The sequence below is a fragment of the Salinifilum aidingensis genome, assembly GCF_054782015.1.
In genome coordinates, this window is sequence record NZ_BAAGTH010000004.1 from 115,344 (window position 1) to 170,885 (window position 55,542).

Annotated in this window: 51 protein-coding genes (2 of these 51 running past the window's edge); 29 read left to right on the forward strand and 22 right to left on the reverse strand. The window is 72.6% G+C overall.

Features of this window, described 5'->3' with window-relative positions:
• The 5 genes from ACYVJE_RS07500 to ACYVJE_RS07520 all read right to left on the reverse strand — a co-directional run.
• On the reverse strand, window positions 1-1,842 hold the 5' portion of the coding sequence (locus tag ACYVJE_RS07500) for a maleylacetate reductase and hydroxyquinol 1,2-dioxygenase domain-containing protein (RefSeq protein ID WP_461143878.1). 108 nt of this gene lie to the left of the window's left edge; 1,842 of the gene's 1,950 nt are visible here — the first part of the coding sequence; it begins with the start codon at window positions 1,840-1,842; its stop codon lies off the left edge, out of view.
• A 169-nt stretch (window positions 1,843-2,011) separates the two neighbouring features.
• The gene (locus ACYVJE_RS07505; RefSeq protein WP_461143879.1) at window positions 2,012-2,884 is read right to left on the reverse strand and encodes a helix-turn-helix domain-containing protein; all 873 of its coding nucleotides are present in this window, start codon (window positions 2,882-2,884) and stop codon (window positions 2,012-2,014) included.
• A gap of 617 nt (window positions 2,885-3,501) precedes the next feature.
• The gene (gene xylB, locus ACYVJE_RS07510; RefSeq protein WP_461143880.1) at window positions 3,502-4,896 is read right to left on the reverse strand and encodes a xylulokinase; all 1,395 of its coding nucleotides are present in this window, start codon (window positions 4,894-4,896) and stop codon (window positions 3,502-3,504) included.
• Between the two features lie 2 nt (window positions 4,897-4,898).
• Entirely contained in the window at window positions 4,899-6,053 is a 1,155-nt protein-coding gene (xylA, locus tag ACYVJE_RS07515; protein ID WP_461143881.1) for a xylose isomerase, read from the reverse strand.
• A 42-nt stretch (window positions 6,054-6,095) separates the two neighbouring features.
• Entirely contained in the window at window positions 6,096-7,532 is a 1,437-nt protein-coding gene (locus ACYVJE_RS07520) for a sugar porter family MFS transporter (RefSeq protein ID WP_461143882.1), read from the reverse strand.
• Between the two features lie 181 nt (window positions 7,533-7,713).
• Between ACYVJE_RS07520 and ACYVJE_RS07525 the strand changes: the two genes are divergently transcribed.
• Complete coding sequence (locus ACYVJE_RS07525) at window positions 7,714-8,895, forward strand: ROK family protein (protein WP_461143883.1); 1,182 nt, start codon at window positions 7,714-7,716, stop codon at window positions 8,893-8,895.
• A 157-nt stretch (window positions 8,896-9,052) separates the two neighbouring features.
• On the forward strand, window positions 9,053-9,634 hold the full coding sequence (locus ACYVJE_RS07530) for a TetR/AcrR family transcriptional regulator (protein ID WP_461143884.1): 582 nt from the start codon (window positions 9,053-9,055) through the stop codon (window positions 9,632-9,634).
• A gap of 86 nt (window positions 9,635-9,720) precedes the next feature.
• On the opposite strand, the gene ACYVJE_RS07535 is transcribed toward ACYVJE_RS07530, so the two are convergent.
• Both ACYVJE_RS07535 and ACYVJE_RS07540 read right to left on the reverse strand, forming a co-directional pair.
• Entirely contained in the window at window positions 9,721-10,482 is a 762-nt protein-coding gene (locus ACYVJE_RS07535) for an SDR family NAD(P)-dependent oxidoreductase (RefSeq protein ID WP_461143885.1), read from the reverse strand.
• A 169-nt stretch (window positions 10,483-10,651) separates the two neighbouring features.
• Entirely contained in the window at window positions 10,652-11,794 is a 1,143-nt protein-coding gene (locus ACYVJE_RS07540) for an acyl-CoA dehydrogenase family protein (protein WP_461143886.1), read from the reverse strand.
• A gap of 238 nt (window positions 11,795-12,032) precedes the next feature.
• Between ACYVJE_RS07540 and ACYVJE_RS07545 the strand changes: the two genes are divergently transcribed.
• Window positions 12,033-12,503 (forward strand): VOC family protein, encoded by a 471-nt coding sequence (locus ACYVJE_RS07545; RefSeq protein WP_459156111.1) that lies wholly within the window; start codon window positions 12,033-12,035, stop codon window positions 12,501-12,503.
• 110 nt (window positions 12,504-12,613) lie between these two features.
• Window positions 12,614-13,447, forward strand: coding sequence for a class I SAM-dependent methyltransferase (locus ACYVJE_RS07550; protein WP_461143887.1), 834 nt, complete (start codon window positions 12,614-12,616; stop codon window positions 13,445-13,447).
• Window positions 13,448-13,704: 257 nt separating this feature from the next.
• Here ACYVJE_RS07550 and ACYVJE_RS07555 read toward each other — a convergent pair whose 3' ends face one another.
• Window positions 13,705-14,118: a DUF7144 family membrane protein gene (locus ACYVJE_RS07555; RefSeq protein WP_461143888.1), complete on the reverse strand. Its 414-nt coding sequence runs from the start codon at window positions 14,116-14,118 to the stop codon at window positions 13,705-13,707.
• A gap of 393 nt (window positions 14,119-14,511) precedes the next feature.
• Between ACYVJE_RS07555 and ACYVJE_RS07560 the strand changes: the two genes are divergently transcribed.
• Both ACYVJE_RS07560 and ACYVJE_RS07565 read left to right on the forward strand, forming a co-directional pair.
• Entirely contained in the window at window positions 14,512-14,820 is a 309-nt protein-coding gene (locus ACYVJE_RS07560) for a DUF3040 domain-containing protein (protein ID WP_459156108.1), read from the forward strand.
• 271 nt (window positions 14,821-15,091) lie between these two features.
• A complete protein-coding gene (locus tag ACYVJE_RS07565; RefSeq protein ID WP_461143889.1) occupies window positions 15,092-16,393 on the forward strand; it encodes a hypothetical protein in 1,302 nt (433 codons plus the stop codon).
• 95 nt (window positions 16,394-16,488) lie between these two features.
• On the opposite strand, the gene ACYVJE_RS07570 is transcribed toward ACYVJE_RS07565, so the two are convergent.
• Window positions 16,489-17,001 (reverse strand): nucleoside deaminase, encoded by a 513-nt coding sequence (locus ACYVJE_RS07570; protein WP_461143890.1) that lies wholly within the window; start codon window positions 16,999-17,001, stop codon window positions 16,489-16,491.
• Window positions 17,002-17,122: 121 nt separating this feature from the next.
• Between ACYVJE_RS07570 and ACYVJE_RS07575 the strand changes: the two genes are divergently transcribed.
• Together ACYVJE_RS07575 and ACYVJE_RS07580 are read left to right on the forward strand one after the other, a co-directional pair.
• Window positions 17,123-17,725, forward strand: a complete 603-nt coding sequence (locus ACYVJE_RS07575; protein ID WP_461143891.1) for a TetR/AcrR family transcriptional regulator — start codon at window positions 17,123-17,125, stop codon at window positions 17,723-17,725.
• Window positions 17,722-19,254, forward strand: coding sequence for an MFS transporter (locus tag ACYVJE_RS07580; protein ID WP_461143892.1), 1,533 nt, complete (start codon window positions 17,722-17,724; stop codon window positions 19,252-19,254). Before ACYVJE_RS07575 ends, ACYVJE_RS07580 begins: the two co-directional genes overlap by 4 nt.
• 40 nt (window positions 19,255-19,294) lie before the next feature.
• On the opposite strand, the gene ACYVJE_RS07585 is transcribed toward ACYVJE_RS07580, so the two are convergent.
• A complete protein-coding gene (locus tag ACYVJE_RS07585; RefSeq protein WP_461143893.1) occupies window positions 19,295-20,023 on the reverse strand; it encodes a GntR family transcriptional regulator in 729 nt (242 codons plus the stop codon).
• Window positions 20,024-20,093: 70 nt separating this feature from the next.
• Here ACYVJE_RS07585 and ACYVJE_RS07590 point away from each other — a divergent pair, with 70 nt between their 5' ends.
• The 5 genes from ACYVJE_RS07590 to ACYVJE_RS07610 are packed head-to-tail and all read left to right on the forward strand — an operon-like array spanning window position 20,094 to window position 26,176.
• Window positions 20,094-21,506 carry an Nramp family divalent metal transporter gene (locus ACYVJE_RS07590; RefSeq protein WP_461143894.1) on the forward strand — a complete coding sequence of 471 codons (1,413 nt, stop codon included), beginning with the start codon at window positions 20,094-20,096 and terminating at the stop codon, window positions 21,504-21,506.
• On the forward strand, window positions 21,506-22,531 hold the full coding sequence (locus tag ACYVJE_RS07595) for an alcohol dehydrogenase catalytic domain-containing protein (protein ID WP_461143895.1): 1,026 nt from the start codon (window positions 21,506-21,508) through the stop codon (window positions 22,529-22,531). Before ACYVJE_RS07590 ends, ACYVJE_RS07595 begins: the two co-directional genes overlap by 1 nt.
• 39 nt (window positions 22,532-22,570) lie before the next feature.
• On the forward strand, window positions 22,571-23,779 hold the full coding sequence (gene manD, locus ACYVJE_RS07600; protein ID WP_459156101.1) for a D-mannonate dehydratase ManD: 1,209 nt from the start codon (window positions 22,571-22,573) through the stop codon (window positions 23,777-23,779).
• 5 nt (window positions 23,780-23,784) lie between these two features.
• Window positions 23,785-25,257: a mannitol dehydrogenase family protein gene (locus tag ACYVJE_RS07605; RefSeq protein WP_461144030.1), complete on the forward strand. Its 1,473-nt coding sequence runs from the start codon at window positions 23,785-23,787 to the stop codon at window positions 25,255-25,257.
• A 58-nt stretch (window positions 25,258-25,315) separates the two neighbouring features.
• Window positions 25,316-26,176 (forward strand): alpha/beta hydrolase, encoded by an 861-nt coding sequence (locus tag ACYVJE_RS07610; RefSeq protein WP_461143896.1) that lies wholly within the window; start codon window positions 25,316-25,318, stop codon window positions 26,174-26,176.
• 59 nt (window positions 26,177-26,235) lie between these two features.
• Here ACYVJE_RS07610 and ACYVJE_RS07615 read toward each other — a convergent pair whose 3' ends face one another.
• The 5 genes from ACYVJE_RS07615 to ACYVJE_RS07635 all read right to left on the reverse strand — a co-directional run bounded on the left by ACYVJE_RS07615 (window position 26,236) and on the right by ACYVJE_RS07635 (window position 31,521).
• Window positions 26,236-26,877, reverse strand: coding sequence for a class I SAM-dependent methyltransferase (locus ACYVJE_RS07615; RefSeq protein ID WP_461143897.1), 642 nt, complete (start codon window positions 26,875-26,877; stop codon window positions 26,236-26,238).
• Between the two features lie 223 nt (window positions 26,878-27,100).
• Window positions 27,101-28,216 carry a 5-methyltetrahydropteroyltriglutamate--homocysteine S-methyltransferase gene (locus tag ACYVJE_RS07620; protein WP_461143898.1) on the reverse strand — a complete coding sequence of 372 codons (1,116 nt, stop codon included), beginning with the start codon at window positions 28,214-28,216 and terminating at the stop codon, window positions 27,101-27,103.
• Window positions 28,217-28,297: 81 nt separating this feature from the next.
• Window positions 28,298-29,812, reverse strand: a complete 1,515-nt coding sequence (locus ACYVJE_RS07625; protein ID WP_461143899.1) for an acyl-CoA synthetase — start codon at window positions 29,810-29,812, stop codon at window positions 28,298-28,300.
• Window positions 29,813-29,899: 87 nt separating this feature from the next.
• The gene (locus ACYVJE_RS07630; RefSeq protein ID WP_461143900.1) at window positions 29,900-30,733 is read right to left on the reverse strand and encodes a p-hydroxycinnamoyl CoA hydratase/lyase; all 834 of its coding nucleotides are present in this window, start codon (window positions 30,731-30,733) and stop codon (window positions 29,900-29,902) included.
• Between the two features lie 278 nt (window positions 30,734-31,011).
• Window positions 31,012-31,521, reverse strand: coding sequence for a MarR family winged helix-turn-helix transcriptional regulator (locus tag ACYVJE_RS07635; protein ID WP_461143901.1), 510 nt, complete (start codon window positions 31,519-31,521; stop codon window positions 31,012-31,014).
• Between the two features lie 303 nt (window positions 31,522-31,824).
• Between ACYVJE_RS07635 and ACYVJE_RS07640 the strand changes: the two genes are divergently transcribed.
• Window positions 31,825-32,712: an AraC family transcriptional regulator gene (locus ACYVJE_RS07640; protein ID WP_461143902.1), complete on the forward strand. Its 888-nt coding sequence runs from the start codon at window positions 31,825-31,827 to the stop codon at window positions 32,710-32,712.
• The gene (locus ACYVJE_RS07645; protein WP_461143903.1) at window positions 32,699-33,106 is read left to right on the forward strand and encodes a VOC family protein; all 408 of its coding nucleotides are present in this window, start codon (window positions 32,699-32,701) and stop codon (window positions 33,104-33,106) included. Before ACYVJE_RS07640 ends, ACYVJE_RS07645 begins: the two co-directional genes overlap by 14 nt.
• 48 nt (window positions 33,107-33,154) lie before the next feature.
• Here ACYVJE_RS07645 and ACYVJE_RS07650 read toward each other — a convergent pair whose 3' ends face one another.
• Window positions 33,155-33,775: a class I SAM-dependent methyltransferase gene (locus ACYVJE_RS07650; protein WP_461143904.1), complete on the reverse strand. Its 621-nt coding sequence runs from the start codon at window positions 33,773-33,775 to the stop codon at window positions 33,155-33,157.
• 489 nt (window positions 33,776-34,264) lie between these two features.
• On the opposite strand from ACYVJE_RS07650, the gene ACYVJE_RS07655 reads away from it, so the two are divergent.
• The gene (locus ACYVJE_RS07655) at window positions 34,265-35,104 is read left to right on the forward strand and encodes an undecaprenyl-diphosphate phosphatase (RefSeq protein ID WP_461144031.1); all 840 of its coding nucleotides are present in this window, start codon (window positions 34,265-34,267) and stop codon (window positions 35,102-35,104) included.
• A gap of 240 nt (window positions 35,105-35,344) precedes the next feature.
• Window positions 35,345-36,226: a diacylglycerol/lipid kinase family protein gene (locus ACYVJE_RS07660; protein WP_461143905.1), complete on the forward strand. Its 882-nt coding sequence runs from the start codon at window positions 35,345-35,347 to the stop codon at window positions 36,224-36,226.
• A 21-nt stretch (window positions 36,227-36,247) separates the two neighbouring features.
• Here ACYVJE_RS07660 and ACYVJE_RS07665 read toward each other — a convergent pair whose 3' ends face one another.
• Entirely contained in the window at window positions 36,248-36,841 is a 594-nt protein-coding gene (locus ACYVJE_RS07665) for a TetR/AcrR family transcriptional regulator (RefSeq protein WP_461143906.1), read from the reverse strand.
• A gap of 86 nt (window positions 36,842-36,927) precedes the next feature.
• Between ACYVJE_RS07665 and ACYVJE_RS07670 the strand changes: the two genes are divergently transcribed.
• The 3 genes from ACYVJE_RS07670 to ACYVJE_RS07680 all read left to right on the forward strand — a co-directional run bounded on the left by ACYVJE_RS07670 (window position 36,928) and on the right by ACYVJE_RS07680 (window position 40,784).
• Window positions 36,928-37,602, forward strand: a complete 675-nt coding sequence (locus ACYVJE_RS07670) for a haloacid dehalogenase type II (RefSeq protein ID WP_461143907.1) — start codon at window positions 36,928-36,930, stop codon at window positions 37,600-37,602.
• A gap of 155 nt (window positions 37,603-37,757) precedes the next feature.
• Window positions 37,758-38,807 carry a 2,3-butanediol dehydrogenase gene (locus tag ACYVJE_RS07675; RefSeq protein WP_461143908.1) on the forward strand — a complete coding sequence of 350 codons (1,050 nt, stop codon included), beginning with the start codon at window positions 37,758-37,760 and terminating at the stop codon, window positions 38,805-38,807.
• A gap of 171 nt (window positions 38,808-38,978) precedes the next feature.
• The gene (locus ACYVJE_RS07680) at window positions 38,979-40,784 is read left to right on the forward strand and encodes an NAD(P)/FAD-dependent oxidoreductase (RefSeq protein ID WP_461143909.1); all 1,806 of its coding nucleotides are present in this window, start codon (window positions 38,979-38,981) and stop codon (window positions 40,782-40,784) included.
• A gap of 143 nt (window positions 40,785-40,927) precedes the next feature.
• On the opposite strand, the gene ACYVJE_RS07685 is transcribed toward ACYVJE_RS07680, so the two are convergent.
• Together ACYVJE_RS07685 and ACYVJE_RS07690 are read right to left on the reverse strand one after the other, a co-directional pair.
• The gene (locus ACYVJE_RS07685) at window positions 40,928-41,119 is read right to left on the reverse strand and encodes a ferredoxin (protein ID WP_461143910.1); all 192 of its coding nucleotides are present in this window, start codon (window positions 41,117-41,119) and stop codon (window positions 40,928-40,930) included.
• 12 nt (window positions 41,120-41,131) lie between these two features.
• Window positions 41,132-42,316, reverse strand: coding sequence for a cytochrome P450 (locus tag ACYVJE_RS07690; protein ID WP_461143911.1), 1,185 nt, complete (start codon window positions 42,314-42,316; stop codon window positions 41,132-41,134).
• Window positions 42,317-42,450: 134 nt separating this feature from the next.
• On the opposite strand from ACYVJE_RS07690, the gene ACYVJE_RS07695 reads away from it, so the two are divergent.
• The 4 genes from ACYVJE_RS07695 to ACYVJE_RS07710 all read left to right on the forward strand — a co-directional run bounded on the left by ACYVJE_RS07695 (window position 42,451) and on the right by ACYVJE_RS07710 (window position 47,160).
• Window positions 42,451-43,083 (forward strand): TetR/AcrR family transcriptional regulator, encoded by a 633-nt coding sequence (locus tag ACYVJE_RS07695; RefSeq protein WP_461143912.1) that lies wholly within the window; start codon window positions 42,451-42,453, stop codon window positions 43,081-43,083.
• A 116-nt stretch (window positions 43,084-43,199) separates the two neighbouring features.
• Complete coding sequence (locus ACYVJE_RS07700; protein ID WP_461143913.1) at window positions 43,200-44,996, forward strand: thiamine pyrophosphate-requiring protein; 1,797 nt, start codon at window positions 43,200-43,202, stop codon at window positions 44,994-44,996.
• 32 nt (window positions 44,997-45,028) lie between these two features.
• On the forward strand, window positions 45,029-46,039 hold the full coding sequence (locus ACYVJE_RS07705) for an SDR family oxidoreductase (protein WP_461143914.1): 1,011 nt from the start codon (window positions 45,029-45,031) through the stop codon (window positions 46,037-46,039).
• Window positions 46,040-46,098: 59 nt separating this feature from the next.
• Window positions 46,099-47,160: a tartrate dehydrogenase gene (locus tag ACYVJE_RS07710; protein WP_459156080.1), complete on the forward strand. Its 1,062-nt coding sequence runs from the start codon at window positions 46,099-46,101 to the stop codon at window positions 47,158-47,160.
• Between the two features lie 101 nt (window positions 47,161-47,261).
• Here ACYVJE_RS07710 and ACYVJE_RS07715 read toward each other — a convergent pair whose 3' ends face one another.
• The 3 genes from ACYVJE_RS07715 to ACYVJE_RS07725 are packed head-to-tail and all read right to left on the reverse strand — an operon-like array spanning window position 47,262 to window position 50,286.
• On the reverse strand, window positions 47,262-47,774 hold the full coding sequence (locus tag ACYVJE_RS07715) for a DUF3830 family protein (RefSeq protein ID WP_461144032.1): 513 nt from the start codon (window positions 47,772-47,774) through the stop codon (window positions 47,262-47,264).
• A gap of 53 nt (window positions 47,775-47,827) precedes the next feature.
• A complete protein-coding gene (locus ACYVJE_RS07720) occupies window positions 47,828-49,270 on the reverse strand; it encodes an amidase (RefSeq protein WP_461143915.1) in 1,443 nt (480 codons plus the stop codon).
• Window positions 49,267-50,286 carry a D-2-hydroxyacid dehydrogenase gene (locus ACYVJE_RS07725; protein WP_461143916.1) on the reverse strand — a complete coding sequence of 340 codons (1,020 nt, stop codon included), beginning with the start codon at window positions 50,284-50,286 and terminating at the stop codon, window positions 49,267-49,269. The genes ACYVJE_RS07720 and ACYVJE_RS07725 overlap by 4 nt, the downstream gene beginning before the upstream one ends.
• 78 nt (window positions 50,287-50,364) lie before the next feature.
• Here ACYVJE_RS07725 and ACYVJE_RS07730 point away from each other — a divergent pair, with 78 nt between their 5' ends.
• The 5 genes from ACYVJE_RS07730 to ACYVJE_RS07750 form a co-directional block, all read left to right on the forward strand.
• Entirely contained in the window at window positions 50,365-51,090 is a 726-nt protein-coding gene (locus tag ACYVJE_RS07730; RefSeq protein ID WP_461143917.1) for a maleate cis-trans isomerase family protein, read from the forward strand.
• Window positions 51,091-51,170: 80 nt separating this feature from the next.
• A complete protein-coding gene (locus ACYVJE_RS07735; protein WP_461143918.1) occupies window positions 51,171-52,379 on the forward strand; it encodes a M24 family metallopeptidase in 1,209 nt (402 codons plus the stop codon).
• A gap of 5 nt (window positions 52,380-52,384) precedes the next feature.
• The gene (locus ACYVJE_RS07740; RefSeq protein WP_461143919.1) at window positions 52,385-53,626 is read left to right on the forward strand and encodes an aminotransferase-like domain-containing protein; all 1,242 of its coding nucleotides are present in this window, start codon (window positions 52,385-52,387) and stop codon (window positions 53,624-53,626) included.
• The gene (locus ACYVJE_RS07745) at window positions 53,619-54,839 is read left to right on the forward strand and encodes a M20 family metallopeptidase (protein ID WP_461143920.1); all 1,221 of its coding nucleotides are present in this window, start codon (window positions 53,619-53,621) and stop codon (window positions 54,837-54,839) included. The genes ACYVJE_RS07740 and ACYVJE_RS07745 overlap by 8 nt, the downstream gene beginning before the upstream one ends.
• A gap of 52 nt (window positions 54,840-54,891) precedes the next feature.
• Window positions 54,892-55,542 carry the 5' portion of a maleate cis-trans isomerase family protein gene (locus ACYVJE_RS07750; protein ID WP_461143921.1) on the forward strand. Its footprint extends 105 nt past the window's final position, so only the first 651 of its 756 coding nucleotides appear in the window; it begins with the start codon at window positions 54,892-54,894; its stop codon lies beyond the right edge, outside the window.

Genomic DNA, 55,542 nt, shown 5'->3' on the forward strand with positions numbered 1-55,542 from the left:
GCGCCGCGGCAGTTCGACGACGAGGTCGTTCTTCACGCCGAAGACCGCGTCCGAGTCCAGGTAGGCTCCGCCCGCGACGAACAGCTGGGTGATGAGGCGCTGGTAACCGGGTGCGTTGATCATGAAGTGCACGTGCGGTGCCCGGTAGGGGTGTCGTCCGACGGCTTCGAGCATCTGCCCGACCGGGCCGTCCTCCGGGATCGGGTACTCCGCGGGGACCGTCGTCCAGAACGTGATCCGACCGTTCCCATCCGTCCGCAACCGGGCGCGCAGGACGGGTCCGTCGAGGTCCGGGAGCTGGACGTCGTAGTACCCGTCCTCGTTGGACTGCCACACGTCGACCACGGCCCCGGCAACGGGAGCGCCCCGCGGATCGGTCACCGCGACGTCGCACCACAGGGATTCGCCCGGCAGGCCTCGGGCGATGTCGCTGCCGTGCTCCAGTGCGGGCGGTCCCGCCACGTGGAACGGCCCGAGCACCGCGGAGGGCGTGGTCTCCGGGGTGCGCGAGTTCGCCAGCAGGTCCACCGCACTGGACACCCCGAGGACGTCGGACAGCAGCACGAACTCCTGGCGGGTATCGCTGCAGAGCTGGCCCGCGCGGGTGAGGAAGTCGATGGCGTGCTGCCACTCCTGCTCGGTGACGTCGTTGCGGGCGACGAACGCGTGCAGTCGGCGGACCAGGTCCGTCACGAGATCGCGCACCCGCGGGTCGGGCGTTGCGGAGAAGCTGGACACGACCTGCTCGGTGAGCTGGTGCAGCTCCGCCAGCGGACGGGCTGCTGAGCTCGGCCGGTGACCGGACCACGCCTGGCGGAGCGCACCAGCAGCGCTCTCGGCGGTCACTTCCCCCGGGTTGGGGTAGGTTTTCGCTGCGGCCAGCTCGGCCGCGGTTTCCACGTCCTGTTCCCGCATGCCGAGTTCGCGCAACGACAGCGGTCCGCCGAGGGAGGCGATCAGGTCGTGCACGCCGGCCGGTGCGTCGTCCACGCCGAGGGCGTCGGCGATGCGCCGCATGACCTCGCCGCTGGCGGGGGCGTTGTGGGCCATGGCGTGCGGCAGCACCACCGCGTGCGTTTCGGCGTGCGGCAGGTCGAACGTGCCGCCCAGGACGTGGCAGAGCTTGTGGTGCAAGCCCATGTCGACGTGCCCCAGGCAGGTTCCGGCCAGCCACGCGGCGTGCAGGGCATCACCACGCGCCTCGACGTCCGACGGGTCGGCGACGACGGCGGGAAGCGCACGGCTCATCCGCGCGATGGCATCGAGCGCCCAACCGTCGACGACCGGGTTGGTCCGTTCCGAGTACAGGGCCTCCACGGCGTGGGCCATCGCGTTGATACCGCTGGTCACCGACATCGACACCGGCATGTCCAGGGTGAACTCCACGTCGTAGACGACGGTCCCGGGCAGGATGCTCGGATCCGACCGGGTGGTCTTTCCAGCCCGATCGGTTTCACCGAGCACCGGTGTCACCTCGGAGCCCGCGTAGGTGGTCGGCAGGATCACCTGGGGCAGTTCGGTGCGCACCGCGATCGCCTTCGCCAGCCCGGTCGTGGATCCGCCGCCGACCGCGACCACGCAGTCGATCGCCTGGTCCCGGACCAGCTCCACGGCCCGTTCGGTGACCTCGACGGGAGTGTGCATCACCGCTCCGTCGAAGCGGGCCGCGGCCAGTGGTCCGAGCGCTGCCCACACCCGGTCCGCGAGCATCGCCAGCGGTGGGCTCCCCAGCAGCAGGGCGCGAGCGCATCCCCGCCTCTCCACTTCATCGCGGACCTGCGCGCTCGTGCCGCAGCCGAACACCACCCGTGTCGGGTTGGTCGAGTGGACGAAGTTCCTCATCAGCCCCTCCAGCACTTCGGGAACGCGTTGTGCGGGGATCACGGTGGATCGAGTGTGCGGGAGCGGAGGTGATGTTTCCTGCAGGTTCTGCGCGTGCTTTCTGCACGAACACCGCACGTGCTGGGGGCCGTGCGGAGCTGGTGCCGCGTGCGCGGACGCACCGAGCAGCTCAGCCGGTGCGGCGAACCATGGCGGGTGTGGTGCCGAGGTGGCGGCGCATCGCCCGGGTCAGGTGTTCCTGGTGGGAGAAACCGCAGCGCACCGCGATCTCGGCGATGGGCGCGGATCCGGTGCGCAGCGCGCGGACCGCTTGGTCGAGCCGCAGTCCCAGGAGGAACCGGTGCGGTGCCGTCCCGGTCTTGGCCTTGAACTTCCGGGAGAACTGGCTGACGCTCAGACCGACCAGACCGGCCATCTCGGCCAGGGGGATCGGCTCGTCCAGCCGCTCGTGCATCCAGTCGCGCACGGCGTCGAGCTGCTGTTCGGTCAGCGGTGCCCGCTCGGCCCTGGTCGGTTCGGCGGTCCGGCCCCGGCTGTGCTTGTGCGCGAGCTGGGCCGCGAGAAGACCGCTGAGCTGGTCGACGTAGGTGCGGCTCGCCGCTTCCTCCGCGCGCAGGATCCCGTCGAGGGAGAGCACGAGCTGCTCGAGCAGCGGATCGGCGCTGCCGAGCTCCTCGTCGAGCTCGACCGCGTGTCCGCATACCTCCCGGAGGGCCGCGTCCGACAGGTAGACGTGGACCGTGTCCAACTCCCCGCCGAGCTCCACCGCCAGGTCCCGGCCAGCGGGATGCAGGAAGAACCCTCCCGCGGGCATCGTCCGGGAATCCGTCAGGCGGAAGCGGCCGCGCCGCACGGTCACCGGCCCGTTGCGGTGCAGGATCAGCAGGTGACTGCCGGCCGCGTCGAATTCCGACCTGTAGGGCTGCTCCCGCTGGCTCGAGACGTACAGCCACTCCCAGCCGAGACCCCTGCTGGTGCGGTCGGGCTGGATCCAGGGCTGGTCGAGGATGCCGTTGGTGTCGGCCAATCCCAACTCGGGCATCGTTGCCGTTCCTTCCGCGGCCCGTGATGCGAGCGATCGCCTTCCTGCGTGAGGTGGCGACACGTTAGCGCCGGTTCGCTCGTCGTGCAAGGTGCTGCCGGCGCGGGCGCGGCGGGAGCGTCCGGAGTGGACACCGGATCGCCCCCACCGCGCTGACGCACCGAGCCCTCGCGGGCTGCGGGGAGGGAAAGGCGGCTGAGCGCCGCTGTGGATCGCGACGAGCTGGCGGACCCGCCGCGATCCTGCTCACGGCGATCACCGCAGCGGGGCGATCACCGCAGCGGGAGTGCGGAACTCCGCTGGCTCACTCCTCGTCCTCGGAAACGCCGGCGTTCCCGGCCGTTTCCGCTTCGGTCTCCTCCGCGGCGGATTCGCCGTCCACGGCGGTCTCCTCGTTCACCGGGTCGGTCACCTCGTCAGCCATGATTCCTCCTTCGCAACGAGCACGGACGATGTGCACCTGGAGTGCACCATCGCCGGCGGGGTCCGGCCAAGAAGCAGCGGGCCAAGGCGAGGTGGCCGCTCGGTGACAGGATCGCGGATTCCTCCTAGCTCCCTCCACAGTGGTCCGGGTGGGGAGGCCGCGGCACCGACCGGGCCGGGGCGCACCCACCGGATCAGGCCGGGTGCATCCGCTCGCGGGCCTCGCGGTAGGCCTCGCGCACCGGCCGCAGAGCAGTCGGATCCCCCGCCGGCACCCGGCTGCGGGTGACCTCCCAGGCCGGCGGCTCCGCCGCTCCCGCCAGGGCCCAGGCCGCCTGCCGCGCCGCCCCGATGGCCACGTACTCGTCCGGCGCGGGCGCCTCGACATCGGCGCCGAACAGGTCCGGGGCCGCGCTCCGCACGGCCGCCGAGCGCGCAGCTCCGCCGGTCAGCAGCACGCGGTGGACCTGCACGCCGCGTTCGCGCAGCAGGTCGAGCCCCTCGGCGAGCCCGCACAGCATGCCCTCGACCGCGGCCCGGGCCAGGTTCGCCGCGGTCATGTTGGCGGTGCGCAGACCCGTGACCGTGCCGGTCGCTCCCGGCAGGTTCGGTGTCCGCTCCCCTTCGAGGTAGGGCAGCAGCGTCAGCCCGCCGGCACCGGGCTCGGCCCGCGCGGCGAGCCGGTCCAGCCCGTCGAGGTCGGTACCGAGCACCTCCGCGGCACTGCTGAGCACGCGCGCGGCGTTGAGGGTGCACACCAGCGGCAGGTACCGGCCCGTCGCGTCGCAGAAACCGGAGATGTCCCCGGCCGGGTCGGCGACCGGGGACTCGCCGACGGCGAAGACCGCTCCCGAGGTCCCCAGCGAGACCACGACGTCGCCCGGACCGATTCCCAGGCCCAGCGCCGCACCCATGTTGTCGCCCGTGCCCGGCCCGAGCACGAGGCCGCCGCGGTTCGCGACCTGCTCGGCCGGTCCGCACACGCGCGGCAGCTCCGGCACCGACCCGAACGCCCGCCGGACCAGGTCGCTGCGGTAGCTCTCCGATCGCGGCGACCAGTACCCGGTACCGGAGGCGTCGCCCCGGTCGGTGGTGGTGCGAGCGGGATCGCCGGTGCCGGCCAACCGCCACGTCAGGTAGTCGTGGGGCAGGCACACCGCCGCGGTGCGCCCGGCCGAAACCGGGTCGGACTCCGCGAGCCAGCGCAGCTTGGCCACGGTGAACGAGGCGCGGGGCACGATCCCGACCGCCTCGGCCCACTGCTGCGGACCGAGCTCGGCGGCGAGCGCATCGGCCGCCGCGGCGGGGGCGAGGTCGTTCCACAGCGACGCCGTGCGCACGGCCTCGCCCCGCTCGTCCAGGCAGACCAGCCCGTGCTGCTGGCCGGCCACCGACACCGCGGCGACGTCGTCGATCCCTCCGGCCCGGTCGACGGCGGTGTTCAGGGCCGCCCACCAGTGGCGGGGGTCGACCTGGGTCCCGCCGGGATGGTCGGCCCGCCCCTCGCGCACCGGGGCACCGGTACCGGCATCGCGGACGAGCACTTTGCAGGACTGGGTCGACGAATCGATCCCCGCGACCAGGGTCATGATCAGCGCGCTCCCATCAGGTGTTCCACGGCCAGCTGCTGCAGGCGCGCGTTCGCCGCGCCCCGCTCGGCCGCCTCGTCGACGTCGAGCTCCTCGGACAGGAGGCCGGTGACTCCCTCCCCGCTGTCCAGAGTGGGCACCGACAGCTGGTCCACGCGCGCGGCCTCGCGCGCCTCGGCGACCTCGGGGTCCCGGCGGAACCGCAGCGCTCGTTCCCGCAGGGCCAGGTAGGTGCGCATGTTGGAGCGCGCGCTCTCCCACACGCCGGACTCGTCTTCGGTGCGCAGCGGTTTGTAGTCGAAGTGGCGCGGCCCTTCGTAACCGCCGTTCTCCAGCAGGTCGACGAGGAAGAACGCGTTGATCAGGTCCCCGTGCCCGAACACGAGGTCCTGGTCGTAGCGGGGACCGTGCTGGCCGTTGAGGTCGATGTGGAACAGCTTGCCCTGCCACAGCGCCTGGGCGTAGCCGTGCACGGCGTTGAGGCCCGCCATCTGCTCGTGGCCGACCTCGGGGTTGACCCCGACCATCTCCGGGTGGTCCAGGGTCTGGATGAAGGCCAGGGCGTGGCCGATGGTCGGCAGCAGGAGGTCGCCGCGCGGCTCGTTCGGCTTGGGCTCAACGGCGAACCGCAGCTGGTGGCCCCGCTCCTTGACGTAGTGCGTCAGCGCGTTGAGGCCTTCGCGGTACCGCTCCAGGGCAGCGGTCGGGTCGTAGGCGGCCTCGGCCTCCGAGCCCTCGCGGCCGCCCCAGAACACGTAGGTCTGCGCGCCCAGCTCGGCGGCCAGGTCGATGTTGCGGGCCGCCTTGCGCAGGGCGAACCGCCGCACGTCGCGGTCCTTGGCGGTCAGCGCGCCGTCCTTGAACACCGGGTGTCCGAACAGGTTGGTGGTCGCGGTCGGCACCACCAGTCCGGTTTCGGCCAGCGCCCCGCGGAACCGCTCGATGATCGCGGTGCGCTCGGACTCCGGCGTGCCGAACGGGACCAGGTCGTCGTCGTGGAACGTGATGCCGTAGGCGCCGATCTCGGCGAGCCCGTGCACGGCCTCGACCGGGTCGAGGCGCTCGCGGGTGGGGTCGCCGAACGGGTCGTCGGCCCGCCAGCCGATCGTCCACAGGCCGAAGGCGAAGCGGTCCTGGGCAGTGGGGGTGAGGTCCATGTGCTCTCCTCGTGTCGGGTCGGGGAAGGCGCGGCCGGGTGCTCAGCCCGTCCGCGCCAGCGCGGTGCGGTCCATGTCCTCGAGAGTCCGGCCCCTGGTCTCGGGGATCCACTTGAGGACGAACCACACCGACACCGCCGCGAAAGCGGTGTAGCCGAGGTAGGTCAGCGACAGGCTGATCTCGGACAGCGGCGGGAAGGTGGCGGTGATGGCGAAGTTCGCCAGCCACTGGGCCGCGGCGGCCACCGCCAGGGCCGGGGCGCGGAACCGGTTCGGGAACATCTCGCCGAGCAGCACCCACACGACCGGGCCCCACGAGATGGCGAAGAAGAACACGAACGCGTGCGCGGCGGTCAGCGCCATCGGGCCGTACGGATCGGCCAGCTCCGGCTCGCCGCCCACGGTGCGTGCGCGGCTGAAGGCGAACGTGGTGATCGCCAGCATGACCGTCATGCCCGCCGAACCGGTCAGCAGCAGGGGGCGGCGTCCGACCCGGTCCAGCAGCACCAGGGCGACGACGGTGCCCAGGATGTTGAAGATCTGGGTGGACAGGCTCAGCAGCAGCGAGCTGGACTCGTCGATGCCGACCGACTGCCACAGCGCCGAGGAGTAGTAGAAGATGACGTTGATCCCGCCGAACTGCTGCAGCGCGGACAGGACGATGCCGACCCAGACGATCGGGAGCAGACCGGTGCCCGCTCTGCGCAAGTCCCGCACCCGCGGCCGGTGGTCGTTCGCCACGGACTCCCGGATCTCGGCGAGCCGCTCGTCGACGTCGCCGCCTTCCGCGTTGCTCAGGACCTCGCGGGCGTTCTCCTCGCGGCCGCGGGCGAGGAGGTAGCGCGGTGATTCGGGGATGGTGAGGGCCAGCATGCCGTAGAGGACGGCCGGAGCGGCCTCCGCGGCCAGCATCCACTGCCACGCGTCGATCCCCAGCAGCGGCTCTTCGGCGCCGCCGGCCGCGCCGGCGATGATCCAGTTGACGGCCTGGGAGATCGCGATCCCCAGCACGATGGCCAGCTGCTGCAGCGAGCCGAGGCGTCCCCGGCTGCCGGCCGGGGAGATCTCGGCGATGTAGGCCGGTGCGATCACCGAGGCCATGCCGACCGCGACGCCGCCGACGAGGCGCCAGAAGGTGAAGTCCCAGACGGTGAAGGGCAGTGCCGAGCCGATCGCGCTCAACAGGAACAGCACGGCGGCGGTGCGCATCGCGACCAGGCGGCCGTACCGGTCGGCGAGCGTCCCGGCGTTCCAGGCTCCGAGCGCCGAGCCGATCAGGGCCATCGCCACGGCCAGTCCGGTGACGACGGAGCCCACGTCGAAGGTGCTGCGGATGGCGGTGACGGCTCCGTTGATCACGGCGGTGTCGTAACCGAAGAGGAAGCCGCCGAGCGCCGCGACCGAGGCGAAGTGCACCGTGCGCAGGGGGTGGGTGCGGGGTCTGGGACCTGGAGTGCCGGTGGTGGAATGGACGGACATCGATGCTCCATTGCATTGGTGGGGCACGTGCACTCAGCAATGGTTAGTAAGGATCGTATCCTTACTAACTTGTGTCAAGATGGAACTCGCCCCTCGCCGAGCGGATGGGCGGAGGTCACCGAGAGCCGCGGTGCCCGCACCCGGCAGCGGCTGCGCGGGCCGCACGAGGAGGTTTCGCGTCATGGCCGACCCGAGGACGGTCCGGCAGATGAACCGGCAGCACATGCTCGAGCTGTTCGGCGACGGGCAGCCGCGTTCGCGCGCGGCCGTGGCCCGCGCGACCGGGCTGACCAAGCCCTCGGTGGCGTCGATCATCGACGCGCTGCTGGAGGAGGGCCTGCTCGTCCCCGCCGGTGTGGGCGAGGCCGGTGTCGTCGGCGGCCGCCGGCCGAACCTCGTGGTCTTCAACCCGGACGCGCGCGCCCACGTCGGTGTGCACCTGGGTGTGCGCAGCAGTTCGGTCGCGGTGGCCGATGCCCTCGGGCAGACCCTGGCGCAGGCGGCCGTGCCCAGCGCGATCGGTGACGCCGCGGCCGGAGTGCGGCAGCTGGGGCCGCTGGTCCGCGAGACGGCCGAACGGGCGGGGGTGCCCGTCGACCGCATCGCCTCGGTCGGGGTGTCGGTCTCCGGGCTGGTCGACCACCGCAGCGGGCACTGCCTGCTCGCCCCGAACCTGGATTGGCACGACGTGCCGCTGCGCGAGTGGATCGAGGAGCTGTTCGGCGTCCCGGCGGTGATCTACAACGAGGCCCACGCCGGTGCGCTGGCGGAGCAGCGCTTCGGCTGGGGCGAGGGGGTCGCCAACTTCGTCCGGATCATGGTCAGCGCGGGGGTCGGCGCCGGTGTCGTGCTCGATTCCCGGTTGTTCTCCGGAGCCGCCGGGATCGGCGGGGAGATCGGGCACTGCCGCGTCGAGGACGACGGTCGGCTGTGCGCCTGCGGCAACATCGGCTGCCTCGAGAGCGTGGCCTCCCAACCCGCGATCCTGCGGTCGGTGCGCGAGCTCGACGGCCAGGGTGCGGACAGCGGCCTCGGAACCGGCAGCGATGTCGGACCCGACAGCGGCATCGGGGCCGTGCTGGCGAACGCCGCGCGCGGCGACGCCGCGGCGGTGGCGGCGGTGCAGCGCGCCGGGACCGGGTTGGGACGCGGCATCGCCTACCTCCGCAACGTGCTCAACCCGGACCTGGTCGTCCTCGGCGGCGCGGTGGCCGGAGCCGGGGAGGAGCTGTGGGCTCCGCTGGAACAGGCGGTGCGGTGGTCCTCGCTGCCGCAGTCCGCCTGCCGCCTGGTGACGAGCTCGTTGACCAACGCCGAGCTCGACGGCGCCGTGCTGCTGGCGCGCGAGCACGTCGCGCTCTGACCCGCGGTCCGATCCCGCTGGCTGCGGCCCCGGCCCCGCGGTTGCGCGCCCAGTGCCGCGATCCCGCGCAGCCGCCCGGCTCGCGCCGCGGGACGTGCGTCGCGCTGCCGGGCCGGTACATCCTGGACATCAGTGCGCGGCCAGTACCATGCCGCCCATGGAGGAGCTCACCCGGCCGTTGGCCACCTCGCGGCGCGCGGAACTGTTCGACGCGGTGGTCGACCTGTTCCTGGCGGAGGGGTTCGCGCACCTGACGCTCGGCGAGCTCGCCACGCGGCTCAAGTGCTCGAAGTCCACGTTGTACACCCTCAGCGACAGCAAGGAGCAGCTGGTCCGCGCCGCCACGGTGCACTTCTTCCGCCGGGCTGCCGAGACCGTCGAGGACCGCGTGCAGCGGACCACCGGAGCGCGGGAGCGCATCACCGCCTACCTCGCGGCGGTGGGCGAAGCGCTGTCGGTGACTTCCGAGCAGTTCATGACCGACCTCGACGAGTTCGCCCCGGCGCGCGAGGTCTACGAGCAGAACACGGCGATCGCGGCGCGCCGCGTGCGCGAACTGGTCGACGAAGGCGTGGCGGCGGGGGAGTTCCGCCCCGTCCACGCCGCGTTCGCGGCCGATTTGACCGCGACGATGATGGTCCGCATCCAGCGGCGCGGCGTCTCCGCCGCGACCGGGCTCGACGACGCGGCGGCCTACCGCGAGCTCGCAGCCATCCTCACCAGCGGGGTCAGCGCCTGAGAGGGCGCGCCGCCTCGCTCCGCGGAGCCGGGCTCCTCGGCGCGCGGGCACGTCGCCGCGGCGAACCCGCGCGCCGAGGGGAGCGGTTACTTCGGTCCCATTCGGACGGCGCCGTCCAGGCGGATCGTCTCCCCGTTGAGCATGGTGTTGTCGACGATGTGCGCGGCCAGCGCCGCGTACTCCTCCGGCCGGCCGAGCCGCGAGGGGTGCGGGATCTGCTGGCTGAGCGAGTCCTGCGCCTCCTGGGGAAGTCCGGCGACCATCGGCGTTTCGAAGATGCCCGGAGCGATGCTCGTCACGCGGATCAGGTGCCGGGCGAGCTCCCGGGCGAGGGGCAGGGTCATCGCGGCGACCCCGCCCTTGGAGGCGGCGTAGGCGGGCTGTCCGATCTGGCCGTCGAAGGCCGCCACGGAGGCGGTGTCGACGATGACGCCGCGCTCGCCGTCGACGGGTTCGGTCGCGGCCATCCTCTCGGCGGCGAGCCGCACGACGTTGAACGTGCCGACGAGGTTGATGCGCACCACGTTCTCGAAGTCGGCCAGCGGGAGCGGGCCGCTGCGCCCCAGCGCTTTGCCCGGGGTTCCGACGCCGGCGCAGTTGACGGCGACGCGCAGGTCCCCGAGCTCGGCAGCGGCGTCGAGCGCGGCGCTCACGTCCTCTTCGGAGGTGACGTCGGCCGCGGTGAAGTACGCGCCGTCCCCGAGCTCCTCGGCCGCGGCCGCGCCGTTCGAGGACGGGAGGTCGAGCAGCACGACCTGCGCTCCTCGGCTGTGCAGTTCCCGAGCTGTGGCGTGGCCGAGTCCGGAGGCCCCTCCGGTGACGACCGCGACGGATCCGTCGATGTTCACGCGTGCTCCTCACAGGGTTCGGACAACGGGGTGCGGACACCAGGTGCGGTGATCGGTCCCGCTCCCCGGCCCGCGGACCGGGGAGCGGCGGTGATCAGTGTGCCGGGCGGCGGTGCTCGTGGCGAGAGGGCTCGTGGCGAGAGCCCGGGGCGTTCGCGGGATCCGCTCCTCAGCTCGCGGCGAGGGAGCGGCCGATGACGAGGCGTTGGATCTGGTTGGTCCCCTCGAAGATCTGCGTGATCTTCGCCTCGCGCATGTAGCGCTCGACGCGGAAGTCGCCGGTGCAGCCGCAGCCGCCGAGGACTTGGACGGCGTCGGTGGTCACCTTCATCGCCGCGTCGGTGGCCACCAGCTTGGCCGCGGAGGCGCTGCGGGAGCAGGGCGACCCGGCGTCCCGGCGGCGGGCTGCGTCGAGGTAGGTCGCCCGCGCCGAGGCCACCGCTGCTTCCATGTCGGCGAGCAGGAAGCCGAGTCCCTGGTGGTCGATGATCCGCTCGCCGAAGGTGGTGCGCTCCCGCGCGTAGGCCACGGCTTCGTCGAGGGCGGCCTGGGCCAGCCCCACAGCGACCGCCGCGATGCCCATGCGTCCGGCGTCGAGGGCGCTGAACGCGATCTGCAGTCCCTGGCCCTCCTCGCCGATGCGGCGGTGCGCGGGGAGGAACGCGTCGTCGTAGTACGCCGCGGTGGTGGGGACCGCGTGCAGGCCCATCTTGTCCTCGGGGGTGGCGAAGGTCAGCCCCGCCGTGTCCTTCGGCACCAGGAAGCAGGAGACACCGCGGGAGCCCCTGCCGGTGCGGGCGAAGAGGGTGTAGAAGTCGGCGATTCCGCCGTGGGTGATCCACGCCTTGCTCCCGTTGACCACGTACCCGCCGTCGGTCGGGGCTGCTCCGCAGGCCAGCGCGGCGGCGTCGGACCCGGCCTGCGGCTCGGAGAGGCTGTAGGCGCCGACGACCCCGCCGCCGAGCATCTCGGGCAGCCAGCGCTGCCGCTGCTGCTCACTGCCGAACGCCAGCAGCGGGTAGCAGGCGAGGCCGTGCACGCTGACGGCCACGGCCACCGCGGCCCAGCGCGCGGCGATCTCCTCGAGGACCTGCAGGTAGACCTCGAAGGGCTGCCCGCCACCGCCCCACTCCTCGGGGAACGGAAGGCTCAACAGACCGGCCTCGCCGAGCGTGGTGAAGACCCCCGCGGGGTAGCTCCCGGTGCGCTCGTGCTCGTCGACCACCGGGTCGAGCGCGCTGTCGCAGACCTGGCGGGTGAGCTGGATCAGGTCCCGTGCTTCCGCTGTGGGCAGCAGGCGGTCCACGGCCATGGCTTCCCTCGGTAGGTACGGATAACAGTACTGAGTTACCACGAACAGTACTGTCGCGGAGGAGGCGCGGCAAGACCGCCGCCCGCGCTGTTGCGGGAGGCGCTGGGACCAAAGACTCTGCCCGGCTCCGCCACCTCCGCGCACGCTCACCCGTGGAACCCCATCGCGCCGGCCCCGCGGAGCCTGGCGAGTTCCGCGCCGTCGGCGCGCCGCCAATCGAGCACCGGAGGAGATCCCCATGAGCGAGGTTCAGCCGATTCCGGAGGAGTACCCGCGCGTGACGCCGTACCTCGTCGTCGACGACGGTGCTGCCGCGATCGACTTCTACACGTCCGTGCTGGGCGCCGTGGAGCGGATGCGCATGCCGACCCAGGACGGGAGGATCGGGCACGCCGAGCTCAGCATCGGCGGATCCATGGTCATGCTGTCGGACATGGACGACCGCAACCCGCGTGCGCTGGGCGGGAGTCCCGTGCTGCTGCACGTGTACGTCGAGGACGTGGACCGCACCTACGACCAGGCGGTGCAGGCGGGGGCGACGGGCGTGAGCTCGGTCGAGGACCAGTTCTACGGTGACCGCGCCGGCCAGTTCGACGACCCCTTCGGGCACCGCTGGTCCATCGCCACGCACGTCGAGGACGTCTCCGAGGAGGAGATGCAACGGCGGGTCGAGCGGGTGATGAGCGGTTCCACCGCCGAGGCGGAGTGAGGCGCGACCGGGGTCGCGCGGGCACCCGCGCACGACCCCGGCGCACGAGGTCGGTCGCGCGGGGACGGCGTTGGCGGGAGGGCGGAGGCCATAGTGCGAGGAGGACAGCCATGACCACCACATCTTCCGAGCAGATCCGGGAGGCGTGGGACGCCCTCGCGCCCCGGTTCGACGAGTTCACCACGACCGAGTGGACGTTGCCGTTCGGCGAGGAGCTGCTCGACCGGATCGACCTGCACCCCGGTGCCGCGTTCCTCGACGTGGCCTGCGGCAGCGGTGCGCTGGCGGTGCCCGCCGCCCGCCGGGGTGCGCACGTGGTCGCGGTCGACATCGCCCCTGCGATGATCGAACTCCTGTGTGCGCGGGCCGAAGCCGCAGGCGTGTCCGACGTGGACGGACTCGTCATGGACGGCGAGGCGCTCGAGCTGCCCGCGGACACCTTCGACATCTCCGCCTCGCTCAACGGCGTGTCGCTGTTCCCCGACGTGCGGGCCGGGCTCCGGGAGATCGCGCGGGTCACCAAGCCGGGCGGACGTGTGCTCATCGCCGCGTTCGGCGCGCTGCGGGATGCGGAGTTCCTGGCCGTGTTCCTCGGTGCCCTGCGCGCCTCCGTTCCCGGGTTCGCCCCGCCGCCGATGGACCCGCCACCGCTGCCGTTCCAGCTGGCCGACCCGGCGCGGCTCCACAGCGAGCTGGTCGACGCCGGACTGGCCGATGTCCACGTGGACCCGGTGACCTGGGAGAGGACTTTCCCCTCAGCCGAACGCTTCTGGGACGTCGTCACCGCCAGCAACCCGATCGCGGCACAGCTGACCCGCGGCCTCAGCGACGCGCAGCGGACCGAGGTGAAGCAGGTGCTCGACGGGAGGTTCCGGGAGAAGTCCGGCGGGCGGCCGGAGGCGGTCATCGGCACCGGGATGAACATCGGCACCGGAACAGCCTGACCGCGCAGCAGCCTCACCGCGCTCCGGTCCGCCGGGCCGGAGCGCATCACGCGGCGGAGGCCTCGCATCGCCCCTCCGGGCGGTTACGAGGCCTCCGCCGCGTTCGTGCTGCCGGGAGCCGGCTCGTGCGAGGCCCGCTCCCGCACCGCGCGGCTGAGCGGCCTCCGGCGTCGGCGGGGCTCGTGGGACTCTCGTTCCTCGTCGGACGCCGGCCCTCGTCAGACGCCGGCCCTCGTCAGACGCCGGGCCGCAGCGCGTCAGCCGGTCGGTGTCCGGTGCACCGGTTTGGCGTGCACGACGATCGCGTAGATGCCGAGCAGGGCGGCGACCATGAGCACGATCGACAGGAGAACGCCGCCGGGCAGGGCCAGGTTGTTCAGGAAGCTCAACGCGAGCAGGACACCCCCCGCGATGCGCGCCCACAGCTGCCCGAACCACGCGCCGACGGCCGCCGCGAGGAGCACCGCGCCGGTGACGACGAACCCCCAGCCGTAGGCGCGGTAGTCGGCCAGGACGGGCGTGGACGCGAGGTCCAGGCCCTCGGTCCGCACCACCGCGGTGATGCCGCCGACGGTGTGCAGGACGCCGATGGCGGCGAGCACCAGGACCCCCAGGGCCCGCCACGTCTCGTGCCCGCTCCACGCGGGCCTGTGCACAGCGCTCGTGCCCATCGCGGGCCTCCCTCGGAGGAATGGTTCGCGGCCGGGCGCCGTTCGCTGCGCCGATCCCGCGAGCACCGCCGCGCCGCGGTTGCGGGCGACGTGCTTCGAGGGTGGGCGCCGGAGGCGTTCCGCTCCAGAGGCGATGGTCCCGGTGCGCCGGGGTAGCGGGGCGCCTTCGGGCAGCGGTGGCGCACGGCCGGCGGCGCAGTTTTCTCCTGCCGGGTTCCCGCTGCGCCCGCTCGGCGGGTGGCAGCTCCGCGCTCCACCTCCCGCGGCGACCGGTGCGGGGCTGGCGGCCGACGTTCCGCACGCGGATCCGGGCCGATTTCCTCTGTGCAGGCGGGTTGTCCGTGCGCAACACTTCAGGGGAGGCTCCGACGCAGCGGAGAGGGGGAAGGCCCGATGTTCCGCCGTCACGAGCGCCGCCAACTCGAGGAGATCGAGCGGCGGCTCATTTCCGACGACCCGGATCTCGCGCGGAGGATGAGCGGCTCTCGTCCTGTGGCGCGGGTGATGGCGTGGATGACCATGTGGCGCGCGCTGGGAGTGCTGGCGGGGGGTCTCGCGGTGCTGTGCCTGTTCCTCGGCGCGGGGTCGGGATTCCTCGTCGCGGGGATGCTCGCGGGAGTGCTCCTGATCTACGCGCGGTGGAGGGACCAGGGCGAGCAGGGGGGCTCCTCGATGACCTCACCGGGAGGCGGAGTGGTGTAGTCCCGCTCCCATGCGAAGGTGGCACGTGGAGCGCTCCGCCGCACCTGCCGGACGCGGTGGAGCCGTCCGGCGGCGCCTCGAGGCGCCCGCCCTACCGCTCCGGCTTGCGGGCGGCGGGAGTGACTTACGGCCCTGGCGACGACCGGGCACCGCCGCGCAGCGTGGGGAGCGCGCGGGGTGGAGAGCGGAGGACCACCGCGGTGCCCGCCGCCTCCCGGGGCGGGCCTGCCGGTGGTTCCCGCGCAGGATCGACGTCGTCGGGGAGGACGCGATGCACACCCACCAGACGGACGCCCCCGAGGACGAGGCGCTCCGCGAGCTCGCGGCGTTCCCCTTCGTCGAAGCGCTGTTCGGCCGCCGTTCCCGGCGCTTCGCGCTCGGTGACGAGATCCCGGACGGCCCGTTGGCCTACCGCTCCCGCCACGAGCCGGTCCCGCTCGCCGAGCTGGAGCGGATGCTCGTGCTCGGCGCCATGGGCGGCACCACGGGCTGGCACTACTCGATCACGCGCAACGCGCACTACGCCCCGCACGTCGCCAACTACGCCGGTGCCGCCGCCGGGCGCACTTTCCCCTCAGCCGCCGGTTTCCACACCGCCGAGCTGTTCTTCACCGACGACTCGGGCGTGTACTTCTTCCCGACGCGCGACGCCGGTGCACTGGTCGATCCGGCCACCGAGGACGTCACCCCCGAGCTGCTGGTCGAACGCCACCGCGGGTGCGTGCGGCAGCTGTCTCCGCAGCGGCTCCACCTGCCCGCCGAGGAGCCCTACATCGAGGGCCACAACACGTGGTGCGTCAACGTTCCCGGATCGCTGCTGGTCATTCCGGTGGCGGACCTCGCCCAGCACCTGCTCGCCGTGCTGTGCTTCAACGTGCAGAACGGATATCCGATCTACGACGACGTCACGGGACGCAGCATCCCGGGCATCGAGGAGTTCGGCGGGCTCATCGACCTCGACCAGCCGCTGCCGCTGACGTTCATCGAGCAGTACGCGTTCGCGGAAGCCACCGCCGAACTCGCCACGACCTGCTACGCGGGTGTGCTGATGCTCCAAGCGATGGGGCTGGGCGGGTGGATGTTCGACGGGATCGACCGGTTCTCCGTGCTGGGAGCCTCGGGCGATCCGGAGGTGCCGGGCCTCGGTTTCCGCTACGACGAGGACGAGCGCTGGTCGACGCCCAACCCCACCGGCCTGCCCGGCGTGTTCGAGGCCCACTGCCCGCCGCACCACCCCGACATGGCGGCGGCCGTCGAGGCCTTCGCCGAGCGCAAGTTCGGGCGGGGAGGTCCGTTCCACCGCGACACCCCGGGCGCGTGGCTCGACACCCCCGGTTTCCGCGGAAGCGCGCAGGTCCACGACGAGCGGTTCAAGCGGTGCGTGGCGCTGCAGGCCCAGTACGTCCTGGACACCTTCGGGAAGTTCCCGGGGACGGTGCCGACGTTGTTCATCCTGAACTACGTGCAGGCCCACCACCTCGACCTCGAGTTCTACGACCGCTTCTTCAAACCGGGGGCCTACCTCCGCACGCACGCCGCGCACCGGGAGACGTGGCACGGCTCCTCCCCGTGACGGGAGGCCTCCTCGCGACGAGCGGGTCCGTCGCGGCGGACGGGCTCCCGGCCGAGGGCTGACTGCCCTCGGCGCGGACGGGACCGGCAGCACGGCTAACCGGTCGCGCCGACCCCGTGCATGCGCGCGTGCAGCTCGCGGATTTCCGCCGCGAGCTCGGGATCCGGCCCGGTAGCCGGGATGTCCGGTGCGACCGCGTTGATGGGGAGTGCGGCGACGGGCCCCGGGGCCACGCCCCATTCGCGGTGCCAGGCGGCGAGTTGTTCGCTGCTCGTGGCGTAGACGATGCCCCCGAGCCCGACCCAGGCGTGGGCGGCGCTGCACATCGGGCAGTGCTCGCCCGAGGTGTAGACGGTGCTCGCGCGGCGTTCCGCCGGGGTGAGGTGCTCCGCTGCCCAGCGGGCGATCGCGAACTCGGGGTGCCGGGTCGCGTCGCCGCCGCTGACCCGGTTGCGGTCTTCGAGGCGGACCGCGCCGCGGGCGTCGACGAGCAGGGAGCCGAAGGGTTCGTCGCCCTCGGTGAGCGCTGCTTCCGCGAGCGCGACGCAGCGGCGCAGGTGAGCGCGGTCCTGATCGGTGAAAGGCTGGGGGCTCTTCGTCTCCGGCACGGTGCGACGCTAGCACCGCGCGGAGTGACGCGGGTTCTGGTGCTCGGCCGTCGGACGCGCCACCGCTGCCGACCCCGGCAGAACAGATGTACATGTACACTTGTTCCGAAAGGGGGGTGGCATGACGCGCGAACCCAGCACGGGCTCGTCGCCGCAGCGGGCGCGCCGGGACCCGCGCGGTCGCCGGCGGGCGATCGTCGAGGCCGCTGCGGAACTGATCGTCGAGCAGGGAGCCGGTGAGCTCACCCATCGGGGGGTGGCCTCCCGGGCGCAGGTGTCCCTGGGGGCGACGACCTACTACTTCGCCACGCTGCACGAGCTCGAAGTGGCGGCGCTGCAGCACCTCGGTGCGGAGATCAGCGGTTGGGTGGACGGCGTGCGGCGGGAACTCGACGCCTGCGGTGGTGATCCCGCGGCGCTCTGCGAGTTCCTGCGCACCTACCTGCAGGACCGCGGTCAGGTCCGCGCGGACTTCGCCCTGATCGCCAGCGCCGTCGACGACCCCGAGCTGCGCCCCCTGGGGCAGATCTGGTTCGACGGCCTGGTCTCCGCCCTGGCCGAGCACACCGACCCGGACGCGGCGCGGGCGATCGCCGTGTTCAGCGACGGTGCCGTCGTGCACGCCCTGCTGCACGACGAGCCGCTGGACACCGCCTTCCTGCACCGCACCGTCGCCGCTCTCATGAGCGCGGAGCACGGCGCGGAAGCCGGGAGCGGCACGTGAGCACCCTGCAGAGCCCGCCCCGTGCGCTGTCCCACCGGCGCCGCTGGTCGTGCCTGGCCGTGCTGTCGGCCAGCCTGCTGGTCGTCGCCATGGACATGACGCTGCTCAACGTGGCCCTGCCCGACCTGGCCGCGCACCTGCACCCCACCGCCGACCAGCAGCTGTGGATCGTCGACGTGTACTCCGTGGTGCTGGCGGGACTGCTGGTGCCGATGAGCGCCCTGGCCGACCGGTGGGGGCGCAAGAAGCTCCTCCTCGCCGGCTTCGCGGTCTTCGGCGGTGCGTCCCTGCTGGTCCTGGCCGCCGACGACCCCGCAGCGGTGATCGCGGTGCGCGCGCTGCTCGGCGCCGGCGGGGCGATGATCATGCCCACGACGCTGTCGATGATCCGCACGGTCTTCACCGACCCGCAGGAGCGCGCCCGGGCGCTCGGCGTGTGGGCGGCGATCTCCTCCGTCGGCATGGCGGTGGGGCCGATCATCGGCGGACTGCTGCTCGAGCGCTTCTCCTGGCACGCCGCCTTTCTGGTCAACGTGCCGCTCATGGCCGCGGCGGTGGTCGCGGGTGCGCTGCTGCTGCCCGAGGCGCGCGATCCCGAACCGGGGCGCTGGGACGTGCTCGGCACCGCGCAGGCCATCGCGGGCATGGTCGCGCTCGTCTGGGCCGTCAAGCACTTCGCCGAGGCCGGCGTCGCCGACGTCCTGGGCTGGACCGTCCTGGCCGGTGCCGCGGTGGTGCTGACGTGGTTCGTGCTGCGCTGCTTGCGCCGGCCCGACCCGCTGCTGGACGTGCGGCTGTTCGCGGGACGCCCGTTCACGGCCGGGGTGCTGGCGGCGCTGACGGCGATGCTGACCATGGCGGCGCTGCTGCTGCTGATCGCGCAGTGGCTGCAGCTCGTGCTGGGGGTGTCCCCGCTGATGGCCGGCGCGTACCTGGCGCCCATGGCCGCGTCCACCATGGTGGCCTCCCCGCTCGCGCCAGCGCTGGCTGCCCGCATCGGAGCTCGTGCGACGCTGGCGGGAGGGCTGGCCCTGGCGGGTGTGGGCTTCCTCGTCCTCGCGGCCGCCCCCGTTCCCCTGTCCTACCCGCCGGTGCTGGTGGCGATGGTGCTGCTGGGGGCCGGCGGGGGGTCGCTGGCGATCGGTTCGGCCATCATCATGTCCGGCACGCCCGCGGCCAAGGCCGGCAACGCCGCCGCCATCGAGGAAACGGCCTACGACCTCGGCAACGTGCTCGGCGTGGCCATCCTGGGCAGCATCGCCTCGGCGCTGTACCGCTCGCGGCTCGACGCCTCCGGTCTGCCCCGGCTGGACGGTGCGCAGATCACCGCTGCGCGGGAGTCGCTGGGCGGGGCCCTGGACGTCGCCGCGCGCACCGGCAGCGCCGAGCTGGCAGCTCGGGCCGGTTCGGCCTTCTCCGCGTCCCTGGTGCAGGTCGGGCTGATCGGGGGGCTGAGCACGCTCGCCGCTGCGGTGGCGGTCTACGCGCTGGTTCCCCGCGGGCTGGACGTGAGCCAGCAGCAGCACTGAGCGCGGGCGCGGCGCCCGCGCGAGCACTCCCGGGAGGGTCTCAGCCCGAAACCCGCGGTGTTCCGGGGTCGTCGCGGGAGGGCTGTTCGGAGGCGGTGAAGTAGTGCGGGGCCAGCGCCTCGACGGCGTCGATGTCGCTGAACACCTCGCGCAGGTGCCCCCGCAACGCGGTCTCGGCGGTTCCGGGGGCTCCGCCCGCGAGCTCGTCGACGATGTGCGCGTGCTGCTGCAGCATGCGTTCGAGCGTGCCCTCCATCGGCAGGCAGGCGCGCCGGGCGCGGTCCAGGTGCCCCTTGGCCGACCGGACGACGTTCCACGCGGTTCCGCGGCCGGCCATCTCCATCATCGTGCGGTGCAGCTGCTCGTCGAGTTCGAAGAACTGCTCGACGTCGGCGGCGTCGACGGCGAAGCGCTGCTGTCCGAGGATGCTGCGCAGGCGGGCGATCTGCGCGGTTCCGATCTCGGGGGCGAGCTCGCGCAGCGAGGCGAGCTCGAGCGCTTCGCGCAGGAACTGCGCATCGGCGACGGCGGCCGGGTCGATGCGCGAGACGAAGGTGCCCATCTGCGGGTAGATCTCGACCAGGTTCTCGTTGACGAGCAGGATCAGCGCCTCGCGCACGGGGGTGCGGCTGACGCCCAGTTGCCCGGCCAGCTCCTTCTCCGCGAGGGCGCTGCCCGGCGGCAGGCTCAGGTCCAGGATCCGGCGGCGCAGTTCGGCGAGCACGACGTCCCGGGTCGTGGTCCCGCGGTTCCTCCGTGCGGCAGTCATCCCTTGTGATCCTAAACGGCGATGTGCTTCAGTGTCGCACTAGTATATTAGTAGACACAGGGAGGTCGCGTTGACGGCAGGCGCGAACGTCCAACCGCAGGATCCCCAGGCGCAGGATCCCTACGTGCTGCGGTCGGCCGACGTCACCGAACCACCCGAGGGGTGGCGCGGGTCCCTGCGCTTCCTCGGCCCGGGCCTGGTCCTGAGCGCCTCGATCGTCGGATCGGGCGAGCTCGTCGCCACCACGGCCCTCGGCGCCGAGGCGGGATTCGCCCTGCTCTGGCTGGTCATCATCAGCACCCTGGTCAAGGTCGCCGTTCAGGCCGAGCTCGGCCGGTGGGCGATCGTCACCGGCCAGCCCGCCCTCGAGGGCTACAACAAGGTCCCGCCCCGGTTCGGTCGGCTCGGCTGGATCAGCCTGCTGTGGATGCTCATGGCCGTGATCAAGGTGCTGCAGAACGGCGGAGTCGTCGGCGGGCTCGCCGCCGCGCTGAGCATCCTGTTCCCGATCGCCTCCGGGCCGCTGCAGTTCCCCTCGCTGGCGTTCTGGACGAGCGTCGTGGTGCTCGCCGCGATCGTGTCGCTGTACTCCAACCGGTACTCGGTGATCGAACGCGGCGCGGTCGGTCTGACGATGGTGTTCGTCCTGATCACCTGCGCGATCGCCTTCGGCCTGCCGCTGACCGGCATCGGCTACGGCCTCGACGACCTCGCCGGCGGGATGCGCTTCTCCCTACCCGCCGGGGCGGTGGGAGCCGCCATCGCCATGTTCGGGCTGACCGGCGTGACCTCCGACGAGATCACCTACTACCCCTACTGGTGCCTGGAGAAGGGCTACGCCCGCTGGACCGGGCCGAACGACGGCAGCGAGGACTGGAAGCGCCGCGCCCGCGGCTGGATCCGCGTGATGTACCGCGACGCGATCCTGTCGTGGGGCGTCTACACGGTGGGGACGATGGCCTTCTTCATCATGGGCGCGGCCGTGCTGCACCCCGCGGGACTCGTCCCCGAGGGCAACGACATGATCATCACGCTGTCGCACATCTACACCGGCACCCTCGGCGAGTGGGCCAGCGGCGCTTTCCTGCTCGGCGCGGTGGCCGTGCTCGGCTCCACCCTCTGGGCCGCGCTGCCGGGCTGGACCCGGGTGGCCGCCAACGCGGTCGCGCTGTGCGGCGTGTTCAACTGGCGCGACGGACGGCAGCGGCGCCGGTGGATGCGCCTGTTCACCGTGCTGTTCCCCGTCATCTGGGGCAGCGCCTACCTGTTCTTCGCCGAACCCGTCCTCATGATCCAGACCGGCGGGCTGATCGGCGGGCTGTTCCTCGTCGCGGTCACCATCGCCGCCTGGTACCTGCGGCGGACCGAAGTGGACACCGAACTGCGCGGAGGACCGTGGTTCACCGCCGCGCTCGCCCTCAGCAGCCTGCTCATCGCCGGACTCGGCGTGCACAACGCGATCAGCCTCGGAGGTGCGTCCTGATGCGCACGAGCGAACCCAACCGCGCGGCCGTCCTGCACGGGGCGAAGGACCTGCGGCTGCAGGAGCGCGCGACCCCGCGCCCCGCGGACGGCGAAGCGCTGGTGGCAGTGGAAGCGGTCGGGCTGTGCGGGTCCGATCTGCACTACTACTGCGACGGGCGCAACGGCACCAACGCGCTCACCGCACCGGCGGTGCTCGGCCACGAGATCGGGGGCGCGGTGCTCGAGACCGGTCCGGGGGCTCCTGGTGAGCTCCGCGGGTGCCGCGTCGTCGTCGAACCGGCCGTGCCCTGCCGGACGTGCCCGCTGTGCACCGCCGGGCGGTACAACCTCTGCCCGCGCACGAGCTGCCTGGGGTCCCCTCCGGTCGACGGCGGGTTGACGCACTACCTGGCGGTTCCCGCCGCGCACCTGCACCCCGCGCCGGCCGGGCTGGAGGCCGCGGCCGTGCCCTTGCTGGAACCCCTGGCCGTGGCGGTGCACGCCCTCCGCCGCTGCCGGTTCACCCCCGCGGAGTCGGTGCTGGTCATCGGGGCGGGAACGATCGGCCTGCTCACCGCCCAAGTAGCGCGGGCGTGGGGAGCGGGCGAGGTCGTCGTCAGCGATGTGCACCCGGAGCGCCTGCGCACCGCGCGCGCCCTCGGCTTCGACCGCGCGGTCCCCGCGGGCGAGCTCGGCGGGATCAGCGTGGAGCGCGCCCTGGAGTGCTCGGGGACGGTCGAGGCGCTGTCGAACGCGCTGGCCGCCACCGCCCCCGGCGGGGGCGTGGCGCTCGTCGGCACGATCCCGGCCGAGCACGGAGCGACCGCGCTCAGCGCGGTCCAGCGCCACGAGGTGGACCTCGTCGGCGCGTTCCGCTACGCGGGCAGCTTCCCGGAGGCCGTCGACCTCGTCGCGCGCGGTGCCGTGGACGTGCGCGCCCTGATCACCGATCGCTTCCCGCTGGACCGGGCGGGAGAAGCCCTCGAGCACGCCGCCGGCGGAGGCGGGCTGAAAACCGTCGTCGACTGCGCGGCCGCGGCGTGAGGCCCGCCGCCGCAGCACGCACGCCCTGAGAGGAAAACCATGAACATCACCGACGTGCGCGTCATCGCGACCTGCCCGGGACGCAACTTCGTCACCGTCAAGGTCGTCACGGACGAGGGGCTCACCGGCGTCGGCGACGCCACCCTGAACGGGCGCGAGCTCGCCGTCGCCGCCTACCTCGCCGAACACGTCCGCCCGCTGCTGCTCGGTCGCGACGCCGGCCGCATCGAGGACACGTGGCAGTACCTCCACCGCGGCGCGTACTGGCGGCGCGGCCCGGTGACCATGACGGCGATCGCGGCCATCGACACCGCGCTGTGGGACATCAAGGGCAAAGCGGCCGGCATGCCCGTCTACCAGCTGCTCGGCGGGGCCAGCCGCGACCGCGTCATGGTCTACGGCCACGCCCAGGGCAGCACCATCGAGGAGACCGTCGCCGACGTGGGGAGGTTCCTCGAGCGCGGATACCGCGCCGTGCGCGCACAGGTCGCGGTGCCCGGGCTGGCCGGCACCTACGGGGTCGGCTCCGGTGGCGACCGCTACGAACCGGCGTCGAGCGGTCTGCCGGAGGAGACGCTCTGGTCCACCCCGGAGTACCTCGACCACGCCCCGGCCCTGTTCGCCGAGATCCGCCGCGCGCACGGCTACGGCTTCCACCTGCTGCACGACGTCCACCACCGGCTCAGCCCCATCGAGGCGGCCCGCCTGGGCAGGGCGCTGGAGCCCTACCGGATGTTCTGGATCGAGGACCCCACCCCGTCCGAGGACCAGACGGCGTTCCGCCTCCTCCGCCAGCACACCACGACCCCGCTCGCCACCGGCGAGATCATCAACTCCATCATCGACTGCCAGTGGCTGATCACCGAACGGCTCATCGACTACATCCGCACCTCGGTCGTGCACGCCGGCGGGATCACCCACCTGCGGCGGATCCTGTCGCTGGCCGAGCTCTACGGGGTCCGCTCCGGTTCGCACGGCGCCACCGACCTGTCCCCGGTGTGCCTGGCCGCTGCTGTGCACGTGGACACCTCCGTGCCCAACTTCGGCGTCCAGGAGTACATGCCGCACGCCCCGGAGACCGACGCGGTGTTCCCGCACAGCTACCGGTTCGCCGACGGTCACCTGCTGCCCGGCGAGACGCCGGGGCTCGGCGTCGACATCGACGAGGACGCCGCCGCCGAATTCCCCTACGATCCGGCCTACCTGCCGGTCGCCCGCCTGCGCGACGGAACCATGCACGATTGGTGACCACGATGGATGCGCTCAACCTGCGGAACCTGGAACTGCTGCCGGCCTCGGCCCGACCGGACCCGGACCCGCGGAGCCTGACGACCGGGATCGTCCACTTCGGAATCGGCGGGTTCCACCGGGCGCACCAGGCGGTCTACACCGAGGACGCGATGGCGGCCGCCGGCGACCCGCGGTGGGCGATCACCGCCGTCACCCAGCGCAGCCCGCGGATGCGGGACCAGCTCGCCCCGCAGGACGGGCTGTACGCGGTCGCCGCGACCGACGGCGCGCACGCGCGGTACCGGGTCGTCGGTGCGGTGCGCGAGGTGCTGGACGGGACTGCGCAGCTCGGAACCGCCTTGCACCGCATCGCCGACCCCGCGGTCACCGCGGTCACCCTGACCGTCACCGAGAAGGCCTACCGGCTCGACCCGGCCACGGACCGGCTGGACACCGCCGACCCGGAGATCCGCGCCGACGCCGCCGGACGCGCTCCGCAGACCGTCCTCGGCCGGCTGGTCGCCGGGCTGCAGCGGCGACGCAGCGCCGACGCCGGACCGATCACCGTGCTCTGCTGCGACAACATGTCGGGCAACGGGGCCGTGCTGCGGCAGGCCGTGGCCGACTACTGCGCGCTGCTGCCGGACGCGGTGGGGGAGTGGATCGCCGCGAACGTCGCCTTCCCCTCCACCGCCGTCGACCGGATCGTGCCGGCCACGACCGAGCAGGACCGCCGAGCGGTGGCCGAAGCGCTGTCGGTGGCCGATGCGGCCCCGGTCGTCACCGAGCGGTTCACCCAGTGGGTCGTCGAGGAGGGAGCAGCAGCTGCCCTGCCCGCGTGGGAGAAGGCGGGGGCGTTGTTCGTCCCGGACGTCGGCCCGTACGAGCGGCGCAAGCTGCGCACGCTCAACGCGGCGCACTCGCTGCTGGCCTACCTCGGCTGCCTGTCCGGGGCGGACACGATCGCCGCAGCCGTCGGCGTCGACGAGTTCGCCCGGGCGGCCCGCCGGTTGGCGCTGCACGAGGCCGGGCCCGCGCTGCCCCGGACCACGTGGCACGACTACCCGGAACTCGAGTCCTACGTGGACGCGGTGCTGGCGCGGTTCGCCAACCCGGCGCTGCGGCACACCACCACCCAGGTGGCCGCGGACGGCTCGCGGAAGATCCCGCCCCGGCTCGTGGGCACGATCCGCGCGGCCTACGCGCGCGGCGCGGAACCCGCCGCGGCGCTGCTGACCACCGCGGCGTGGGTGCGGTGCGTCCTGGCGGGGAAGCGCCAGGACGGTGCACCCCTGGACATCGACGACCCGGCTGCGCCCGCGATGCGCACCGCCGCCGCGGGCAGGTGCGGGCGCGACGCGGTGCGCGCGGCCCTGGCGGCGGCCGGACTCGACCGGGAACTGCTGGACACCGAGCACTTCCTGGAGGCGGTCACCGCCTACGAGGCGGAGCTCGCGCGCGGTGACGTGCGGGCGGTCGTGCGCGACATGACCTGAGTGCGCAACAGTGCGCGGAGTCGGTGCGCGAGCGGACAGGTGCAGGGGAGGTTCCGGAATGCGGTGGAGCGGGCGGTTGCGCCGCGCGGAGGCGGTCGGGGTCGAGGTCGTTCACCGCGTCGTCACCGGTGGGGACAGCGCGGTGCCGGTGCGGGACTACGTGCCGGTGCGGGGCCGGCGTGCGCGTCCGCTCCTCTGGGTGCACGGCGGTGCGTTCCACTCCGGCAGCCTCGACATGGCCGAGTCCCACGCCGTCGCCCTCGCGGTGGCGCGCTCGGGGCGGACGGTGCGGACCGTGGACTACCGGCTCGTGCCGCGCGGACCCGTGCTGGGAAACCGGCCGCTGCGGCCGTCGGCGAACCGGTACCCGGCCGCTGCCGACGACGTCCACGCGGCCACCCTCGACCTGATGCGCGCCGCCGAGGGGCCCGTGGTGCTCGGCGGCGCGAGCGCGGGGGCCTGCCTGGCGGTCACCGCTTCGCTGCGCCTGCGGGACGGCGGCGAACTGCCCGCGGCGCTGGTGCTCGCCTACGGCACGTTCCACGCGGAACTCCCGGCGCTGCCGGAGTCCGTGCGGGCGCGACGGCGCGGCGCGCTCGGATGGCTGCAGTTCACCCCCGCCATGGTGCGGGGGATGAACGTCAACTACGTCGGCTCCGAAGCCCTGCTGACCGACCGGTTGGCCTTTCCCGGAGGAGGGCAGCTCGAGGGGCTGCCCCCGAGCCTCCTCGTCGACGCCGACCGCGACACCCTCCGCGCCTCGGGGGAGACCTTCGCCGAAGAGCTGCGTTCCGCCGGCGTCACCACCGAGCACGTCGTCGTGCCCGGAACGTTCCACGGGTTCTTCTCCGCGCCGTGGTCGCGCGGGTACCGCCGGGGGCTCGCGCACGTGCTCCGCTGGCTCGACCTGCACGAGTGAAACGGAACCGGTGCGGCGGTGTGGCGGCCGGGGCCCCGGTGGCCGGTGCCCACGGCGGTCTACGATCGACTGCCGTCTTCCTTGCGGGCGGTGAGGCGTTCGACGATGCCGGCTTTGAACCGGTTGTGCTGCTCGACGTCGAACCCGGCGGTGCGCACGTGGCGGATCGGTCGGCGGCGGAAGTGCTCGCCGCCGACCGGGACCGTGACCAGCTCGAGCAGCCGCTGGAGCGCCCGCACCGCTCGCGAGGTGCTGACGACGTGGTCGGCCAGCAGCAACCGCCCGCCCGGTTTGAGCACGCGGTGCATCTCGGCGACGGCGGCGCGGTCGTCGGGGATCGCGCACAGCGAGAACGTGCAGACCGCGGTGTCGAACGAGGCATCGGGGAAGTCCAGCCGCTGGGCGTCGCCGAGGGCGAGCTCGACCCGGTGCCCCGCGGCGTCCGCGCGATTCCGGGCGTGCTCGAGCATGCCCGGGCTGAAGTCGATGCCCGTCAGCTGCACGTCCGACGGGTAGAAGTCCAGGTTCAGGCCCGTGCCGACCGCCACTTCGAGGACCGCGCCCTCGGCCTGCCGGCACAGCCACTCCCGCGTGTCGCCGAAGAACCGGCGTTCGGCGAACCCCATCTGGCGGTCGTAGGTCCGGGCGTGCTTGTCCCAGTGGCGCCGCAGCCGCGCCGGGTCGTCGGACGGGGATCTCATGGCGCCCTCCACGGGCTCCGGATGGACGTGCTCCTGCGCGCGACAGGCGAAGCCCATGATGTGCAGCGGCACCGCCTCCGCGCAACCGCCGGCGCCCCGGAGGTGCCGACCGGACGGCAGCGGAGCCCCGCGAGTGCGGGGACCGGCCTCGCGGCCGCGCCGGGCAGCCGCCGGTGCGGCCGAGCCCACGAGCACGGCCGCACCGGGCTCGGCCGCCGCGGGATCAGCCCCAGATCTCCTGAGCGGTCTCGACGATCAGCGAGAGCTTGGCCCACTGCTGGTCCTCGGTGAGGTCGTTGCCCTCCTCGGTGGAGGAGAAGCCGCACTGCGGCGACAGGCACAGCTGCTCCAGCGGCACGAACTTGCTCGCCTCCTCCACGCGGCGCTTGAGGTCGTCCTTGGACTCCAGCTCCCCGCTCTTGGTGGTGACCAGTCCGAGCACGACCTGCTTGCCCTCCGGGACGAACCGCAGCGGCTCGAAACCGCCGGAGCGCTCGTCGTCGAACTCCATGAAGAAACCGTCCACGTCGAGCTCGTTGAACAGCACCTCGGCGACGAACTCGTAACTGCCCTCGGCCACCCAGGAGGACTGGAAGTTTCCGCGGCACATGTGCGTGGTCACGCGCATGCCCTCAGGACGGCCCGCCAGCGCCGCGTTCATCTGGCGGATGTAGCGCTCGTGCTGGTGCTCGCCGTCCTCACCGCGCTCGGCCAGCATGGCGCGCTGGCGCGGGTCGTTGAGGTAGGCGAGGCTCGTGTCGTCCAGCTGCAGGTACCGGCACCCGAGCTCGGCGATGCCGCGGATCTGCTCGGCGTAGGCGGTGGAGAGGTCGGCCCAGAACTCGTCGGCGTCGGAGTACACCGCGGGGTCGATCTGCGCCGAACCGCCCCGGTAGTGGACCATGCTCGGCGAGGGGACCGTCAGCTTCGCCGTCGCGTTCGTCCGCTCGCGCAGGAACCGGAACGCGTCGGCGAAGATCGTCCGCCCCAGCCCGACCTTGCCCGTGACCGCGGTGGCCGAGGGGGCGAAGTCGATGGTGCCGTCGGCGTTGCGGAACTGGACCTGCATCTGCTCGTCGGAGCGGGTGATGCCATCGAGCTGGTAGATGAAGTCCATGTGCCAGGACGAGCGGCGGAACTCCCCGTCCGTCACCGTGGACAGACCGATCTCCTCCTGCCGGCGCACCACGCGGCGGATCGCCTCGTCCTCCACCTGGTGCAGCTGTTCGGCACTGATCTCGCCGGCTGAGTGTTGCTGCCGGGCCTCGCGCAGTTCGCGCGGTCGCAGCAGGCTGCCCACGTGGTCAGCGCGGAAGGGTGGGGCGGAACGCAGGGACATGTTTCACCTCGCGGGGTTCGGGCCTGGCGGCCGGTCTTCATCCCGGCACTCCCGGCGGACCGCGGGAGCGACCGGACGGGGTCAGGTGTGGTCGCGGCGGAGCGCGAGCTTGTCGAGCTTCCCGGTGGCGCTGCGCGGCAGCTCCGCGAGGAACTCGACGTTCTTGGGGACCTTGTACTTGCCGAGGCGCTCGGCGGCGAACTCGGTGATGCCGGAGGCGGTGGTCTCCGCTCCGGGGTGGACGACGACGACGGCTTTTCCGACCTCGCCCCACGACGGGTCGGGGACGCCGATCACCGCGGCGTCGGCGACCTCGGGGTGCTCCTGCAGGACCGATTCGACCTCGGCGGGGTAGACGTTCTCCCCGCCGGAGATGAACATGTCCTTGATCCGGTCCACGATGCGGTAAAAGCCGTCACCGTCCACTGCGGCCACGTCGCCGGAGCGGAACCAGCCGTCCCGGGTGAAGGCCGCGTCGCTGGCCTCGGGGCGATTCCAGTACCCGTCGACGACGTTCGGCCCTTCGACGAGGACCTCGCCGGGTGCTCCGGAGTCCTCCGCGGCGCTCTCCGGCCGGTCGAGGCGGACATCGCTGAAGAAGTGCGGTTTCCCGGCATGACCGATCCGGTGTGGACTGTCGGCGGCGGACAGCAGCAGCACTCCCGGGGAGGCCTCGGTCATGCCGTACCCCTGCATGAAGGTGAGCCCGCGTTCGCGGTACCGCCGGATGAGGTCCCGGGGCACGGGAGCGCCGCCGCACATGAGGAACCGCAGGCTCGACAGATCGGCACCCGGCCACCGCGGCGAGCGGCTCAACGCGTCGAACATGGTCGGCACGCCGAACGCGAGGGTGACCCGCTGCTGTTCGATGATGTCGAAAGTCCGCTCCACGTCGAAGGATTCGTCCAGCACGAGCGTGCCTCCCTTGAGCACGGTCGGCAGGCAGGTCATCCCCAGCGCCGCGGTGTGGAACAGCGGAGCGTTCACGAGCGTGACCTCGGTGCTGGCGAGGTCGACGTCCACCACGACGTTGAGCGCGTTCCACACGGCGTTGCCGTGGCTGATCCGGGCCCCCTTCGGCCGGCCCGTGGTGCCGGAGGTGTACAGCAGGAGCGCAGGATCCTCCTCGGTGACGGGTTCGTCGACCGGATCGGCGGAGGAGGAGTGCACGAGCTCCTCGAGACCTCCTTCGTGCGAGCTGCAGGTGACGGCGAGCAGCTGCAGGTCGGGCCGGTGCTGCTGCAGGCGGCGGGCGGTTTCGCCGTGGCGCCGGTCGTGCACCAGCAACCCCGCACCCGCGTCGTCGAGCACGAACGCCAGCTCCTCGGCGGCCAGCCGCGTGTTCAGCGGGACGAACACGGCCCCCAGCGCGCCGGCGGCGAAGAGCGTTTCCAGGAACGCGGGGCGGTTCGGACCTAGGTAGGCGATCCGCTCCCCGCGGGCGAGGCCCCGCGCGCGCAGCCCGCGGGCGAGGGCGTGCACCCTGTCGCGCAGCTCGGCGTAGGTCTGCGTGCGGCCTTCGTGGACCGTGGCGACGGCGTTCGGCGTGCTGCGGGCGCGTCGCACCGGCCAGGAACCCAGGCCGTGGTCGTGCATGGTCTGCCCCTTCCCGCGCGAGTGCGTGTCCGCCCGGCGGGCTGTGCCGGTGCCGCCGGACGGAGCCGTTCCTCGGTGCGTCCGCGACTACGCCCGGTCGTCGTAGGCGCCCAGGCCCGGCCGGTAGGTCTTGTCGTCGAGGAACTGCTTGAGGCCCTGCTGCTTGCCCTGGTCGGGGTCGTGCCCCGTGGCGGCGTCGAGCTTCGCGTAGAGGTAGTCCTCGGCCTCGTCCCACGAGAGGCGCTTGGCCTTCTTGAACCCGACCTTGGCAGCGCGCAGCACGTGGGTGTTCATCCCCGCCAGCTTCGACGCCACCTCCGCGGTGCGGTCGGCCAGCTGCTCGGCCGGGACCGCTTCGTTGACGAGGCGCATCCGCTCGGCGCGGCGACCGTCGAAGGTCTCACCGGTCATGATGAACCACAGCGCGTCGCGGGTGGGGACGGTCTCGGCCAGCGCTCGGGAGACGAGTCCGCCGGGCGGGATGCCCCAGTTCACCTCGGACAGGCCGAAGGTCGCGTCCTCGGCGGCGATGGCCAGGTCGCAGCACACCAGCGGGGTGAACGCGCCGCCGAAGCACCAACCGTTGACCATGGCGATCGTGGGCTTGGCGAAGTGGATGAGCCGCCGCCACTGCCATTCCGCGCTGTCGCGGCGCGCTCGGACCTCCACGTGCGGCGGGGAGGCGTCGACCTCGCGGAAGTACTCCTCGAGGTCCATCCCGGCGGACCAGGCCTGCCCCTTGCCGGTCAGCACGACGGCCCGGGCCCGGTCGTCGGCCTCGAGCTGTTCCAGGGCCTGGATCATCTCGCGGTTGAGCACCGGGTTCATCGCGTTGCGCTTGTCGGGGCGGTTGAACGACAGCCACCCGATGCCGGAGGTGTCGACGTCGACCTCGACGGTCTCGTACTGAGTCGGGACCAATCCGCTCGCGTGAGTCGGGCTCGATCCGTTCGCGCTCGGCACAGCAGCTCTCCTCGGGTCGGGTGGGGCGGAGCCGGTGATATCCACCGAATCCCGGTTCGCGCCCCGGCGCCACCGACGCCGGGACGCTCATCCATCAGGCTCCCTGATAATGGAGTTCGCGGTGCGGATGCGCAAGGGGTGCACCCCGCGGACGCGGCTGGCCGCGCGCCGCCCCTCCCGCCAACTTGGACCCGTTCCGGGGAGCGCGATCTCACGGCGGGCCGCGGGGCGGTGCGTCAGGACGTCTCGGCGGAGGAGGAGTCGGCGGGTTCGGGGTTCTGCCCCGCCAGCGGGGCGAGGGCTGCGTAGCTGCGGTGGAGGCACTCCCGGAACACGGCGCGCTCGCCGGGGTTCATCACGTCGAGCACGCGTTGCTCGAGCGAGCGGATGCTCGGATCGCAGGCGGACAGCACCTCGTGGCCGGCCTCGGTCAGGCTGATCAGCAGGGCGCGCCGGTTCGCCTCGTCGCGCCGACGCTCGACGAGGCCGCGCCGCTCCAGCCAGCGCACCATCTCGTGCATGGTCTGCGGGGTGACGAACGAGCGCCGCGCCAGTTGCGCCGAGGAGAGTTCCCCGCGGGAGGCGAGCACGGTCAGGGCGGTGTACTGCAGCGTCGTGAGCCCGTGCGGGCGCAGCGCGTCGTCCATGAGCGCCCGCGCGACCAGCTCCAGCTGCTTGACCAGGTAGAGCGTCAGCGGTGTCCCGACGTCCGCCGGTTGGTCGGTGTGCTCGTCCACGCCGGTCATCTTCGCACTCCTCCGCGGGCAGGTGGCCGATCAGTCCCGCAGCTCCGAGCGGCGCGGAACGCTCCCCATTCCATCAGCACTCCTGATGGAACGCCGCCCGCGTGGCCGGCGCGAGCCCGGCGGGACTGCGGCCACGCCCCGCACCCCCGCAGCCGCGCACCGCGGGCGGGGAGCGGCGCGGAGGGGTTGCTGAGCTGTCCCGGCAGCTCAGCGTCGCCGCCGCCGACGACCACGGGTTCGATCACGGCGGCCGCCGCGGGCCGGTGCGACTGCGGTGTCGGACGCGCCGCGCACAATGGCGGCATGGCCGAGGACCAAGCCGGCGGGTGGGAGTTCGTCACCAGCGGGCGACTCCCGCCGGAGGCGGTCGTCTCCGCCGTCGGGTACCGCTCCGCGCTCGAGCAGCCCGCGCTGCACCGCGGGCTGCCGTCGCCGGGGCTGACGCTGGTGCTGACGTTCGACACCCCCGTCGTGTCCGGGACCGGTCCGGAGCAGGCGTTCGGGCCGCAGGCGCACTCGGCGGACGCCCTCCTCGGCGGGCTGCGCACGTCCCCGGCCTACCTCGCCCAACCCGCGGTGCAGACCGGTGTCCAGCTCGCCGTCAGGCCCTTGGCGGCGCGGGCGCTGTTCGGCCTGCCGGCGGGGGAGCTGCGCGAGCACGCGGTCCACGCGCACGAGGTCCTCGGCCGGGAGGTCGAGCTGCTGCGCGAACGCGTGGGCGAACTGCCCACGTGGGGCGAGCGGTTCGCCGTGCTGGACGAGTACCTGCGTCGCCGGCTGGCGCAGGCACCCCGGCGCGCACCGCGCGCCGAGGTCGTCGAGGCGTGGACGTGGCTCGCCGGGCACCGGGGTGCCGGGTCGATCGCCGCGCTCGCCCGCCACGTGCACCTCAGCGAACGGCAGCTGACCGCCGTGTTCCGCGCCGAGCTGGGGCTCGCGCCGAAGGCGGTGGCCCGGTTGATGCGCTTCGAGGACGCCCGCCAGCGCATCTCCCGCTCCGTCCGGCAGCAACACCCGCTCGACCTCGCCGCAGCGGCGCACCGGTGCGGCTATGCCGATCACTCCCACCTCGTCCGCGACTTCCGGCAGTACACCGGTGCCAGCCCCACCCGCTGGGTCGCGGAGGAGTTCCGAAACATCCAAGCCGGCGCGGGCCAGCGCGGCGAAGAATTCGGGTATGACCACCACTGAGACGAGGCCGGCACCGACCGTCTGGCCCACCCTGCAAGCGACCGACGCCCACGCGCTCATCGACTTCCTCGTCGGCACCGTGGGATTCGTCAGGACGGCCGCCTACGCCGACGGCGAGCACATCGCCCACGCGCAGCTCGACTGGCCGGAGGGCGGCGGCGTCATGCTCGGGTCCCACCAGCCGGGCCGCGACTGGTCCCGCGAGCCCGGCGCCGCGGGCATGTACGTCGTCACCGCCGATCCGGACGCGTTGTACCAGCGGTTGCGCGCGGCCGGGGTGGAGATGGTCCGCGACATCGAGGACCAGGAGTACGGCAACCGCGAGTTCGCCATCCGCGATCCGGAGGGCAACCTCTGGTCGTTCGGCTACTACCGCGGTGAGCCGCGCCCGTGACCTGATCCGGGCGCTCGCCCGCGGCGAGCGGCGGGTGAGCGCCCGGGGTCACCGCAGGCGTCGTGCGCGCAACACGACGTCGTCGACGTGTCGCGTGCCGAGGGGCGCGAGCGCGGTGCGCGGCCGGGTCTCGTGGATCTGGACGACCCAGTCCTCGCCGAGCAGCGCGGCGATCTCGCCGGGCTGGTAGTAGGCGCCCGGGTCGACCCCGTGCCCGTCGTCCGCCGGCAGGTCCGCCGGGTCGTGCGCGGCGACCAGCAGCGTGCCGCCCGGGGCGACCGCGGCGAGCAGACCGCGCAGCGCGGCGTGCTCGTGCTGCTTCGCCAGCGGGAGGTACTGGGCCGAGACGAGGTCGAAGGAGCTCTCCGGCGGTGTTGTCGTGGTCAGGTCGCCGTGGTGCCACGCCACGCGCGCGGCGGTGTCCTGGTCGTGCTCCTCCGCGGACGCGGCGGCCCGTTCCAGCGCCACGCGGGAGATGTCCACCGCGGTGACGTGCCACCCGCGCGCGGCCAGCCAGAGCGCGTCGGCGCCTTCGCCGCATCCCAGGTCCAGCGCCTGTCCCGGGGGGAGTTCGGCGATCTCGGTGGCCAGCACTCCGTTGACGTTGCCGCTGAAGAGCTGCTCCTGGCTGCTGTAGCGCTCGTTCCAGCTCTGCTCGTCCATGCGCATGTGTTCGAACCTCCGGGGACGGGGGTGTGCTACGCCGACCACCGTGCCGCTGTCGCGCACGGGGTGACAAAAAAATTTGCCAGGACAGCAAAAAGGCCTGCCTCCGATCGCCTCCCGGGGCGCCCTGCGCGTCGGAATCCGGGGCACGAGGGGAACGCGGAGTGAACAATTCTTTGATTTCGCGTTTCGGCGGCGGGAATGCGCGGGCGGTCGGATTCCTCCCGGCCTCGTGCGGGACTTCCCGGCGGTCTTCCCGCCCTGCGCGCCGCTGCGCAACGACGTTCCCGGCAGCGGAGAGCGTGCGCGGCACCCGCACGTTGCGCTCGCACGTACCCCGTTAGGGTGTGGTGCGCGTGATCGGCGCGGCCGCGCACTCGCGTACCCCACCGCGGAGATCTCGCGGAGCGGGGCGTGCTCGCACCGCCTCGCCGATCCGCGACGTCACCGCCCGTCCTCCTTGGTTGACGAGAAGCAGGAGAACACGTGTCGATCGGTTGGTTCGAAGCGGTCGTTCTGGGGCTCGTGCAAGGACTCACCGAGTTCCTGCCGATCTCCAGCAGCGGCCACCTGAGAGTCACCGCCGCGCTGGCGGGCTGGCCCGACCCGGGAGCGGCCTTCACCGCGGTGACCCAGCTGGGCACCGAAGCCGCGGTGCTGCTGTACTTCCGCCGCGAGATCGTCAACATCATCGGGGCGTGGGCGGCGTCGCTGGTCAAACCGGAACGCCGCCGTGACCCCGACGCCCGCATGGGCTGGTTCGTCATCCTCGGCACGCTGCCGATCGGCGTGCTCGGCTTCACCTTCCAGGACACCATCGAAGGCGCTCTCCGCGATCTGCGCGTCACGGCCGTGACGCTGATCGTCTTCGGACTGATCCTCGCCGCCGCCGACCACGTCGGCAGCAACCGGCGCGCTCTGTCCGATTTGAACATGCCGCACGCCCTGGGATACGGGTTCGCCCAGGCGCTGGCGCTGATCCCCGGCGTGTCCCGCTCCGGTGGCACGATCACCGCCGGACTGCTGCTCGGGTACCGCCGCGAGGCCGCCGCGCGCTACTCCTTCCTGCTGGCGATCCCCGCGGTGCTGGCCTCCGGAGGCCTGGAGCTGACCAAGATCGGCGAGGGGGCCGCGCCGGCCTGGGGGCCGACGCTGCTGGCCACTGTGGTCTCGTTCTTCGTCGGCTTCGCCGTGATCGTGTGGTTCCTGCGCTACGTCAGCACGCACAAGTTCACCGCATTCGTCGTGTACCGGGTGTTGGCCGGGTTGGCCATCTTCGCCCTGATCTGGGCCGGTGTGCTCGACCCCAACGCGGGCAGCGTCGGCAGTTGACGCGGCGGCCGGGCGATTCGGGCGTTCCGCGGAACCGCGCGCATCCGAGCCGGGCGGGCGCGGGAGACCCGGGTGCGGCGAACGCCACCGGTGGGCACCCGTCGCGCCGCCGCCGGATCCGGACGGGCTAGGCTCGGAGCCGCGGGGGCGCCGTCCCCCGTCCGGCGGGTACGGAGCACGAACCGAAAACCCCTGGAGGCGACCATTCGCGTCGACAGACCGGCCACCAAGGCCGCCCTCGTGGTCAACGCGCACTCGCGCACCGGCGGCAAGGCGTACTCGTACGCCCTCGAGCGGTTGCGCGCGCTGGGCGTGCCCCTGGGCGCTACCCATCCGCTGCACGATCCCTCCCGACTGGTCGAAACCGTCAACTCCGCGGCGAAGGCCGGGCACGACCTGATCATCCTCGGCGGCGGGGACGGCAGCGTCAGCTCCGTCGTGGACGTGCTCGCGCACCGCGAACTCCCGCTGGGGCTGCTACCGCTGGGCACCGCCAACGACTTCGCCCGCACCATGCACCTCCCCACCGATCTCGACGAGGCGTGCCGGACGATCGCCCGCGGCCACACCGTCGACATCGACCTGGGGCTGTGCGGGGACAACTACTACGTCAACCGCGCCTCCGTGGGCATCGGCTCCCGCGTGGCGCAGGCGATGTCGCCGAGCCTGAAACGCCGCGTCGGTCCGCTGGCCTACCCGGTCGCCACCGCCAAGGCGTTCTTCGCGCACCGGCCGTTCCCGGCGCGCCTGCGCTTCCCCGATGGCGACCGCGAACCGGTCGACTACGACCGGGTCCTGCAGATCTCCGTGGCCAACGGGCGCTTCTTCGGCGGAGGGCAGATCGCGGCCCCCGACTCCGGGATCGACGACGACGCCCTGGACGTCACGGTCATCCGGCAGGGAGGCCTGCTCGATCTCGTCTCCGTCGTGCGGGGGCTCAAGACCGGCGAACCCAACGCGCAGGTCGACCACTTCCGGACCCGGGCGGTCGACGTGGATACGGACGAGACCCTGCCGATCAACATCGACGGGGAAGTGGTGGACAGCACGCCGCAGCGGTTCTCGATCGCCCGGAACGCGCTGCACGTGGTCGCACCGGACACCTGGACCGACGCCGCTTAGGGAGCGTTTTCGCAGCGGCGCTCAGCGCGCGTTGCCGGCCTCGCCGCCGGGGAGCAGGCGGAAGGCGGCGCGGCGGGCGTGCCGCACCGGTTCCAGGTCGTGCTGGTGCGCCGCGGTGACCACCGCCCCTTCGAGCAGCAGGAACCACTCACCGGCGACGTCCCGGGGCGCGTGGCAGTCCGCCCGTTCGGCGATGCGCCGCAGGTGCTCGCGCACGCTCCGCTTGTGCGCGGCGATGACCGCGCGGCCGGGGTGGTCGGGATCGGGCAGCTCGGCGGCGGCGTTGATGAAGCCGCAACCGCGGAACTCCTCGGCGCGGACCCAGGACTCGTAGGCGTCGAACGTCGCCGCCAGCATTTCTCCGGGCGCGCTCACCCCGGCGAGGTGCCGGCCGAGGTCGTCCTGCCACCGCCGGTCGCGGGCGCGGAGGTGCTCGGCGATCAACCCGTCCTTGGAACCGAAGTGGGCGTAGAGGGTCATCTTGGTGATGCCGGAGTGCTGGGCGATGGCGTTGACGCCGACGCCCCGCAGGCCCTGCTCGTAGAACAGGCGTGATGCGGTCCGCAGCACTCGTTGCCGGGCGGAGCCGGCCTCGGTCTCGTCCCCGGTCGTCATGGCAGCTCCTCCTCGTGCTCTCCCCTTGGGACTATACAGACCGGTATGTAAGGTGAACGCGCGAGCTGCCGACGAAGGAGGAACCGATGCCTGGTCGTCTCGACGCCGTGGCCTTCGACGTGCTGGAAACGCTGCTGGACCTGGGCCCGCTGCGGGAGCGGTGGCGGGAGATCGGTCAACCGGCGGAGTTGCTGGACGTGTGGTTCATGCGCTTCCAGCGCGACTCGATGGCGCTGACCCTCAGCGGGGACTTCGCGGACTTCGACGCCGTGGCGCGGCAGGCGCTGCGCACCGACGCGCGGCACACCGCTTCCGAGGCGGACATCGAGCACGTGCTGGCCGGTTTCGCCGAGCTCCCGCCCCACCCCGATGCGGAACCGGCCCTGCTCCGGTTGTCCGAAGCCGGACTGCGGATCGGCTGCCTGACGGTGGGCAGCCCGGACAACACGCGCCGGTTCCTCGCCGGTGCCGGGCTGGAGCAGTTCGTGGACGGCGTGGTCACGGCGGAGAAGGCCGGCGTGTGGAAGCCGGCCCCCGCGATCTACCGCGCGGCCGCGGCCGAGCTCGGCACGACGCTGGAGCGCATGGCGGTGGTGGCGGTGCACGCGTGGGACTGCCACGGGGCCAAGCGCGCGGGATGCCGGGCCGGGTGGTGCTCCCGGTTGGAAGGGGAACCGGGCGAGGTCTTCGAGCCCGCCGACGTGCGCGGCGAGGACCTCACCGCCGTCGCCGAGGGGCTGCTGCGGCTGTCCGCGACCTGAGGCGTCGGGCTGGGCGCCGAGCACGCGTGCAACCCTCCTGCAACCCTGCCCCCGGAGGGGGAGCATCGGTTCCGATGAACCGCACGTGAACGGCCGTGCACCGCAGGTGCTGTCCACGACGTGGCGCAGCGGCGGTGCGGGATCGGAGGTGCCCGATGCGTGGAGTGGTGTACCGGGGCAGGGAGGACATCGCGGTCACCGATGTCGCCGAGCCGGAGTGCGGTCCGGGGAAGGTCAAGCTGCAGGTGGCGCACAACGGCATCTGCGGAACCGACCTGCACGAGTACTTCGCCGGGCCGATCTTCGTCCCGGACGGCGAGGACCACCCGCTGACCGGGAGGCGGCGTCCGCTGGTGATGGGACACGAGTTCTCCGGAACCGTCACCGAGGTCGGCACCGGTGTGCGGGACGTCGCGGTCGGTGACGCGGTGGCGATCGAGCCGTTGTACCGCTGCGACACGTGCCCGGCCTGCCGCGACGGTCGTTACAACGTCTGCCGGCAGATCGGCTTCCACGGACTCATGTCCGACGGCGGCATGGCCGAGCGCACCGTCGTGCCCGCGCGGATGGTGCACGTGCTCCCCGAAGGCGTGGGCACCGGGCTCGGAGCCCTCGTGGAACCGATGGCGGTGGCCCACCACGCGGCGAACCTCGGCTCGGTCGAACCGGGTGAGCGCGCCGTCGTGTTCGGCGCCGGCCCGATCGGCATCGGCGTCTGGTTCGCGCTGCGCGGCATGGGGGTCACCGACATCACCGTGGTCGAACCCGCTGCCGCGCGGCGCGCGGCCATCGAGCGGCTGGGCGCCGACGACGTGATCGACCCGGGGCGCGTCGACCCGGTCGCGCACGTCCGCCAGCGCACCGGTGGAGTCGGCGCCGCCGCCTCCTACGACGCCGCAGGCGTGCGGGCGAGCGTGGAGGCCGGCATCTCCTGCCTGGAGCACCGGCGCCACATGGTCTCGGTGGCGATCTACGAGAAACCCCTGGAAAACAGCCTGATCAACCTCGTCATGCGCGAGACCGCCGTGCGCGGCTCGCTGTGCTACACCGCGCACGACTACGCCGCGGTCATCGATCTGATGGCACGCGGTCACTACGACACGTCCGGGTGGGTCGAGCACATCCCGATGGACGAGGTCGTCGACGCCGGTTTCCGGGCGCTGCACCGGGGCGAGCGCATGAAGGTCCTCGTCGTCCCGGCGTGAGGCGAGCGCGGGTCCTCCGGACCGCGCGGTCGGATGCAACCCCCTGCAACCCGTGCGTCACCGCGGTGACGTCTGGCTGCATGACGCACGTCACGCGATCGCGATCCGCGGTGACGGCGAGCGCCGCGGTCGCGACGGTGCCGCCGCTCGCCGCCGTGCAGGAGGTAGTCCGTGAGCCAGACCGTGGAGCACGCCCCGAACCGGGGCGACGTCGTGCAGTGGGTCGCCGAGTTCTCCGAGGCCGTCGCCGCCCGCGACGCGGAGCGCGTGGCCGCGCTGTTCGGCGCGGACAGCTACTGGCGCGACCTCGTCGCCCTGACCTGGAACATCACGACCGTCGAAGGGCGTGCCGAGATCACCGCGATGTTGCGCGCGACGCTGGAGCGGACCGTTCCGCGCGACTTCGCGGTGCTCGGCGAACCGTCCGAGGCGGACGGTGCCACCGAGGCGTGGCTGTCGTTCGAGACCGAAGTCGGCCGAGGAACCGCCCACCTGCGGCTCGTCGGCGGTCTGGCGTGGACCTTTCTGACCACGTTGGACGAGTTGAAGGGGCACGAGGAACCGCTGAACCACCGGCGGCCGAAAGGAGCCGAACACGGGATCAACCCCGATCGCGCGACCTGGGCGGAGGAGCGCGAGGCCGAGCTGCGCGAACTCGGCCGCAGCCGCCAGCCCGAGGTCGTCATCGTCGGCGGGGGACAGGGCGGTATCGCGCTCGGTGCCCGACTGCGCCAGCTCGGCGTGCCGACGATCATCGTCGAGCGCAACGAACGCGCGGGCGACTCCTGGCGCAACCGCTACAAGTCGCTCGCGCTGCACGACCCGATCTGGTACGACCACCTGCCGTACCTGAAGTTCCCGGACAACTGGCCGGTGTTCGCGCCGAAGGACAAGATCGGCGACTGGCTGGAGATGTACACCGCGGTCATGGAGCTGAACTACTGGAGCTCGACGACCGCGCGCAGCGCCACCTACGACGAGGGCACCGGCCGGTGGGAGCTCCTCGTGGACCGGGCCGGCGAGGAGGTGGCGCTGCGACCGCGCCAGCTCGTCATGGCGCTCGGGGTGTCCGGCAAACCGAACGTGCCGTCGTTCCCCGGCCAGGACCGGTTCCGCGGCGAGCAGCACCACTCCACGCAGCACCCCGGTCCGGACGCCTACGCGGGCAAGAAGGCGGTGGTCATCGGATCCAACAACTCGGCGCACGACATCTGCTCCGCGCTGTGGGAGCACGGTGCCGAGGTGACGATGGTGCAGCGCTCCTCCACGCACGTCGTCCGCTCCGACTCGCTGATGGAGCACTGCCTGGGACCGCTGTACTCCGAGGAAGCCGTCGCCTCCGGCATCGACACCCGGACCGCGGACCTGACGTTCGCGTCGATTCCGTACCGGATCATGCCCGAGTTCCAGAAGCCGGCCTTCGACGCGATCCGCGAACAGGACGCCGAGTTCTACGACCGGTTGGACAAGGCGGGTTTCCAGCTCGACTTCGGCGCCGACGACTCGGGGCTGTTCCTGAAGTACCTGCGCCGCGGTTCGGGCTACTACATCGACGTCGGAGCGTCGGAACTCATCGCCGACGGCAGCATCGCGCTCGCCAACGGGCAGGTCTCCGAGCTGACCGAGACCGAAGTGGTGCTCGCCGACGGCACGCGCGCGGAGGCCGACCTCGTCGTCTACGCCACCGGATTCGGCTCCATGAACGGCCTGGCCGCCGACATCGTCGGTCAGGAGATCGCCGACAAGGTCGGCAAGGTCTGGGGTCTCGGATCCGGCACGGCCAAGGACCCCGGTCCGTGGGAGGGCGAGGAGCGCAACATGTGGAAACCCACCCAGCAGGAGGGGCTGTGGTTCCACGGCGGCAACCTGCACCAGTCGCGGCACTACTCGCTGTACTTGGCGCTGCAGTTGAAAGCCCGCGCCGAAGGCATCCCGACCCCGGTCTACGACCTGCAGGAGGTGCACCACACCTCCTGATCCCCGCCCGAGACGAGCGGGGTGCCGCTGCGACCGCGAGCCGGCACCCCAGCTCGGCGGGCAGCACCGGGTGCTGTCCGGCCGCCCCCCCGCGGCCACCGGCAGGTGGTGGTCAGGTGCGCGCCGCTCGCGCGCGGGTGCGGTCAGTCCTCGAGGGACAGCGCCCGGCTCGGGCAGAGGCCGACCGCTTCCCGCGCGTTGCGCGCCTGCTCGCCCTCGGGGTGTTCGAGGACGAGGGAGACGGTGCCGTCCTCGTCCTGGTCGAACACGGACGGTTCGGTGAGCACGCACTGACCCGCGCCCACGCAGAGGTCGGTGTCGGCGGTGATGCGCATGGTTCACCCTCCTCACCAGGTGACGGGGAATTCGTGGATGCCGTAGACGGTGGCGTCGTCCTTGAACGGCAGCGCGTCCGGCGCAACGGCCGGGCGGAGACCGGGGATCCTGCGGAACAACGTCTCGAGCACGATCTCCAGCTCCGCGCGAGCGAGGTTCTGGCCCAGGCACTGGTGCGCGCCGAAGCCGAACGCGAGGTGGTTCCGCGCACCGCGCGCGATGTCCAGCTCGTCCGCGTCGGCGAACACGTCGGGGTCCCTGTTGGCCGTGTTCGCCAGCGCCAGCACGCCCTCGCCGGCGCGGATCACCACACCGCCGACCTCGACGTCCTCGACGGCCACCCGGGCGATCGCCGCTTCGGCGATGGTGAAGTAGCGCAGCAGTTCCTCGACCGCCGGCGGGATCCTCGACGGGTCCTCCCGGAGGGCGCGGAGGTCCTCGGGGTGGTCGAGCAGCGTCATCGCGCCCAGCGAGATCATGTTCGCCGTCGTCTCGTGGCCGGCGACGAGCAGCAGGAACGCGAGGCTCTTCAGCTGTTCGCGGTCCTCGGACCCGGCGAGCTGGCGGCTGAGCAGGTCGTCGGCCGGGGCCTGCTCCTTGACCGCGATGAGGTCGCCGAGGTAGTCGAGCAGCTCCGACAGGGCCTGCGCGCGGTCGTCGGGCGTGACCGTGCGGCTCAGCAGCCGCGAGGAGCGCGCCTGGAAGAACTCGTGGTCGTCGTAGGGCACCCCGAGCAGTTCGCAGATGACCAGCGACGGCACCGGCAGCGACAGGGCGCTCACCAGGTCGGCGGGGCGCGGTCCGGCGAGCACGGCGTCGATGTGCTCGTCGACGATCTCCTGGATCCGCGGGCGCAGCGCGGCCATCCGCCTGACGGTGAACTCGCCGAGCACCGCCCGGCGCGCCGGTCCGTGCTCCGGCGGGTCCATGCCGAGCAGGGACGGGGTGAACTGCGGATCGATGCGCTGCCCCGGCAGCAGGCGCGGGAAGCCGGGGTGGCGGCGGTCGGAGCTGAACCGCGGGTCGGTGAGCACCGTCCGGACGTCGGCGTGCCGCGTGAGCGCCCAGGCGCTTTCTCCGCTGGGCAGCGTCACGTGCGCGATCGGTTCCTCCTGCTGCAGCCGGCGGTGCTCGGCGGGAGGCGCGTAGGGGCAGCTGCGGGTGATGGGCAGGGTGGCGGGGCGTGCGGCGGTCATCGTTCCACCTCGTCCAGAACGAAATATCTGGAATATGTTCTTCCGCTTGTGCTCGCGACGGTACCCATCCGGAAAGTTTCCGTCCACCTGCGCACGGGTGGGACAATTCCCCGGTGATGACGAGGAGGGGCGAGATGGTGGCTGACACGGGAACGCGACTGCGCGCTGATGCGCAGCGCAACCGCGACCAGATCCTCGCGGCGGCCCGCGAGATGTTCGCGCAGCAGGGGCCGGACGCACCGATGGAGGAGATCGCGCGCACGGCCGGCGTGGGCGTCGGCACTCTCTACCGGAGGTTCCCGGATCGGGAGGCGCTCATCCGCGCGGTGGCGCAGGAGAGCTTCGCGCAGGTGCTCGAGGACGCGCGCGCCGCTTCCGCCGAGGAGGCGACCGGCTGGGACGCCCTGGTGCGCCTGATCAACCGCTCGCACCAGCTCAAGGTGAGCGTGCAGCTCGCCCTCGTCTCCGAGCGGGCGCGGGAGATCCTGCAGGGCGATCCGAAGACCGGCGAACTGCGCGATGCGCTGCTGGACGAGCTCGCCCAGATCCTCGACAGCGCGCAGGCCGAGGGCAGCGTGCGGGCGGATGTCAGCGCCGGCGACATCGCACTGCTGTTCTCGCTCATACTGCGCCAACCCCCCGCCGCGGACGGTCCCGAGGAGCAGGGGATCGACCGCGCCGTCGCGATCATGTTCGACGGGCTGCGGACCGGTTCCCACGGCCCGCTGCCGGGGCGTCCGGTCACCACCGAGGACCTGCGGCGTTAGCGAGCAGGGGTGGCGCGGGGCCGGTGCCCCGTGCCGCACCCCCGCTCGTTTAAGCCCTCCGAGGGGCGGGTAAGCGGATGCCGGACCAACCCCGCCGGTGAACTCGGAGCGATCGCATGGCTGAGCTCGTGTCGGACTTCCTGGTGCGCCGCCTCCGCGAATGGGGGATCGAACGGGTCTTCTCCTACGCCGGTGACGGCATCAACGGCCTGCTCGCCGCCTGGCAGCGCGCGGGTGACGATCCGCGCTTCATCCAGGCGCGCCACGAGGAGCTGGCCGCCTTCGAAGCCGTCGGCTACGCGAAGTTCTCCGGGCGCGTCGGTGTCTGCATGGCCACGGGAGGACCCGGCGCGGTGCACCTGCTCAACGGCCTCTACGACGCCAAGCTCGACCACGTGCCCGCCGTGGCGATCGTCGGGCAGCAGACCAGCACCTCGCTCGGCGGTGCCTACCAGCAGGAAATCGACCTGAACGCGCTGTACAAGGACGTCGCCAGCGAGTACGCGCAGTTCGTCACCGCGCCGCAGCAGCTGCCCAACGTGCTCGACCGGGCCGTGCGCACCGCGCTGACCAAGCGCACCGTCACTGCGCTGATCATCCCGGCCGACGTGCAGGAGCAGGAGTACTCGCCGCCGACGCACGCGTTCAAGATGGTGCCCTCCAGCCTCGGCGTGTCCCGCGCGACGACGGTGCCGGCCGAGGAGGACCTGGAACACGCCGCCGAGGTGCTCAACAGCGGCGAGCGCGTGGCCATCATGGTCGGCCAGGGGGCGCGGCACGCGGCGCAGGAGGTGACCGAGGTCGCCGACGCGCTCGGTGCCGGCGTCGCCAAGGCGCTGCTGGGAAAGGACGTGCTCTCCGACGAGCTGCCGTTCGTCACCGGCGTTTCCGGGTTGATGGGCACCAGGCCGTCGTGGGAGCTGATGCGCGACTGCGACACCTTCCTCATGGTCGGTGCCAGCTTCCCGTACAGCCAGTTCCTGCCGGACTACGACCAGGCGAGGGCGGTGCAGATCGACATCGACCCGACGATGATCGGCATGCGCTACCCGTTCGAGGTGAACCTCGTCGGGGACGCGCGGGCGACGCTGCGCGCGCTGCAGCCCCGCCTGCGGTACGAGAACAACCGCACGTGGCGGGAGCGCGTCGAGCGCACCGTGCGCGAGTGGTGGTCCACAATGGACCGGCGGGCCGGGGTCGGGGCCGATCCGATCAACCCGGAGCGCGTGGCCAGCGAACTCTCCCCGCAGCTCCCGGAGAACGCCGTGGTCACCACCGACTCCGGATCGGTGACCAACTGGTACGGGCGGCACCTGCGCTTCCGCGGTGACATGCGCGGATCCCTGTCCGGAACCCTGGCCACCATGGGACCGGGCATGCCGTACGCCACGGGGGCCAAGTTCGCCCACCCCGACCGGCCGGTCGTCGTGCTCGTCGGCGACGGCGCCATGCAGATGAACGGCATCAACGAGCTGATCACCATGGCCCACTACTGGCCCGAGTGGGACGACCCGCGCGTGGTCGTCGGCGTCTTCAACAACCAGGACCTCAACCAGGTCACCTGGGAGATGCGGGCATTGGCCGGAGCGCCGCAGTTCCCGCCGTCGCAGCAGATCCCCGACTTCGACTACGCCGGGTTCGCCCGTATGCTGGGGATGCAGGGCGCGCGCGTGGAGCGGCCGGAGGACATCGACGACGCCTGGCAGCAGGCCCTGGCCGCGGACCGCCCGGCCGTCGTCGAGTTCGTCACCGACCCGGCCGTGCCGCCGATCCCGCCGCAGGCGAACTGGGAGCAGATGGAGAACGTCGCGGCGTCGATGCTCAGGGGAGACCCGGACGCCTGGTCGGTGGCCAAGGAGGGCATCAAGTCCAAGGCCCAGGAATTCGTGCCCGGGCGGGGCAGGCAGCAGTGACCGCAACGCGCCGGCGACCGGAGCGACCGGAGATGAGCGGTGACAGCGGTGCGGTGGTGATCACCGGCGCGAGCGCCGGTGTCGGCCGGGCGCTCGCGCGCCTCTACGGCGAGCGCGGTGCGCGCGTGGCCCTGCTCGCCCGCGGGGAGCGGGGACTCGCCGGAGCGGCCGAGGACGTGCGCGGGCGCGGCGGAACCCCGCTGAGCATCCCGGTGGACGTGGCCGATGCCGACCAGGTCGAGGCCGCCGCGGAGCGCGCCGAGAACGAGCTCGGGCCGATCGACGTGTGGGTCAACGCCGCGTTCACCACCGTCTTCGGCCGGGCCCGCGACATCTCCGCCGAGGAGTTCCGCCGCGTCACCGAGACCACCTACCTCGGCTTCGTGCACGGGACCTTGGCCGCGCTGCGCCGCATGCGCCCGCGGGACCGGGGCACGATCGTGCAGGTCGGTTCGGCGCTGGCCTACCGCGGAGTGCCGCTGCAGTCGGCCTACTGCGCCGCCAAGCACGCCATCCAGGGCTTCCACGAGTCGCTGCGCTGCGAACTGCTGCACGAGGGCAGCGCGGTGCGCACCACGATGGTGCAACTGCCCGCGGTGAACACGCCGCAGTTCTCCTGGGTGCTCAACCGGCTGCCGCACCACCCGCAACCGGTCCCGCCGATCTACCAGCCGGAGGTCGCCGCCCAGGGGGTCCTGCACGCGGCCGACCACCCGGACCGGCGCGAGCGCTGGGTGGGCGGCAGCACCGCGGCCACGCTGCTGGCCAACGCCCTGGCGCCGGGGCTGCTCGACCGCCACCTCGGCCGCACCGGTCACGCCGCGCAGCAGAACACCGAGGTCGAGGACCCGTGGCAGGCGGCGAACCTGTGGAAACCGGCGGACGGACCGGACGGACGGGACTACGGCGCGCACGGCGTCTTCGACGCCTCCGCGCGCGGCACGAGCCGGCAGCTGTGGTTGTCCCGGAACCGCGGCGCGGTGGCCGCGGCCGGTGCGCTCGCCGGGGCGGTGGTCGCCGCGGTGCGCGGGTTGCGCCGGTGATCCCGCGGAGCGGGCGCAACGGGTGGACCTCAGCCGGTTCTCCTGCTGGGATGAGGAGCATGGCCCATCACCGGATCGCTCTCATCCCCGGCGACGGCATCGGCCGGGAAGTCACACCCGCAGCCTGCGCAGTGCTCGACGCCGTCGGCGCGCGCCACGGCATCACCTTCGAGCGCGACGAGTTCGACTGGTCGCACGAGCGCTACCGCGAGCTCGGGGCGATGATGCCCGACGACGGTCTGGAGCGGATTCGCCGGCACGACGCCGTTTTCCTGGGGGCCGTCGGCGATCCCTCCGTGCCCGACCACGTCTCGCTGTGGAACCTGCTCATCCCCATCCGGCGCAACTTCCGCCAGTACGTCAACCTGCGCCCGGTCAAGGTCTTCGAGGGGGTGGACAGCCCGCTGCGGCACGCCGCAGCCGGTGACGTCGACCTCGTGGTCGTGCGGGAGAACGTCGAAGGCGAGTACAGCGAGATCGGCGGCCGCGCGGGACGCGGTTCCCCCGAGGAGATGGCGGTGCAGGAAGCGGTTTTCACCCGCGCCGGTGTGCACCGCATCGCCGATTTCGCTTTCTCCCTGGCCGGCTCCCGGAGGGGGAAGGTGACCTCGGCGACGAAGTCGAACGGCATCGTGCACACGATGCCGTTCTGGGACGAGGTGGTCGCCGATGTGGCGAAGTCCCGTCCGGACGTCGCCTTCGACTCCGAGCACATCGACGCGCTGTGCGCCAAGGTCGTGCTCGACCCGGCCCGGTTCGACGTGATCGTCGGCTCGAACCTGTTCGGCGACATCCTCAGCGACCTGTGCGCGGCCGTCGCCGGCAGCATCGGCATCGCCCCGTCGGCCAACATCAACCCCGAGCGGGAGTTCCCGTCGCTGTTCGAACCGGTGCACGGCTCCGCCCCGGACATCGCCGGCCGGGGCGTGGCCAATCCGCTCGGTGCCATCTGGACGGTGGCGATGATGCTCGAGCACCTCGGGCACCCGGAGGCGGCCGCGGAGGTCGAGCGGGCGATGGCCGCGGTGCTGGCCCGCACGTCGGTGCGCACACCCGACCTCGGCGGTTCGGACGGCACCGCTGCGCTCACCGAGGCCGTCGTGGAGCACCTCGGCGCGTGACGGCGGCGCCCGCGCGCCCGCCGCGGCAGGCGCGCGCGAAGACCACTGCGGACAGCGGGCGGGCCTCCGGTGCCCGCCGTCCGCTCCGTTGGAACCGGCCGCTACTCGGACGACGGCGCCTCGGCGCGGGCGAACGTCAGGGTCTCGCCCCTGGCCCCGCCCATCCAGAGGTCTTGGCAGGCCTCGGCCATCTCCTCCAGGCCGCGCACCACCGCGCCGAACACGTTCCCCGGGACCCAGCCCTGGTCGCCGTTGATGAGCAGGTTGTTGCGCCCGTAGAACAGCGCGAGGTCGACGATCTGCGAGCTCGTCGGACCCGTCGATTCCTCGTAGCCGTAGGCCGGGTTGCCCAGGTCGTCGGAGTCGAAGGTGAAGTAGCACAGGTCGCCGGGGATCGGCGTGACGGTGGTGTTCTCCTTGCCGACGGGTGCCTCGGCGAAGGCCGGGACCAGGTGGTAGATCTCGTTGCGCGCGTACTTGCCGTGGAACACCTGGCTGGACAGCGGTAGCGCGTCCCAGACCGCGCCGGCCGTCCGCGGGGCGACGTCGTCGAGCAGCCGGGCGAGGCAGCTCACCCCGCGCGTCTCGAGCCGCACCGTGATGTACCGGGCCATGCGTTCCTCCCCGATGAACGGATCCGTGTTGACGTCCTCGAAAACCCGCCGCACTAGCGGGTCTCCTGCGCTCGCGCCAACCGCGGCACCGCCGCGTTCCAGCGCGTGCGCCGCTCGTGGGCGCGACCTGCGCGCAGCACCGCGCCGTCCGCGTGGCGCGGTCCCACGACCTGCATCCCCACAGGCAGCTCCGAGCTCGTCAAGCCGCAGGGCACGCTGAGCGCCGGCTGCTGGGTCATGTTGAACGGGTAGGTGTACGGCGTCCAGCTCGTCCACAGCGCCGACGGCCACCCGTCCGGGCAGGGCTGGTCCGCCGGGAAGGCGGCCACCGGCGTGGTGGGGGTCACCAGCAGGTCGTACTCCTCGTGGAACGCGCCCATCAGCCGCCCGAGCTCCATCCGCACGGCCGTCGCGTCCAGGTAGTCCGCGGCGCTGTACCCGGCGGCTGCCTCGGCCTGCTCGCGCAGCGCCGGGTCCACCTCCTCGAGCGCCTGCGCACCACCGGTGCGGGCGTGCTGCTCCAGAACCTTGGCGGCACCGGAGAACCACAGCACGTGGAAGGCCTCCACCGGGTCGCCGAAACCCGGGTCGACCTGCTCCACCTCCGCGCCCGCAGCGGCGAGCTCCGCCACCGCGGTGCGGACCGCTCGCTCGACCTCGGGGTCGTTGGTGCCGAACCCGAGCGTCGGGGAGAACGCGATCCGCAGTCCTTCCAGCCCGCCGTCCTCATCGTCCAGGTCCTGCAGGAACGACGAGGACGGCTCCGGCAGCGCCGACCAGTCCCTCGAGTCGAACCCGGCGAGCACGTCCAGCAGCACGGCGGCATCGCGCACCGAGCGGGTCATCGGCCCGGCGTGCGCCAGCGTTCCGAACGGGCTCGCCGGCCACAGCGGTATGCGCCCGTACGTCGGTTTCAGCGCCACGGTGCCGGTGAACGCCGCCGGGATGCGCACCGATCCGCCGCCGTCGGTGCCCACCGACCACGTCCCCATGCCGAGTCCGACGGCCGCGGCCGAGCCCCCGCTGGACCCGCCGGCGGTCAGCCCGGCGTCCCACGGGTTCCCGGTCGCCCCGAACCGCTGCGAGTCGGTGACCCCCTTCCAGGCGAACTCCGGCGTCGTCGTCTTGCCGAGGAACACCGCACCGGACTCCCGCAGCCGGGCCACCGCGGGCGCGTCCTCGCGCCACGGTCCGGTCCCGTCGACGAGGCGGCTGCCCCGCAGCGTGGGTGCTCCCCGCTGGAGCAGGATGTCCTTGATCGACGTGGGCACCCCGTCGGCGGGCCCCAGCGGCTCGCCGGCGCGCCAGCGCCGTTCCGAGTCCCGCGCCGCTTCCAGCGCGCCGTGCTCGTCGACCCGCACGAACGCGTTCACCAGCGGGTCGTACGTCGAGATCGCCTCCAGCGCCGCGCGCGTGGCCTCGACGGGGGAGAGCTCGCCCTCCCGGTAGCCGGCCACCAGCTCCGCGGCGCCCGCCCTGGCCAAGTCCTCGTTCAAGATCGCTCCGTTCCGGTCTCCGCGCCGGACCCCGGCGGGGACGGCACGTACCCCCGTGCGAGGTCGACGACGTTCACCAGCTCCGAACCGTCCAGCCAGCGCAGCGCGTTGTCGGCGAACTGCCGTGCCAGCGCGTCGGTCCACCCGGCGACGTCGCCGGACATGTGCGGGGTGACGACGACCCCGGGAGTGGACCACAGTGGACTGTCGGCGGGCAGCGGCTCGGTCGCGAACACGTCGAGGGTCGCCGCGGCCGGCGAACCCCCGGTCACCGCCCGGATCAGCGCCGCCTCGTCGACCACCGGCCCGCGGGCGATGTTGACCAGGTGCGCCGAGGGGTGCATCGCGGCCAGCACCTCCTCGCCGACCAGCCCGCGGGTCTGGTCGGTCAGCGGGACGGCCAGCACCACGTGGTCGGCCCACCCGACGTGCGCCACCAGGTCGTCGCTGGCCACGACCTCGCCGAAGTCGCGGTCGTCGGAGCGCGCCGCGCGTCCCGCGCCCCGCACCCGCATCCCCACCGCGGTGAGCAGGCGCGCGATCTCGCGGCCGATCCCGCCGGTGCCGATGACGAGCGCGTTCTTCCCGCGGATCGTCTCGGTCTCGCGGTGCCGCCAGGTCCGCGACCGCTGCAGGTCGTAGTTCTCGTGCGTCCGCTTGGCGCGGTCCAGGACCGCGGAGAGGACGTACTCGGCGATCGGCCGGTCGAAGACGCCGTGCGCGTTGGTGACGACGACGTCGGAGTCCACCAGTTCGTCGAACAGCAGCGTGTCCACCCCCGCGGCGGCGACGTGGATCCACCGCAGCCGGTCCGCGTGCTGCCACACGTCCTTGACGGCCGTCGAGAAGAAGTCCCAGAGGAACAGCGCGTCGGCACCTTCGATCGCCGCGGCGAGCCCGGCGGAGTCGGTGTAGCGGACCTCGGCGCGCTCCTCGACCGCTTCCATCCGCGGTGGCCGCTCGTCCGCTCGCGTGCACAGCACCGTGATCACTGGACTGGCGTGAGCCCTGGTCATTGCGGCGAGCCTAGAAACACCCAGTCGGATTGTCAACAATCCTTGGCTCCGGGGGGTGCGCGTGCTTACCGTCGCACGATGCGGTTCGTCGAACAGACCGGCATCGGGGTAGTGGTCCCGCACGACATGGCGCTCGACCGCGAGCTGTGGCGGTGGGTGCCCGAGGACGTCACGTTGCACCTCACCCGCACGCGCCGCCACGAGTCCGACGTCGGTGCCGAGATGATCGCGGCGATCAGCGACTCCGAGCTGGTCGCCGCAGCCGTGCGGGACCTCGCCACCACCGAGGCCGCCGTGCACGCCTACGCCTGCACCTCCGGCAGCTTCATCCGCGGGACCGCCGGTGAGCGCGCGCTCGCCGAGGCCATGCGGGCCGCCGGGGCGCCGGCCGCGGTGACCACCAGCGGCGCCGCGGTCTCGGCGCTGAAGCACCTCGGCGTGACTCGCGTCGCCGCCGCCACCCCGTACGACGACGAGCTCACCGACCTGCTCGGCAGCTACCTCCTGGGCAGCGACCTCGACCTGGTGGGGTGCACGAACCTCGGCCTGCGGAGCCACATCTGGCGGGTCCCGCACGAGACGACCGCGGACCTCGTGCGCCGCACCGACCGCCCCGAGGCCGACGGGATCTTCGTCTCCTGCACCAACCTCCCGACCTACGACGTCATCGCCGCGCTCGAGGGCGAGCTGGGCAAGCCCGTGGTCACCGCGAACCAGGCCACGATGTGGGCGAGCCTGCGAGCCGTCGGGCGCCCCGCCGTGGGGCCGGGGCAGCGGCTCCTCGCCGACTCCGCTTCCGGATGAGCGGCAGGCTTGCCAGAGCTCCCGGATCATCTCTACGCTCGATTGTTGACAATCCGACTACCGAGAGGCAGGTGCCTCCCGTGACCCGGACATCTGCGGGGGAGTCCCTCCCCGGTGCCGAGGCCGACGAGCACGAGACCAGGCTGCGGGCGGTGCGCGCGGCGATGGCCGAGCGCTCGCTGTCCGCGCTCGTGGTGACCGAACCGGCGAACCTGTACTACCTCACCGGGTACGACGCGTGGTCGTTCTACACACCGCAGTGCCTGGTCGTGCCCGCCGAGGGGGAGCTCCAGTTCTTCACGCGCGCGATGGACGCCGGCGGGGCGAGCGCGATCTCGAGCCTCCCGGAGGAGCAGGTCCACGGCTACCCCGAGGACCTCGTGCACCGCGATGACGCGCACCCGTTCGACTGGGTCACCGCCCGCGCCCGGGAGAGCGGAGCGCTCGTCGACAGCGCCGAGTCGCTGATCGCCGTCGAGAGCGATTCCCCGCACCTGCCGGCGCGGGCCTACCACGCCCTGCAGGAGGGGCTGCCCCGCTGCCGGTTCACCGACAGCCGCGAGCTGGTCAACTGGGTCCGCCTGGTGAAGTCCGAGCACGAGATCGCCCAGCTGCGCGTCGCCGGCAGCATCGCCGAGCGGGCGATGCGGGTCGCGCTCGAGGGCGTCGTCGCCGGGCGCCGGCAGTGCGACGTCGTGGCCGAGGTCATGGCCGCGCAAGCGTCGGGTACCGCGGAGCACGGCGGTGACTACCCCGCGATCGTCCCGCTGCTCCCGACGGGCGACGGTGCCGGGACGCCGCACCTGACCTGGTCCGACCGGACGTTCGTCGAGGGCGAGGCGACGACGGTCGAGCTCGCGGGCGTGTTCCGGCGCTACCACGCGCCGGTGGCGCGGACCGTGGTGCTCGGCGAGCCGCCGCGGCGGCTCGCCGCGACCGCCGGGGCGGTGCGCGAGAGCATGCGCGCGGCCCTGGACTCCCTCGTTCCCGGGGTGACCGGGAGCGATGTGCACGACGCGTGCAACGCGGTGATCAGCCGGCACGGCCTGAGCAAGGACTCGCGGATCGGCTACTCCATCGGCATCGGCTACCCGCCGGACTGGGGCGAGCGCACCGTCAGCCTCCGCCCGGACGAGAAGACGGTGGTGGTCCCGGGAATGGCCTTCCACATCATCATCGGGATGTGGATGGACGGCTGGGGCTACGAGCTCTCCGAGCCCGTCGTCGTCACCGACTCGGGTACCGAACGCCTCACCGACCTCCCCCAAGACCTGACCACCAAGAGGTGAGCCACGTGGTGCAGCCCCCGACCGGCCTCCCGACGGCGGCCCGAGCCGAGGATCTCGTCGGCTCGATCATCGACTCGAGCACCTCGCTGCTGAACGAGCGGACGCACGACGTCGTGCGCTTCGCGATGGGCAGCCCGGCGCCGGAAAGCGTCCCCTCGGACATCCTCGCCGAGATCGGGGGGACGGCGCTGGGGGCCGACGCGGCCGACGCCTTCAACTACGGCGCCACCGAGGGCGATCCGCCGCTGCGCGAGGCCCTGCTGCAGACCCTGGCGGGCACCGGCGACGAGACGACCGCGGACCGGCTGACGATCACCTCCGGTGGCATGCAGGGCCTCGACCTGGCCTTCAAGCTGTTCGTCGACCCGGGCGACCTCGTCGTCGTGGAGTCCCCGACCTACACCAACGGCAGCGCCACCGCCCTGGCCTACGGCGCGAAGCTGCTCGAGGTGCCGGTCGACGACGCGGGAATGGTCGTCGAGAAGCTGCCCGACCTGGTGGAACGGGCCGGGCGCACACCGAAGGTGATCTACACGATCCCCACGTTCCAGAACCCCTCGGGCGCGACGATGTCGCTGCCCCGGCGCCGCGAGCTGCTCCAGCTCGCCCGCCACTGGGGATCGGTCCTGATCGACGACGACCCGTACGGTCTGTTGCGGTTCGAGGGCGAGCCCCTGCCCACCCTGCGCGAGCTCGGCGGCGGTGACCCGCACGTCTTCTCGGTGCGCACGTTCTCCAAGGTCATCGCCCCGGGGCTGCGCGTGGGCTGGGTGGACGCCGACCCGGCGCTGCAGCAGTTGCTGATCCACGCGAAGCAGACGATGGACACCTGCGCGAACCTGCCGGCCCAGCGCCTCGTCGCCGGGTTCCTGGCCGGCGGTCACCTGTGGTCGCACCTGGCGACCCAGCGGGCGGAGTACCGCCGCCGCAAGGTCGCCATGCAGCAGGCGCTCGACGAGCACCTCGGCGACATCGCCCGGTGGACCGACCCCGAGGGCGGGTTCTTCCTCTGGGTGACGTTGGACGAGGACTCGACCAGCGGGATCGACGCGCAGGAGCTGTTCGAGGTCGCGCTGGCCGAGGGCGTCGCGTTCATCCCGGGTCCCGCGCTGTCCCCGGCCGGGTACTTCGGCAACGCGCTGCGGCTGTGCTTCGCCTCGACCACCCCGGAGCGCAGCGAGGAAGGCGTCGTGCGGTTGCGCCGCGCGATCGATTCCCTGGCCGCCGGAGGGGGGCGCCATGCATGAGTCCTGCCCCGAACGCCCGGTGACGCCGGAGGAGCGGGCGGTGCTCGACCTGATCTCCGCCGAGGAGATCACCGAGCTGACCCGGGCGCTCCTCGCCGCGCCCGGCGAGAACCCGCCCGGCGGCGAGTCGGCCACCGCCGCCGTGCTGGCCGAGGCGTGCCGCAGCCGCGACCTGCCCTGCGAGCTCACCGAGGTCGCGCCGGGGCGGCCGAACGCGTCCGCGCGGCTGGGCGGCACCGGTGAGCCCGCCGGACCGGGGCTGCTGCTGCTCGGGCACACCGACGTCGTCCCGATCGGCGACGGGTGGACCGTCGATCCGCTCGGCGGTGCGGTCCGCGACGGGCGGCTGTACGGCCGGGGAGCCACCGACATGAAGGGCGGTCTGGCCGCGTGCGTCGTCGCGATGTCCGCTCTGCGCGAGGCCGGGGCCGCGCTGTCCGGCCCGGTCGAGCTCGCCGCCGTCGTCGACGAGGAGGAGGACGGCCTCGGCATCCAGCACTACGTGGCCTCCGGCGACCGCGGCGAGTTCACCGGGTGCATCGTCGCCGAGCCCACGGGGTTGCAGACGATCACCGCCGCGCGGGGGGACGCCTACGCCGAGGTGGCGGTCCGGGGGCGCGCCGCCCACGCGGGCCGCCCCAGCGACGGGGCGAACGCGATCTACGGCGCGGCCGCCGTCATCGCTGAGCTCGAGACCTGGCACGAGGAGCTCGGCCGGGCACCGCACCCGCTGCTGGGGCCCGCGAGCTGGAGCGTGGGGCAGGTGCGCGGCGGCACGGGCACGGCGGTCGTGCCGGCCGAGTGCGTCGTGCAGGCCGACCGCCGCCTGCTCCCGGGGGAGACGGGCGAGGACGTGCTCGCGGCGCTGACCGCGCGGCTGGACGCGCTCGGTCTGCAGGAGCGGGGACTGGGCGCGCAGGCGCGCATGACGATGGAGATGCCGGGGTTCGAGACCTCGCCCGAGGACGGGTTCGTCCTCGCCACCGACGGTGCGCTCCGGGCGGCCGGGGGACCGGGGCATCCGGTGGGCGGCTGGACCGCCGCGTGCGACGGCGGGTTCGTCCAGCGCGACACCGGCGTTCCCGTGGTGGTCCTCGGCCCGGGGTCGGTCGCCGAGCAGGCCCACACCGCCGACGAATCGGTCGGCATCGACGAGCTGCACCTCGCCGCTCGGGCGTACGCGCTCGCGGCGATGCGACTGCTCGTCGGTTGAGGACGAGTACGATTGACGACAATCAGACGAACCGCATCGGTCCGGAGGAGTGATGGCAGACCCGCAAGCGCCCGGCCCGGCAGCGCGACCGAGCGTGGGGCTTCTCTACCCCGGTCACAGCGCCGAGGACGACTTCCCCGCGCTCGAGGAGCGGCTCGGGGGCGGGGTGCGACTACCGCTGGTGCACACCTCGGTGGGCGAGGACGCCCACCGGATCGACGCCCTGCTCGACCTGGGAAGCGACGTGCGGCTGCACGACGGTGCCCGGGCGCTGGTCACCGAGGGCCCGGACGCGATCATGTGGGCCTGCACCTCGGGAAGCTTCGTGTTCGGGTGGGACGGCGCGCACGACCAGGTCCGGGGGATCGCCGAGGCCGCCGGCCTGCCGGCCTCCTCGACCTCCCTCGCCTTCGTCAACGCCGCGCGAGCCCTCCGGCTCCGCTCGGTCGCGGTGGCGGCCTCGTACCCCGAGGACGTGGCGGCCCGCTTCCGGGAGTTCCTCGGCCGCGGTGGTATCGAGGTCACCACCATGGTCAGCAACGACATCGTCACCGCCGCCGAGGTCGGCACCCTCGAGAAGGACGCGGTCCGCGCGCTGGTCGCCGCCGTTTCCGGCGACGGGGCCGAGGCCGTGCTGGTGCCGGACACCGCCATGCACTCGCTGGCGTGGTTGGACGAGCTCGAGGCCGCGGCCGGCAAACCG

Excerpts from the sequence above, each read along its gene's own strand:
- ACYVJE_RS07505 (WP_461143879.1), bottom strand. The coding sequence starts at position 2,884 with ATGCCCGAGTTGGGATTGGCCGACACCAACGGCATCCTCGACCAGCCC.
- xylB (WP_461143880.1), bottom strand. The coding sequence starts at position 4,896 with ATGACCCTGGTCGCGGGGATCGATTCGTCGACCCAGTCCTGCAAAGTG.
- xylA (WP_461143881.1), bottom strand. The coding sequence starts at position 6,053 with ATGGACCTCACCCCCACTGCCCAGGACCGCTTCGCCTTCGGCCTGTGG.
- ACYVJE_RS07520 (WP_461143882.1), bottom strand. The coding sequence starts at position 7,532 with ATGTCCGTCCATTCCACCACCGGCACTCCAGGTCCCAGACCCCGCACC.
- ACYVJE_RS07525 (WP_461143883.1), top strand. The coding sequence starts at position 7,714 with ATGGCCGACCCGAGGACGGTCCGGCAGATGAACCGGCAGCACATGCTC.
- ACYVJE_RS07530 (WP_461143884.1), top strand. The coding sequence starts at position 9,053 with ATGGAGGAGCTCACCCGGCCGTTGGCCACCTCGCGGCGCGCGGAACTG.
- ACYVJE_RS07540 (WP_461143886.1), bottom strand. The coding sequence starts at position 11,794 with ATGGCCGTGGACCGCCTGCTGCCCACAGCGGAAGCACGGGACCTGATC.
- ACYVJE_RS07545 (WP_459156111.1), top strand. The coding sequence starts at position 12,033 with ATGAGCGAGGTTCAGCCGATTCCGGAGGAGTACCCGCGCGTGACGCCG.
- ACYVJE_RS07550 (WP_461143887.1), top strand. The coding sequence starts at position 12,614 with ATGACCACCACATCTTCCGAGCAGATCCGGGAGGCGTGGGACGCCCTC.
- ACYVJE_RS07555 (WP_461143888.1), bottom strand. The coding sequence starts at position 14,118 with ATGGGCACGAGCGCTGTGCACAGGCCCGCGTGGAGCGGGCACGAGACG.
- ACYVJE_RS07560 (WP_459156108.1), top strand. The coding sequence starts at position 14,512 with ATGTTCCGCCGTCACGAGCGCCGCCAACTCGAGGAGATCGAGCGGCGG.
- ACYVJE_RS07565 (WP_461143889.1), top strand. The coding sequence starts at position 15,092 with ATGCACACCCACCAGACGGACGCCCCCGAGGACGAGGCGCTCCGCGAG.
- ACYVJE_RS07575 (WP_461143891.1), top strand. The coding sequence starts at position 17,123 with ATGACGCGCGAACCCAGCACGGGCTCGTCGCCGCAGCGGGCGCGCCGG.
- ACYVJE_RS07585 (WP_461143893.1), bottom strand. The coding sequence starts at position 20,023 with ATGACTGCCGCACGGAGGAACCGCGGGACCACGACCCGGGACGTCGTG.
- ACYVJE_RS07595 (WP_461143895.1), top strand. The coding sequence starts at position 21,506 with ATGCGCACGAGCGAACCCAACCGCGCGGCCGTCCTGCACGGGGCGAAG.
- manD (WP_459156101.1), top strand. The coding sequence starts at position 22,571 with ATGAACATCACCGACGTGCGCGTCATCGCGACCTGCCCGGGACGCAAC.
- ACYVJE_RS07605 (WP_461144030.1), top strand. The coding sequence starts at position 23,785 with ATGGATGCGCTCAACCTGCGGAACCTGGAACTGCTGCCGGCCTCGGCC.
- ACYVJE_RS07610 (WP_461143896.1), top strand. The coding sequence starts at position 25,316 with ATGCGGTGGAGCGGGCGGTTGCGCCGCGCGGAGGCGGTCGGGGTCGAG.
- ACYVJE_RS07615 (WP_461143897.1), bottom strand. The coding sequence starts at position 26,877 with ATGAGATCCCCGTCCGACGACCCGGCGCGGCTGCGGCGCCACTGGGAC.
- ACYVJE_RS07620 (WP_461143898.1), bottom strand. The coding sequence starts at position 28,216 with ATGTCCCTGCGTTCCGCCCCACCCTTCCGCGCTGACCACGTGGGCAGC.
- ACYVJE_RS07625 (WP_461143899.1), bottom strand. The coding sequence starts at position 29,812 with ATGCACGACCACGGCCTGGGTTCCTGGCCGGTGCGACGCGCCCGCAGC.
- ACYVJE_RS07635 (WP_461143901.1), bottom strand. The coding sequence starts at position 31,521 with ATGACCGGCGTGGACGAGCACACCGACCAACCGGCGGACGTCGGGACA.
- ACYVJE_RS07640 (WP_461143902.1), top strand. The coding sequence starts at position 31,825 with ATGGCCGAGGACCAAGCCGGCGGGTGGGAGTTCGTCACCAGCGGGCGA.
- ACYVJE_RS07645 (WP_461143903.1), top strand. The coding sequence starts at position 32,699 with ATGACCACCACTGAGACGAGGCCGGCACCGACCGTCTGGCCCACCCTG.
- ACYVJE_RS07650 (WP_461143904.1), bottom strand. The coding sequence starts at position 33,775 with ATGCGCATGGACGAGCAGAGCTGGAACGAGCGCTACAGCAGCCAGGAG.
- ACYVJE_RS07665 (WP_461143906.1), bottom strand. The coding sequence starts at position 36,841 with ATGACGACCGGGGACGAGACCGAGGCCGGCTCCGCCCGGCAACGAGTG.
- ACYVJE_RS07670 (WP_461143907.1), top strand. The coding sequence starts at position 36,928 with ATGCCTGGTCGTCTCGACGCCGTGGCCTTCGACGTGCTGGAAACGCTG.
- ACYVJE_RS07675 (WP_461143908.1), top strand. The coding sequence starts at position 37,758 with ATGCGTGGAGTGGTGTACCGGGGCAGGGAGGACATCGCGGTCACCGAT.
- ACYVJE_RS07685 (WP_461143910.1), bottom strand. The coding sequence starts at position 41,119 with ATGCGCATCACCGCCGACACCGACCTCTGCGTGGGCGCGGGTCAGTGC.
- ACYVJE_RS07690 (WP_461143911.1), bottom strand. The coding sequence starts at position 42,316 with ATGACCGCCGCACGCCCCGCCACCCTGCCCATCACCCGCAGCTGCCCC.
- ACYVJE_RS07695 (WP_461143912.1), top strand. The coding sequence starts at position 42,451 with ATGGTGGCTGACACGGGAACGCGACTGCGCGCTGATGCGCAGCGCAAC.
- ACYVJE_RS07700 (WP_461143913.1), top strand. The coding sequence starts at position 43,200 with ATGGCTGAGCTCGTGTCGGACTTCCTGGTGCGCCGCCTCCGCGAATGG.
- ACYVJE_RS07705 (WP_461143914.1), top strand. The coding sequence starts at position 45,029 with ATGAGCGGTGACAGCGGTGCGGTGGTGATCACCGGCGCGAGCGCCGGT.
- ACYVJE_RS07710 (WP_459156080.1), top strand. The coding sequence starts at position 46,099 with ATGGCCCATCACCGGATCGCTCTCATCCCCGGCGACGGCATCGGCCGG.
- ACYVJE_RS07715 (WP_461144032.1), bottom strand. The coding sequence starts at position 47,774 with ATGGCCCGGTACATCACGGTGCGGCTCGAGACGCGCGGGGTGAGCTGC.
- ACYVJE_RS07725 (WP_461143916.1), bottom strand. The coding sequence starts at position 50,286 with ATGACCAGGGCTCACGCCAGTCCAGTGATCACGGTGCTGTGCACGCGA.
- ACYVJE_RS07730 (WP_461143917.1), top strand. The coding sequence starts at position 50,365 with ATGCGGTTCGTCGAACAGACCGGCATCGGGGTAGTGGTCCCGCACGAC.
- ACYVJE_RS07745 (WP_461143920.1), top strand. The coding sequence starts at position 53,619 with ATGCATGAGTCCTGCCCCGAACGCCCGGTGACGCCGGAGGAGCGGGCG.